The sequence below is a fragment of the Enterococcus sp. C46 genome (assembly GCF_040887565.1).
Taxonomy (GTDB): domain Bacteria; phylum Bacillota; class Bacilli; order Lactobacillales; family Enterococcaceae; genus Enterococcus_B; species Enterococcus_B lactis.
Window position 1 is genome coordinate 1 of sequence record NZ_JBFOGA010000002.1, and the last position, 57,671, is coordinate 57,671.

A 57,671-nucleotide genomic window follows, 5' to 3' on the forward strand; every position below is an offset into this window, starting at 1 on the left:
ATTTTTTTGAAATCTTTCAGCAACTCATTTATCATAACTTGTCGTTTGTTATTTGTCAAGAACTTTTTTGAAGTTTTTTTCAATAGAATCAACCTTCGCAAGCTGTTCTTTTTTAACGACTCAGTTATCTTATCATGTCACTATCAACATGTCAATAACTTATTTTTTATTATTTTAAGTTATTGGTGTTCTTTTGAACAAATAATAATATATCAACATCACATACGAAAGTCAATAAGAAAATGCTTATTTATCAACATTTCCAGCTTATATGATCGTTAGTTAGTTCTGCTCCTTTTTTGTTCGTCTTTATAACCTTAAAAAACGAAAAATCCTTTTATTTTCAGTTTAACGTTCATGTTTTTGTCCTATTTATGAGGACCAAATCTCTCACCTTCTAAAATTTTCCTTAACAAAGTGCTGCTTTTATCTATTTCTGCTTTTTTTTGCTAGAATAATAGTAACAATATGACTCTGGAGGATTTATTTATGAAAATTTTGATTGCTGACGACGATAAAGAAATCGTTGAATTATTAAGTATCTATGTTCACAATGAAGGCTATGAAGCAGTAAAAGCTTATGATGGGAAAGAAGCATTATCTAAAATCAGAACAATCCCTGATATTGAATTACTTATTTTAGATATCATGATGCCAGAGATGGACGGGATGCAAGTAGTGAAAGAGCTACGAAAAGAATCTCAAATCCCAATCATTATGCTGACAGCAAAAACTACTGATATGGATAAGATCAAAGGACTGGTGGCTGGTGCAGATGATTATGTAACCAAACCGTTTAATCCATTAGAAGTAATGGCTAGAGTAAAGTCTCTATTACGACGTACAAAAATGCAGATCGCCCCAGATCAGCCTGATGTATTAGAAGTAAATGCATTAATCATCAACAAAGATTCTCATGAAGTTAAAACAATTGATGGGAAAGAAATCCAGTTAACAGCTTTGGAATTCGGTATCCTCTACTTACTTGCTAGTCATCCTAATCGAGTATTTAGCGCAGATGAAATTTTTGAGCGTGTTTGGAAACAAGAAAGTATTGTCTCTGCTAAAACTGTCATGGTTCATGTTAGCCATTTAAGAGATAAGATCGAAGAAGCAACTGGTGGTGAAAAAGTCATTCAAACCGTTTGGGGAGTGGGCTATAAAATTGACGCAAGATAGTAAACGAGCAACTGAAAAACGCCGTCGGATCAACTTGACTTCAAAAGAAATCAGCGAATTGTTAGCGGAAGGAATCATCACGATCATCCTTTTACTTCTATTAAATGTTTCTATTTTGGTTGTTATCAGTTCGGTAATTAATAGTTCACCTTCTTTAACGAATGCGATTTGGGATTCAAAGAATATTTTTGCGGAACGATTGAACACTGATTTATTTTGGAACGGTCGAAACTTTATTATTCCCTTTTTCTTTCTATTAGATATCGGTGTTTTGTATTGGCGTTTGATTCGAAGATATCGCCAAATGCAATTACGACATATCATCAGTGAACTTCATTACATCGCAAATGGAAATTATGATCATCGTATCCCTTTTGAACTTAGTGGTGACTTAAGCCGAGTTGTAACAAGTATCAATGGATTGGTAGATAGCACAGTAGCAGCGATTGAAGACGAACGTAAAATCGAGAAATCAAAAGATGAATTGATCACAAATGTTAGTCACGATATCCGTACCCCACTTACTTCTATCATTGGATATCTAGGATTGATAGAAGATGGTCAGTATCACTCAGAAGAAGATCTTTTAAAGTATACACATACCGCTTATATTAAAGCAAAGCAGATGAAATCTTTAGTGGACGACTTATTTGAATACACTAAGGTACGCCAGCCTGCTGTCCCAGTAAATTTTTCTGCCTTTGATATGATCCAGTTGATCGAACAGTTAGCAGCTGATTTTGAGTTGGAAGCTTCTAAAAAAAATATCCAAATACTTGTGCAGTCAAAAGTAGATTCCCTTATCATGGATGGCGATACAGAAAAACTTGTACGTGTCTTCAATAATCTTTTGACGAATGCGTTGAAATATGGAAAAGGAGCAACGAAAATCGTGATCGAAGTAGAACGTGTCGGTTCAGAAGTTGTTGCAACGGTCAAAAATAATGGAGCAATGATCCCACAACAGGCAATCGATAATCTATTCGACCGCTTTTATCGTGTAGAAGAATCTCGGTCACAAGCAACTGGAGGAACTGGGCTTGGTTTAGCAATCGCTCAAAGTATTGTGGCTTTACATGGTGGCTACATTTATGCAAAATCAGATAAGCAATGGACTTCTTTCATCATGCACCTTCCAATCAAGAAAAATGAAAAATTACCTATTGATGCACAGGAAGTTATTGACGAAAGCTGAAATATTCGCTATTCTTATTACAATTATTAGAATAAATGAAAAACACAGAACCCAGTACACTTTATTCTTTTTCAGAGAGCTGATGGCAGGTGCAAATCAGCAAAGGGTAATTTGGAAGTTCCAGTTCGTTTACGTGCCCTTTCGAAATAAGAAAGGTCGGTTCAACAGCCGTTATGTGTTCAACAAGTGCAGCTTATGCTGAACTTGGGTGGTACCGCGAATTTCAGACTGATTCGTCCCAAGAATAAGGGGATGGATCAGTCTTTTTTTATTTTCAAAAAGGAGGAAATCATATGTTAGATGTAAAAATGATGCGACAAAATATCGAAGAAGTACAAGAAAAATTGATGACTCGGGGCGTTAAAAAAGAAACATTAGCTGAATTCATGGAACTAGATGAAAACCGCCGCAAATTACTAGTCAAAAGTGAAGAATTGAAAAAATATCGAAATGACGTTTCTGCTGAGATCGCTCAATTGAAGCGTGCAAAAGAAGATGCTTCTGCTAAAATCGCTGAAATGAAAGAAGTTGGTGGCAACATCAAAGCATTGGATACTGAAATTGCTGAAGTAGATGAAAAATTGAAACAAATTGCCACTACTTTGCCAAACCTTCCCCATGATTCTGTGCCAGTTGGATCAGACGAAGAGGACAATGTAGAAATCCGTCGTTGGAGAGAACCACGTACATTTGCTTTTGAGCCAAAACCACACTGGGAAATTGCAGAAAATCTGGATATTTTAGACTTTGAACGTGGCGCAAAAGTAGCCGGTAGCCGTTTTGTTTATTATAAAGGGTTGGGCGCTCGATTAGAACGTGCAGTCTACAACTTCATGCTTGATCAGCATATTTACGAACACGGCTATACTGAAATGATCACTCCTTATATCGTCAACAGTAAAGCGATGTTTGGTACAGGACAATTTCCAAAATTCAAAGAAGATGTTTTCCAATTGGAGAATACTGATTTAACATTGATTCCGACAGCTGAAGTCCCATTGACTAACTATTATAATGATGAAATCTTAGATGGTGCGGATTTACCTGTTTATTTCACTGCACTAAGTCCTGCTTTTCGTTCTGAAGCTGGAAGTGCCGGTCGGGATACTCGAGGACTGATCCGTCTTCACCAATTCAATAAAGTAGAAATGGTCAAATTCTCGGATGCAGAACATTCTTACGAAGAATTGGAAAAAATGACAGCTGATGCAGAAGATATATTGAAAAAACTGCATTTGCCTTATCGTGTAATGGCCTTATCAACTGGAGACATGGGCTTTTCTGCAGCTAAAACTTATGATTTAGAAGTATGGATTCCTGCACAAGATACTTATCGTGAAATCAGTTCTTGTTCTAACTGTGAAGATTTCCAAGCACGCCGCGCCATGATTCGTTATCGCGATAATGATGGAAAAATCCACTACGCTCATACTTTGAATGGTTCAGGACTTGCGGTTGGCCGTACAGTAGCTGCCATTTTGGAGAACTACCAAAATGAAGATGGTTCTGTCACAGTTCCAGAAGCGCTCGTTCCTTATATGGGTAATCTGAAAGTTATTAAATAAAGAGGTTGTGAAAAAGCTGTCCTGCATCAAGTAATAAGAACTGCCAAACAAAAATAGCTCCTCATATTTTGCCGTTTTTTGAGCTAATACCGAGGGCCAGCTGATTGAACACCGTTTAAAAAAGAAGTCGTGAGCCTGCCGTTTCACTCCAAACCACAAGGAGTAATTTCAAAAAACAGCTCTTCATATTTTATGAATGTTCTACTTGTGATTCGGAGTTGACAAAGGAACATTGTTTACTTAAAAAAAGAGTGGTGACACAACATGTGTCACCACTCTTTTTTAGTATTTTTAAGATTCAACTGAATAGTTTGGTGCTTCTTTCGTGATTTGTACATCATGAGGGTGTGATTCTTTTAATCCACTGCCGCTCATTTGGATGAATTGCGCTTCATCACGTAATTGCTGTAAATTGGCTGCCCCAACATAACCCATTCCTGAACGCAACCCGCCGATCATTTGGAAAATAATGTCTGCAACACTTCCTTTGTAAGCAACTCGACCTTCGATTCCTTCTGGTACTAATTTATTTGCTTCATTGACACTACCTTGGAAGTAACGGTCTTTTGAACCTTTTTCCATCGCGCCTAATGACCCCATACCTCGGTATGTTTTGAATCGTCGTCCTTGGAAGATTTCGAATTCACCTGGTGATTCATCTGTCCCCGCCAACATGCTGCCTAACATAACTGCATGTCCGCCGGCAGCTAATGCTTTGACGATGTCACCAGAGTACTTGATTCCTCCGTCTGCAATAATCGCTTTGCCATATTGACGAGCAACTGATGCTGCATCATAGATAGCTGTGAGCTGAGGTACACCTACACCGGCTACCACACGTGTCGTACAAATCGATCCTGGTCCGATACCGACTTTTACGACATCCACCCCTGCATCATATAAAGCTTTTGTCGCTTCAGCCGTCGCAACGTTCCCAGCAATCAATGTTGCATCTGCAAAAGTTGAACGGATTTCTTGGATTTTTCGGATTACACCTGCACTATGTCCATGAGCTGTATCGATGATGATTGCATCTACCCCTGCTTCTAATAAAGCATTCGCACGCTCGAATGTATCGCTTGTTACACCAACGGCTGCTGCTACAAGTAATCGACCATGTTCATCTTTTGCTGCATTTGGAAATTCGATCACTTTCTCGATATCTTTGATTGTGATCAATCCGCTTAAACGACCTTCGTTATCAACGATTGGTAATTTTTCGATTTTATGTTTTTGCAAAATCTTTTCTGCATCTTTTAGAGAGGTACCTACTGGGGCAGTCACTAAGTTGTCTTTTGTCATCACATCAGCAATGGGCATGTGGTAATCTGTTACAAAACGCATGTCGCGGTTTGTAATGATCCCTACCAATTTTCTGTTTTCAAGTGTTTCAACGATTGGCACACCGCTGATACGGTATTTGCTCATCAATTCTTCTGCATCTGCTACAAGATGCTGTGGTGTTAAGAAGAACGGATCAATGATGACACCACTTTCAGAACGTTTGACTTTTCTTACTTCATCCGCTTGCTGGCTGATCGTCATGTTTTTATGGATCACACCTAATCCGCCTTGTCTTGCCATAGCGATGGCCATCTTGCTGTCGGTAACGGTATCCATACTTGCACTGATGATTGGAATATTCAACTTAATATTTTTAGCTAATTGTACGCTCATATCCACTTCGTTTGGTAACACGTGACTTTCTGCTGGTATCAATAAGACATCATCAAAAGTAAATCCTTTTTTCGTGAACTTTGTTTCCCAGTTGGACATTTTTAGTACCACTCCTCTAATTTAGTTTATCTATTAAAATAATTGATTTTTTCATTTAAGTCAATGATCTACATGGAATCAAATTAGCTTTCTCATAGAATACCAATATAAACCGCTTACATATGTGTGTATGCTAAATGAGGTTGTGAAAAAGCCACTTAGTTTCGAGTATTAATAAAAATTTTGTGAAAATGACTTTCCATATTTTTGCATAGATTTGGCTTAATACCGATAAACTGGCTTTTGAAGACCGTTTATTTACAAATAGGGACTGTGACAAGAATTTTGTCACAGTCCCTTGCTGTTATTTAACTATGGATAAACGGAATAAGGTCCTTTACTACCTCTTAATATTTAGTAAAGCTACTGCTCTGCTTTCTGGTTTATCTTCTTGGAACGGATAAACTTCCAATGATCCCATACTTTTTCTTCAAGTAGTAACGGACGGCTAAAGCTGCTGCTCCGATGATGATAACTACTATCGGATCTAATACTGGGTTGATAACTGGTGGCAATAGCGTTGTCGCAGAAAACAGCACGACCCAAAGAAGTGTCGTTCCACCTAGGATAAGCAATGTTTTACCCATTCCTGGTTTCTTGCTTCGATCTGCTCCTGGGTATTCATACTGATAGATGTACTTGTACATCATATAAAAGACCCAGCCACCGATTGCAGAACCTAGAACGAGTGTAGAGAATCCATAAGCTGGCGTTGTTCCACGTGAAAACAATCCGGTAATCGCGATCATGATACTTAATAGACCAAGCAGTAATAACGTATTATCCAACCACATCAATAAAGGGGTCGATGTATTTTGTACTTCTGCTGGTTTATTGATGATTGCTTCCGTTCTTTCAGAGACTGTCCCGAACAATTGGCGAGCTGTTTTTCCGCCTTTTTGTTCTGCAACTAAAGTAGGCAGAATGTCATGAAGGGCTTTTACTTTTTCTTCTTCAGACAAATTCGCTGCTTCTAAAGATTTTTTCAAATCAAAAATGTACTGTTGATTTCTTTTGGTTAATTTTGTTTCTAAACTATTGTTTTCTTTTACGATTTCTCGTAATTGTTCTGGTTCCATTATCTAATAGTCCTCCTTAGCCGTTCCTTTTCTCAACGGTCGTCACAAAAGACATTCTACCATATTCTACAGCTAGTTTGATAGCCCTTTTACACATTAAAGCGGAATAACATTACATCGCCGTCTTGTACGACATAATCTTTTCCTTCTAATCGAACACGTCCAGCTTCTTTTGCTGCATGCATGTTTCCATAATGATCCAAGTCTTCAAAAGAGACAGTTTCCGCACGAATAAATCCACGTTCGAAATCTGAATGGATGATTCCTGCTGCTTGTGGCGCTTTGATTCCTTTTTTGAATGTCCAAGCACGTACTTCTTGTTCCCCAGCAGTAAAGTAAGTAGCTAAGCCTAACAAATCGTAAGCGGCACGGATCAACTGATCCAAACCTGATTCTTCGATTCCTAAAGCTTCTAGAAATTCCGCTTTGTCTTCTTCATCTAATTCTGCGATTTCTTCTTCTGCACGAGCGCTGACCACGATTACTTCTGCATTTTCTTCTGCAGCAAAGTTGCGCACTTCTTGTACATAATGATTCGCGTCTGCATCTGCCACATCATCTTCTGACACATTTGCTACGTAAAGAATTGGTTTTGTCGTCAATAAGAATAGTGATTTAACGATTTTTTGTTCTTCTTCTGTGAATTCGATCGTTCGAGCAGATTTTCCTTCTTCCAGTACAGGTTTGATTTTGTCCAATACAGCTAGCTCTGCCACTGCATCTTTATCTTTGGTTTTAGCAACTTTTGCTACACGAGTATAGCGTTTGTTGATAGATTCCAAGTCTGCTAACACTAGTTCCAAGTTGATTGTATCAATATCTTCTAGTGGATCGACGCGTCCTTCTACGTGAGTGATATTATCATCATCAAAACAGCGTACAACGTGACAAATAGCATCTACTTGGCGGATATGGCTTAAGAATTGATTCCCCAAACCTTCTCCTTTACTTGCGCCTTTTACGATCCCAGCAATATCTGTAAATTCAAAAGTCGTCGGAACAGTTTTTTTCGGATGTACAAGTTCTGTTAAGCGTTGCAGACGCCAGTCAGGTACTTCTACCATCCCTACGTTAGGGTCGATCGTCGCAAAGGGATAGTTTGCTGCTTCTGCTCCTGCTTTTGTGATCGCATTAAACAAAGTTGATTTTCCTACGTTGGGCAACCCAACAATTCCAGCAGTCAATGCCATAAATTTATTCACTCTTTCTCTGCATTTTTTTCAATTACTTTTTTTAATTTCTTTTCAAAATCTCGACGGGTCATCATGACGATATGTCCGCAATTCATACATCTGATTTTGATATCTGCGCCCATTCGAATGACTTCCCAGCGGTTCGTCTGGCAAGCGTGAGGTTTTTTCATTTCAACGATATCGTGCAAGTCGTACATAAAAATAGCCTCCTTTTTGTTTATTCTTCATCAAATTGAATATTCAAGATATCAAGAATTCGTGTCAAATCTTTTTGAGAAAGGTATTCGATCTCGATCTTACCTTTCCCGTTTTTTTCTTGGATAGCTACGCTCGTACCGAATTTATCCATCAAACGATCTTCGCTTTCTCGGATATAATATGGTTTTTCCTTTGCTAGCCTTGGGATTTTTTTCTTTTCTTTTCCATCGTTATGATTTAACTCAGAAACAATCTGTTCCAGTTGGCGGACAGTTAAATTTTCAGTTACTGCACGATTGGCTAATTTCAAGATCAATGATTTGTTTTTCAAGCCTAACAGCGTACGAGCTTGTCCCATAGATAAACGTTGATCTTGCACCATTTCCTTAACAAGATCTGGTAAAGAAAGCAAGCGCAAATAATTGGCGATATAAGGTCTGCTCTTTCCTAAACGACTAGCCACTTCTGCTTGTGTCAGTTTCAGATTTTTCATCAGCATTTCATACGCTTCTGCTTCTTCTAATGGATTCAGATCTTCCCGTTGCAAGTTTTCCAACACGGCTACTTGCATCATTGCTTCTTCGTCAAAGTCTCTGACGATAGCAGGGATCGTTTCTTTTTCAGCTAGTTTGGACGCTCGAAAACGTCTTTCGCCTGCGATGATCTCATATCCTTTTACTGCAGAACGGCGTACGATGATTGGTTGGAAGACGCCTGATTGTTCAATAGAATTAGCTAGTTCTTGCAAAGATACTTCTTCAAATGTCTTACGCGGCTGATACGGATTTGGACGCAGCTCATTCAATGGCAACTGGACCACAGTATCATCTTTTACATCCACCGTCTCTAAGTTTTCTAAATCTTGGAACAATGCATCGATTCCTCGGCCTAATCCTTTACTTTTCTTCACGACTTACCACTTCCTTTGCCAATGCTTGGTAGACTTCAGCTCCCCGAGAACGTGGGTCGTAGTCGATGATCGGTTTTCCATGACTAGGTGCTTCTGATAAACGAATATTTCTTGGGATGATTGTTTCATAGACTTTTTCGCGGAAGTATTTGCGTACTTCTTCTACGACTTCATTTCCCAGATTTGTTCGTGCATCATACATGGTCAGCAAGACACCTTCTATTTCTAATTCTGGATTGAAGTGCTTTTGAACTAAACGAACCGTATTCAGTAATTGGCTTAATCCTTCCAATGCGTAATATTCACACTGAACAGGTATCAAAATCGAATCACTTGCTGTAAATGAATTGATTGTCAAATGGCCAAGAGAAGGCGGACAGTCGATCAAGATATAATCATACTGGCTGCTGACTTCTGCTAAAGATCCTTTTAATCTTGATTCTCTTGCCATCATTGATGTCAATTCGATCTCTGCTCCTGCTAATTGGAGAGTCGCAGGCACAATACTCAAATTTTCGTGTTCAGTGATCAAAGTCGCCTCATCAATTGGCAATTCATTGACTAGAACGTCATAGATGTCTTTTGTCACATCGGGTTTTCTGATCCCGACACCACTGGTAGCATTTCCTTGGGCATCCATATCCACTAGCAATACTTTTTTGCCAAGGCTGGCAAGACAAGCACCTAGATTTACCGTCGTCGTTGTTTTGCCGACGCCACCTTTTTGGTTCGCAACAGATATTATTTGTGCCATCTCTTCTCCTCCTATTTGATTGGCTGCTTATTAGGCAGACCGGGCTTTCTTGGGTATTTCTTTGGGGTTATTTTCTTTTTTTGAATAACGATAATATGCCGTTGGTCAGAGACATTCGGCAAGGTAACTGCCTCTTCTTTGAGGAATTTACCACCTAATAAAGCAATCGCTTGTTTTGCTTCTGTCAGTTCCTCTTCACTTTTTGCTGCTTTCAATGCATAAAAATAGCCTTCTTGTTTAGCCAAGGGCAAACATAATTCTGCTAACACATTCAAACGAGCAACTGCACGAGCAGTGACAAGGTCAAATGATGCACGAAATTGAGGATTTTGTCCAAATGTTTCTGCCCGGTCATGATATAAGGAAGCATCGATTCCTAATAATCGAGTTAGTTCAGACAAGAAGGTTATTCGTTTATTCAGAGAATCAACAATCGTTATCTGCAATTCAGGAAAGGCAATTTTTAAAGGTATGCTAGGAAACCCTGCTCCTGAACCGACATCGCATAAAGATAAAGGTTGCGTAAAGTCTACTTCAAATGCTAATGTAAGCGAATCGTAAAAATGCTTCAGGTATACGTCTTTTTCATCCGTAATAGCTGTAAGATTCATTTTTTCGTTCCATTCGACTAATGTCCGATAATAGATAGCAAATTGATCCATTTGATGATCGGTAAGCTCTATCCCTTTTTCTGCCAAAGATTGGCGAAATTCTTCTGGTATCATAATTATTCCTTTCATTGTGAAACAGCAATTGTTTCACAGATTCTCTCCCTACTTTAACGCAAAATCCCAAGACATGCAATCCTTCCATATGGATTCTTAAAAATTTGAAAAGTAAGAAAAGTCGATAGATTTTTTCTTTCTATTATGGCACTTATAAAATACACATAGAAGAGAGAACTAGCTTTGAGCAATTTCTGCAAAAACTGGTTCTCTCTTCTATTTATTATTACGTATTACGCTGGTTCACTGACTTTCGCAATCTTCCCTTGTTCAATGTAGACCATTAAGATGCTTAGATCTGCAGGATTTACCCCGCTGATCCGGCTAGCTTGGGCAATCGTTTCTGGTTGGATTTTCTGCAATTTTTGTTTTGCTTCTGTTGCTAATCCGTTGATTGCTGCGTAGTCGATGTTTTCTGGAATCTTTTTCGCTTCCATGCGTTTTAATTTTTCTACTTTTTCCATGGCTTTTTTGATGTAGCCTTCATATTTGATTTGGATTTCTACTTGTTCGATTTCTTTTCGTGTCAATTCTTCATTCTCTGGGATAAACCGTAGAAGATCTGCATAAGTAATCTCAGGGCGTCTTAAAAAGTCGCTTGCTAGTACGCCATCTTTTAGAGGTGCCGCATTAATCGTCGCTAAAAAGGCTTGAACTTCTTCTGTTGGTTTGATCCGTACATTCATCAAACGTTTGATTTCTTGTTCAACTGCTTCTTTTTTCTTCAAATAAGCCTTGTATTGGTCTTCTTTTACTAAGCCCACACGGTGGCCCATTTCTGTCAATCGCAAATCTGCATTATCATGACGTAAAAGCAGACGGTATTCAGCACGTGAAGTCAGCAAACGGTAAGGTTCGTTCGTTCCTTTTGTCACCAAATCATCGATCATGACACCGATGTAACCGTCACTTCGTTTGATTACTAAAGGTTCTTTTCCTTGAACTTTCAAAGCTGCATTGATACCAGCAATCAGCCCTTGTCCAGCCGCTTCTTCATACCCGCTTGTACCATTTGTTTGTCCAGCTGTATAAAGATTTTCAACGACTTTAGTTTCTAATGTCGGACGGAGCTGGTGTGGTTCTACTACGTCATATTCGATAGCATATCCTGTACGCATCATTTCTACTTTTTCCAAACCGGCGATGGAATGAAGCATGTCGACTTGGACATCTTCTGGTAAAGAAGTAGATAACCCTTGAACATAGACTTCTTCTGTGTTCAAGCCTTCTGGTTCTAAAAATAGTTGGTGACGTTGTTTGTCTGCAAAACGCACGATCTTATCTTCGATGGATGGACAATAGCGAGCACCTACCCCTTCAACGATCCCTGTAAACATTGGGGCACGATGTAAGTTGTCTCGAATGATTTGGTGAGTCGTCTCACCTGTATAGGTTAGCCAGCAAGATTCCTGATCTAGTTTATAGGCACTATCTGGTGTGCTGAAACTAAAATGATTCGGCTCTTTGTCACCAGGTTGTTCTTCTGTAACAGAATAATCGATCGTACTTGATTTTACTCGAGGCGGCGTTCCTGTTTTGAACCGTTCGATAGCAAAGCCAAGTTCTTTTAGATGATTCGCTAGTCCAATAGAAGGTTGAGAGTTATTCGGACCTGATGAATATTTCAATTCACCGATAATGATTTCTCCGCGAAGTGCTGTTCCGGCTGTAATAACAACTGCTTTTGCCCGGTAGCTCGCTCCTGTGGAAGTCACTACACCATGACAAATACCATCTTCGACGATCAGTTCTTCGACGATTCCTTGTCTTAGCGTCAAATTTGGTTCTTTTTCGATCGTATGTTTCATTTGTATTGAATAAGCATGTTTGTCTGCTTGTGCTCGCAATGCTCGGACAGCTGGGCCTTTTCCTGTGTTCAACATACGCATTTGGATATAGGTTTTATCGATATTCTTACCCATTTCTCCACCTAGCGCATCGATTTCTCGAACAACAACGCCTTTAGCTGGTCCGCCTACAGAAGGATTACATGGCATGAATGCTACCATATCCAAATTTATTGTCAGTAATAACGTTTTCGAGCCCATACGTGCAGCAGCAAGTGCAGCTTCTGAACCGGCATGTCCTGCGCCGACAACGATCACGTCATACGCATCTGCTTCATAATGTTTCAATCGTTTGTTCCTCCTTTTATTTTCCTAAACAAAATTGACTGAATAATTGAGTGATCAATTCATCTTGTACACTGTCGCCAACTACTTCTCCTAGATAATCCCAACAACGCGTCATATCGATTTGAACGAGATCCACAGGCATTCCTGCATCAATACCTGCAATGACTTCTTCAAGTGACAGAGAAGCTTTTTCTAACAATGCGATATGGCGGGTATTGGAAACATAAGTAGCGTCTCTTTCTCCTGTTTCTCCGCTGAAGAATAAATCAGAAATAGCTGATTCCAAATGATCTAGTCCGTCGTTTTTAGCTACGGAAATTGAAAAAACTGGTTCATTTTCGATCAATTTGTTCAATTTTTCTTGTTCCAACTGTGCTGGCAAATCTGTTTTATTTAGAAGAATGATCCGTTTCAATCCCTTTGTCGCTTCCAGTAATTGTTCATCTTCTGCTGTCAGTGGTTCGCTTTGGTTTAGAACAAGTAAGATCAAGTCTGCTTCTGCTAATGCTTTACGGCTTCTTTCGACCCCGATACGTTCCACCACATCTTCTGTTTCCCGAATTCCAGCTGTATCGATTAACTTGAGCGGTACCCCCCGAACATTGACATACTCTTCGATTACATCTCTAGTCGTTCCTGCAATGTCCGTAACGATTGCTTTTTCTTCTCTTAACAAATGGTTCAACAAACTTGATTTACCGACATTTGGCCGGCCGATAATCGCCGTACTTAACCCTTCCCGCAGAACCTTTCCTTGCTTGGATGTAGCAAGTAGTGCTTGGATTCTTTGTTGGATCATCTGTGCTTTTTCAAGCAATAACTTCGTAGTCAATTCTTCGACGTCGTCATATTCCGGATAATCAATATTTACTTCTACTTGGGCTAATGTCTCTAAAATCTCTTGTCTCAATGAACGGATCAAGGCAGACAGATTGCCGTCTAACTGATTGAGGGCTAACCCCATTGCTTTATCTGTTTTTGCTCGAATCAAATCCATCACAGCTTCTGCCTGTGAAAGGTCAACACGACCATTCAAGAATGCTCGTTTTGTGAATTCGCCTGGCTCAGCTAATCTTGCCCCTTCTCTTAACAGTAACTGCAAAATTTGATTGACTACGACGATCCCGCCGTGACAATTGATTTCTACCACATCTTCCCGCGTAAATGTCTTTGGTGCTCTCATCACGGAGACCATGACTTCATCGACTAGCTGATCGCTCTTAGGATCAACGATATGTCCATAATGGATCGTATGGCTTGGTACTTCTGATAGTCGTTTATTCCCAGAATGATAAACTTTATCTGCTAGTTGCACAGCTTGATCGCCACTTAAACGAACGATACTGATTGCTCCTTCTCCAGGCGGGGTAGAAATTGCCGCAATCGTATCAAATTCTAAAGTAATTTCAGCCATTTTTTCACTTCCTTTTTCATTTTGCGCACAAAAAAAGTGCCCACTCCACCCTTTATGCATAATAAATGGTGAACTTCGCACTTTGACTGCTTGTTCTTGATTAAATTCTGGTCATAGGTTATCACACTTGTCATAAGGAATCAAGTGTTTAAAACAAGTTATATGAAGTTGTACCTCACTTGATTCCATTACCTTACATTTAATTGCCTTTGGCTGTCTCTTTGTGTTCTTTGATTCTTTTTTGAATTGGAATCAATAATGATTTTACGCAGTGTTTCTACTTTTTTCTGATCAAATTGATCACACCTATTTCTTATCGCTTTGATTTCCGCTCCTGTTATGTGACGGGATTCAGGAACTACTTCTTTCCGAGGAACAAATGGGATTGTCCAAATTGCATTGTTATATTTATCACCCCAAAATACTTTATGGATTTTTTTATTCTCCAGTGGAAGCTGTTCTCGCTCTTTTTTTCTATCCAAATAATGATCATAGGCTTTTGAAATAAAATTTCTCACTTCTTCTTTACCATATCCCGATTTTTCCAAGTGCATGATCATTAGTTCATTCATTACATAGTTGAATTTTTCTGTCGATAATGTTTTGTATTTCGTTTGCCAAAAGTTTCTGTCGTGGATAGTGACTTGTTTTCTGGTTCCCAAAATATATTTTAAAGAAGCATTCATATTATTTATTTCACAGTTTCCTTGAACATACTGAGTAGTAGCAATATGATTCGCAACATATTCTTTTTCTGTGCAGTTACTTAGCTTGTTTAAAATGTGATAAGTTCTTTTAGCTGTAGCAAATGGATTAATTCTTTCTTCAAAGGTAAGATGCTGCCTTCCTATCCGAAGCACTTCTTCCAATCCTTTCTTCTCTACTCCTTCATAGACATAAACTGGGGTGATTTTTAGGGTCTCTTGATCGAACCACAGCTTTTCTTGAATCTTTTTTTTCAATGCTCTTTTATCAGGGCAGTGCATTCTCATTTGTGCTTTATCATAAACTTCTACGTTCAGACGATCTTGCTCTTTTTTTATGATGAAAGTGACGCCATGACCATTTTTGAACCATGAATACCACTTTTCTTTATAAAACATCGAAACTGGTACAACTAAAAAACTATCTTTATGATTATTCTCTAGCTCATTGATGTAATTTTTAAATAATTTTGTATGGATTGAACCATAAATACTTTTTTGAATGGATTCTTTGATTTTGTTGATGTCCCGACCTTCGAATTCATCTGGATAAACATTGAGGATTTGTTGGTAAACGGTCATAAATTCAAGCGTCGGGCTTGTACTGGGTTTCGTCTTAAAAAAAATATCATTTCCAATCATGTTCCAATTTTGTAAAAGAACACTGCACATTTCTGGCACATATTTTTCGCTATTTACGTACTTTTCTCTTTTTTTATCCGCTGATTGAATCAGCATTTCTACTTGTGCTGCATCTAAAAGATCCATCTTTAAACGCTCCTTTCTTCTCTCTAACAAATGAATAATACTGTATGAGCAAGGATTTATCTTTCTTCAAAAAAGGGAGACTAAATAAATAGGATAACGCTATCTTAACGTTTCTTTTAAAAAGAAAAATGACCTATTTATCAAACTTCTCTTATAACACCTTGTTCTTGTTGTCTTCTTCGTCGTTCAACCATCGTACTAAACGAAGGAACTGATATTCTTCGGATAATATTGTGTAGTTGTTGTTGCCTAGATTCCGTACACTTTATTTTGACAGAGAGAATTTCAATAGGCGTTAAATGATAACAACTTTTCTGTTTATTTTCGCTAGAAGGCAGTCCATAAGAAAAACAAAGCGTATGGTCGATGGATTTTCTAATTTCAGTCGGGATAATCCAATGATTATTTTTGTTGATTCCTCCCCATTCTGATTTATGTGCTATTTTGTCAATCATATCAAGAGCTGATCGCTGACTTTTGGCTTCTTTATAGACTTCATAAGCATTTCTAATGAAATTTTCTGTCACTTGTCCATAGCCTATTTTTTTCAAATGCGTGAACATCAGCTCATTTATTGTGTGATTTAATTGTTCCGTAGATAACGTTTTGTATTTCGTTTGAAAGAATTTCTTGCCATCAATAATAATTTCTGACTTTGTTCCTAGTATGTATTTTAATGCCGCATTCATGTTTTTGATTTCGCTGTTATCTCTTACATATTGAATTGTCCCTACATGAGAGGAATATCCTTCTATTGTTGCGTACTTACTTAATTTATTGTAAATATAATAACTCTTCTTATATTTGGGAAAAGGAACTGCTTTTTCATGCCAATTGTAATGATTTCTTCCTATGCGTAAAACGTCAACCAGTGATTGAACATCGCTCAGTTCATATGTGTATATAGGAGTTAGTTTTGCTATTTCTTCCTTTGTCCATGAATTTTTATGAACATTTTTTTTCTTCGCATATTCATCTGGACGAACTGCTCTGATTTGAACTTTGTCATAAATCTGGACATTTATCTGATTATTTTGTTTTTGGATAATCACTGCAACATCAGATCTTTTTGTGAAATCAGCAGATCTATAACTTAGATAATAAAATGAAACAGGTACTACTAAAAAGCTGTCTTGATCATTGTTTTTCAATTCATTGATATAGTTACTGAACAACTCGGTATGGATCGAACCATAAATACTTTTTTGAATCGATTCTTTGATTTTTTTGATGTCACGTCCTTCGAATTCCTCAGGATGAATATCGAGAAGCTGCTGATAAATTGCCATAAATTCAATCGTGGGAGTTGTACTAGGCTTTTCGATTAGAAAAGTATCATTGTCGCGCATATTCCAATTTTGTAGAAGAAGACTGCACATATCCCGCGCATAGATATCACTTTTTAAATAACGATTTCGCTTTCGATTTGCTGATTTGATCAAATCTGTTACTTGTTTTTCAGTCAATATATTCATTCTATATGCCTTTCCTTCCTTCATTGAGTAAAACAACTTTTAAGACTACGAAATACCCAATTAATTATAACATCTGTGGTTTCTGTATATTTTCTAGCTTTTTCAAAATAAAGAAATAATTGTTTCTCTTCTATTCATGCTTTTTCTTTCTTCATAAAAACGGTAAACTAGAATGGGAGCGCTATCTAAAATATTTGTTTTTGAAAGGAGAAAAGGAATGAGCCAGTTCAACTCTGATGCATTGAAAGAAGAAAGTGATCCTCGGATCAATGATGTTGTTTTATCTACAGGAAATATCAATCAAAAATATATCGTCCGCGATATCGTTTTTGTTGTGGAATGCTTAGAAGCTGATTTGTTTGACCCAGCTTTTCCCAATGAGGATCTTTTCTTGACAACGAAGAGGAAATTAAAAATGAAGGTTCTTGAATATGGTGCCAACGCGGTGATCAACTGTCATTTTGAGTATCAGCAAAGAAATCGGGATGGAAAGTATTTTCTGGAACTTTTTGCTTATGGAACAGTGATCCAATTTATCCAAACGACGATTGGTTAAATGAAATAGACAAAAAAAGCGGAGCAAAACTGAAAACAGTTTCGTTCCGCTTTTTTCTATCAAAGTTAGTGACTACTTCATCGTATACTCTGATAAGAATGATTTCTAGTAAAATATACTTGGTTTGAAAAACTTTGTCAACGTGATTTATTCAAAAAGTAATGGAATCAATAATATTTTTTAGCAGGTTCAACTACTAAGTAACGATAAGGTTCCTCACCTTCCGAATGTGTTTTTACATGTTCATCTTTGCTTAATGCCGCATGGATTTGTTTACGTTCAAAGGCAGGCATTGGTTCTAAGAAAACAGGCTGTCCTGTCCGTTTTACTTTTTCAGCCGTGCGATCAGCTAAACGCTGAATAATCTCTTGACGCTTTTCGCGGTAATTGCCTACATTGACCACTACAGATAGCTTATTTCTTGCTAAACGATGGATAAAGACTTGTGCCAGATATTGCAGTGCATTCAACGTTTTTCCATGTTTCCCAATCAGTAACCCTTGTTTTTGTGTTTCTAAATGAAAAACGACCATATTATTTGATTCTCTTTCCATTTTAACAAGTGCTGGAGCATCAAGTTGTTTTGAAATTTCAGTAAGATAGACTGCCAATTCCGTTAAAGCTGCTTCATCACCTAGCTCACTTACTTCTTCTGTTTTTTCTTCAAGAATCGTTTCGTTGACTACCTCGATCTCAGCTGTTGGTTCTTCTTCTAAAATCTCTTCTACCGTCTGTTCTACTGTTTCAGAAATTTTTTCGCTGATACTTGGCTGGATCGAAAGCCGTGCATTCTTTCGGCCCATTCCTAGGAAACCTTTTTTTCCTTCTTCCAATATTTCGATTTCAACTTGGTCTTTGGTCAAACCCAAATCAGCTAGACCTAGTTGAACAGCTTCATCTATTGTTACAGCTTCATAAATCGGCATTAGCATTCCCTCCCCTATTATTTCCGTTTTTTCTTAGGATTCATTGCTTTCTTCAACGCACGTTCTCTTTCGCGGATTTTCCGTGCTTCTTCTTCCCGTTCTTTTCGAATTTTGAAAGGATTGTTGATCAGCAATGTTTGTACAACTTGGAAGGCATTGGAAACCACCCAGTATAATGAAAGACCGCTGGCTAAATTGACACCCATCACTAAAATCATTACAGGCATCACGAAATTCATGATCTTCATTGATGCATTCGATTCAATTTGACTCATACTAGATAAATACGTACTTGCAAAAGTAAAGATTGCTGCTAGAATCGGCAAGATAAATGTTGGATCCGCGTTCCCTAAGTTCAACCATAAGAAATGACCTTGTTTCAACTCAGGTACACGGGAAATAGATTGCCATAACGCCATCAAGATTGGCATTTGTACCAATAAAGGAAGACAACCAGCATATGGATTGACTCCATTTTCCGCATATAAACGCTGTTGCTCTTCTCTTAATTTACTTTGTGTTTCTGGGTCTCTTGAACTATATTGTTGCTGCAGTGCTTTTAATTTCGGTTGTAATTCTTGTGTCTTACGCATGCTCTTTGTTTGGAAATGCATCAGCGGCAACAAGATTACACGGATGATCAATGTAAATAAAATGATCCCTATTCCTGCATTACCAAATGACAACGCCTTGATCGCCTCAGCAAAGTAATAAACAATATAACGATCCCAAATTCCTGTACTTTGTGCGCTGACTTCCCCAGTTCCGCAACCGGATAAGACGATGACCAAACTAACGATACCGGCCATCAAAAGTAAACGTTTGTATTTCTTCACTTACTCTTTTCCTCTCTGTCGATTATTTTTGCAAGTTTTAAGACGTGGACTAAATTGGAGCGAACCTCATCATAAGTTAGCCCCTTCACACTTGGTCTAGCAATCACAATAAAATCCAACTCCGGATCAATCTCTTCTTTTATAGAATAAACTGCTGCTCGGATTTTTCGTTTGACTTCATTGCGGCTTACCGCGTTGCCGACCTTTTTTCCTACAGATAAACCAACTCGAAAATGAGGCTGTCCCGGTTTTTTCAAACGGTAAACGACGAATTTGCGGTTAGCAAAAGAATCTCCCGTATGAAACACGGCTTGAAACTCTCGTTCTTTTTTTACTCGATACGCTTTTCTCATTAGTTTTCTTTCCTTTTCTATCTCTCACTTACGCTCATAATCATACCATAATTACGATTGTCCTTTCATCATTTCCCTAAAAAAGAGTATAAAAAAAACCACTGAAACCCCAGTGGTCTAAGCTGAAAGAACTTTTCTTCCTTTACGACGACGGCTAGCTAACACACGACGTCCATTTTTAGTACTCATACGTTTACGGAATCCGTGAACTTTTTGACGTTTACGTTTATTTGGTTGGTATGTTCTTTTCATATATTCCACCTCCAAAATGTTCTTATCTATTTTATAAACACAGACATACTTTGATAGTATAACGACAAAGTAGTGATTTTGTCAATATAAAATAGAAGATCGATTGTCAAAACTTATCCACAAGATTATTTTTTTCTATGGGAATCTCATGTGGAAAAAGTTATACACAGGAATTATCCACAAATAATAACGAGGTACTTTTACACAGAAAACACACGTGTAAAAAAAGTAATCCACAACCAGACGTTTTCCTGTGCATTTCGTCCCTAAACCATTGATAAATATACATTTGTTATCCACAAGCACAGGAGGAAATCTAGTGATTTTTACAAGTTGTCCACCTGTGCATTAGTGGTGTGGAAAACTTTTTTTGACAGCTGTGTTTTTCTCTTTTTTTTATTTGTCGATTGTGTGGATAATTGTAATTAAAAAATTTTTTTCTTCGGTTTCTGTGGAAAACTATTAAAAAAAATGCTAAATTAGTACTAGTTATTCACTTTTTAATGAAGGAGGAGGCCTTACATGGTATCCCTCGATGCTTTATGGAATGAATTAAAAGCAACATACCAAAAGGATTTATCGCCTGCTAGCTATAATACATGGATTGAAACAGCGAACCCTCGAACTCTTGATCAAAACCAGCTCGTTGTTGAGGTTCCTAGCAAGATTCATAAAGAATATTGGGAAAAAAACCTGGCAACAAAAATCGTTGAAGTCGGTTATATGTTATCAGGAAATGAGATTATCCCTCGCTTTATTACTGGCGAAGAAGCAGAGCAAGAAGAAGTTGTAGAAGAAAAAAATCCAAAAGTTGCGGCACCTAGTCCGCTAAAAAAAGCCATGCTGAATCCTAAATATACCTTTGATACGTTTGTCATTGGTAAAGGAAACCAGATGGCTCATGCAGCAGCGCTCGTTGTAGCAGAAGATCCAGGTTCTATTTATAACCCGCTCTTCTTTTATGGAGGCGTAGGACTTGGTAAGACTCACTTGATGCATGCCATCGGTCATCAAATGCTGCAAAGTCAGCCTAATGCCAAAGTAAAATATGTAAGCAGTGAAACTTTTGCTAATGATTTCATCAATTCGATCCAAAACAAAACAGCAGAAGAATTCCGTCAAGAATATCGAAATGTTGATTTACTATTAGTAGATGATATTCAATTTTTCGCAGAAAAAGAAGCTACGCAAGAGGAGTTTTTCCATACTTTCAATGCCTTGTACAATGAGGGTAAACAAATCGTTCTAACCAGTGATCGGTTGCCAAACGAGATTCCGAAACTACAAGAACGCCTTGTTTCTCGCTTTGCATGGGGGCTCTCTGTTGATATTACGCCACCGGATCTTGAAACAAGAACAGCGATTTTGCGTAAAAAAGCGGCAGCTGAACGTCTAGAGATCCCAGATGACACGCTGAGCTATATCGCAGGACAAATTGATTCTAATATTCGTGAATTAGAAGGGGCACTTGTTCGAGTACAGGCTTTTGCTGCAATGAATAGTGAAGATATTTCGACTAGTCTAGCTGCAGATGCGCTGAAAACGTTAAAGTCAGGAAAAGGACATCCTCAATTGTCGATTTTGCAGATCCAAGAAGAAGTGGCAAAGTATTATCACATCCAATTGAAAGATCTCAAAGGAAAGAAACGCGTCAAATCTATTGTTGTACCTAGACAAATCGCTATGTACTTGGCACGTGAGCTCACAGATAATTCTTTACCGAAAATTGGTGCTGAATTCGGTGGCAAGGACCATACAACGGTTATCCATGCCCATGAGAAAATCCAGCAGCTGATGGATTCTAGTGTCAGCATGCAAAATGAAGTATCAGAAATCAAAAACTTTTTACTAAATTAATTTGTCGATTCTACCAACTGAAAATAGCATGTGGATAAAAGAAAAAAACAAGCAAAAGTTATACACACTTTTTCCACAGCTGTTTTTTCGTTTCTCTCTTGCGTTTTTTGAGTTTTCCACAGAATCAACATGCCCTATTACTTTTATTATTCTTTTTAACTAATAATAAATAAACAAACATTCAAAGGAGATACATCATGAAAGTTACTTTAAACCGAGCTAGCTTTATGCAGGAATTGCAAACTGTTCAACGAGCTATTTCAAGCAAAACCACTATCCCTATTTTGACAGGTGTAAAAATCACACTGACACAAGAAGGTTTGACTTTGACAGGGAGCAACGCTGATATATCAATTGAAACTTTTTTGTCTGTTGAAAACGAAAAAGCAAATATGCAAATCGAATCTACCGGATCAATTGTTTTACAAGCTCGTTTCTTTAGCGAAATCATTCGAAGACTTCCTGAAGAAACATTTACTTTAGAAGTATTAGAAAATAAACAAGTAGCGATCACTTCTGGAAAAGCGAATTTTATCGTGAATGGATTAGATGCAGACAATTATCCTCATCTTCCTGTTGTCGAAAGTCATAACCAGATGAAATTACCAGTACACGTATTGACTAAACTAATCAACGAAACAGTTTTTGCTGTTTCGCAGCATGAGAGCCGTCCAATCTTGACGGGTGTGCATTTTATTTTATCTGATCATTCTTTATTGGCTGTAGCTACCGACTCTCACCGTCTAAGTCAACGGGTGATCCCAGTAGAACAAACGGCTGATCATTTTGATATTGTTATTCCCGGGAAAAGTTTGATCGAATTGTCTCGCTCATTGACAAATGAAGAAGAAATCGTCGAAATCAGCATTATGGAAAACCAAGTCTTGTTTAAAACGGAAACAATGTATTTCTATTCCCGCTTGCTAGAAGGAAACTATCCTGATACCAATCGTTTGATCCCATCAAGCTTTAATACAGAGGTCGAATTTTCTGTTCCTAGCTTTCTAGCAGCAATCGAACGTGCTTCTTTACTTTCTCATGAAGGCCGCAACAATATCGTTCGTTTATCCATTCGTCCAGATGCGGTTGTTTTATACGGAAATTCTCCAGAAATCGGGAAAGTAGAAGAAAGCTTGAGCTATACAGCAAGCAGTGGCGATCCATTGGAGATTTCTTTCAACCCGGATTATATGAAAGCAGCGTTGCGTGCATTTGGAGATATGAGTATCAAAGTAAAATTTATTTCCGCTATTCGACCATTCACGTTGGAACCAACGGAAGATGGCGTTCAATTTATCCAATTGATTACTCCTGTACGTACAAATTAACAAAGATTTTCAAAGATATTGAAAATTTAATTGAAAAGAATTAGAAAAAATAAAATTTAAACAGAAGGCCCTAAAATCTCTTTTAAGGCTTTCTGTTTATTTTTGTCTAAATCACCTTTTTTAGATTAAATCGTCTTATATGGAAAAATATATGGATAAATTTGTTTTATTGCGGAAAAAAAGGTATAATAGAGTATACTTTTAATAATGAAAATGAGGGATGGACATTGAAACAACAAGTCATTCTAAATACGGAATTCATGACGTTGGGTCAAATGCTGAAAGAAGCCACCGTTATCGGTAGTGGCGGACAAGCAAAATGGTATTTGGCAGAAAACACTGTGTTAGTCGATGGCGAGCCGGAAAATCGTCGTGGACGCAAGCTTTATCCCGGTATGATGGTTGAAGTTCCAGAAGTAGGAACTTTTTTTATGGTAAAAAAAGGAAACGACGATAATGAGGCTGAATAAGCTGTATTTAAAAAATTATCGAAATTACGAAGAGCTGAACATCGAATTTTCCAAGAATCTGGTCATTTTTTTAGGTGAAAATGCGCAGGGAAAAACAAATCTTTTGGAAAGTATCTATGTATTGGCTATGACGCGAAGCCATCGGACAAGTAGTGAGCAGGAATTGATTGGTTGGAATGACGATCAGGCAATGATCCAAGGAGAGATCGCAAAAGGTTCATCCACTCTCCCATTAGAAATCTTATTATCTAAAAAAGGCCGAAAAACCAAGATCAACCATATCGAACAAAAAAAGTTAAGTACTTACGTGGGACAAATGAATGTCATTTTATTTGCACCAGAGGATCTTTCGTTAGTAAAAGGCAGCCCGCAGATCAGGCGGAAATTTTTAGATATGGAATTAGGTCAGATCAATCCAATTTATCTTTATGATCTTGTCCAATACCAAGCGATTTTGAAGCAAAGAAACCAGTATTTGAAGCAATTGAATGAAAAAAAACAAACTGATTTGCTTTATTTGGATATTTTGTCCGAACAACTAGCAGCGTTTGGTAGCAAAGTATTGAAAGCAAGAGCACAGTTCATCAAGCGATTGGAGTTTTGGGCTAATTCTTTACATCAGCAAATCACACATCATAAAGAGCAGTTGGAAATCGAGTATCTCACCGCAGTCGATTCTTTAGAAACACATACGCAAGAACAAATCCAAGAACAATTTCTCGCACTTTTGAATCAAAACAAAAAGAAAGACCTTTTTCGGGGAACGACGACAGTTGGTCCTCACCGTGACGATCTTTCCTTTTTTATTAATCAAAAAAACGTGCAGACTTATGGATCGCAAGGACAGCAAAGAACGACTGCTCTAAGTGTCAAATTAGCAGAAATTGATTTGATCAAAGAAGAGACAGGGGAATATCCAATCCTATTATTAGATGATGTGATGAGCGAGCTGGATGATAATCGTCAGCTCCATATGCTGGAAACAATCGAAGGAAAAGTTCAAACGTTCTTAACAACGACGACACTTGACCATGTAAAAAATAAAATGACTGTTGAACCTGAGATTTTTTATGTTCGACAAGGGAAATTAAAAGGAGAAGAAACTGAATGACAGAAGAAAGAAGTTTAGTAGAACGCGCTAAAGAATATGATGCCAGTCAGATTCAAGTACTTGAAGGACTTGAAGCCGTTCGTAAACGACCTGGCATGTATATCGGTTCGACTAGTTCTGAAGGTCTGCATCACCTTGTTTGGGAAATCGTCGATAATTCGATCGATGAAGTATTAGCAGGTTTTGCAACGAAAATCCATGTGATTATAGAAAAAGACAACAGTATCACTGTTATTGACGATGGACGGGGGATACCAGTAGATATCCAAGCAAAAACCGGACGTCCTGCAGTTGAAACGGTCTTTACTGTTTTACATGCTGGAGGAAAATTTGGCGGTGGCGGATACAAAGTTTCCGGTGGTCTTCATGGAGTGGGATCTTCCGTCGTAAACGCACTTTCTACGCAACTTGATGTCAAAGTATACAAAGAAGGAAATGTGTACTATCAAGAGTATCGTCGTGGAGCTGTAGTGGACGACTTAAAGATCATTGAACAAACGGATCGCCATGGAACAACGGTTCACTTTACGCCAGATCCTGAAATTTTTACAGAGACAACTGAGTTTGATTTTTCAAAATTGGCTACCCGAATCCGTGAACTAGCTTTCTTGAACCGCGGGATGCGTATCTCGATTGAGGACAAACGAGAAGAAGAACCAGTCATCAATGAATACCATTATGATGGCGGGATCAAAAGTTATGTCGAATACTTGAATGCAAACAAAACCGTGATTTTCCCAGAACCTGTATATTTGGAAGGTGAGCAGCAAGATATCGCAGTTGAAGTCTCTATGCAATATACAGACGGCTACCATTCCAATATCATGAGTTTTGCCAACAATATCCATACGTATGAAGGCGGAACACATGAATCAGGATTCAAGACTGCATTAACTCGGGTAATCAATGATTATGCTCGAAAACAAAAGCTGATGAAAGAAAATGATGACAACTTGACTGGTGAAGACGTGCGAGAAGGATTGACAGCTGTTATTTCTATCAAGCATCCTGACCCTCAATTCGAAGGACAAACAAAAACAAAATTGGGCAATTCCGAAGTACGGACAGTCACTGATCGGTTATTTAGCGAGCATTTCATGAAATTCTTGCTAGAAAACCCAAGTGTGGGCCGTCAAATCGTTGAAAAAGGATTATTAGCTTCCAGAGCTCGTCTAGCAGCGAAACGTGCGCGTGAAGTAACGAGACGTAAAGGTGCTTTAGAGATCAGTAATCTGCCAGGAAAATTAGCAGACTGCTCTAGCAACGATCCTGAAAAATGCGAATTGTTCATCGTCGAAGGAGATTCGGCCGGCGGATCAGCTAAGCAAGGTCGTAATCGAGAATTTCAAGCTATCTTGCCTATTCGTGGGAAAATCTTGAATGTTGAAAAAGCAAGTATGGATAAGATCTTGGCAAATGAAGAGATCCGGTCTTTATTTACCGCTATGGGTACAGGGTTTGGAGAAGATTTCGATGTATCGAAAGCTCGTTATCATAAATTAGTGATCATGACTGATGCCGATGTTGATGGTGCGCATATCCGTACATTGCTGCTGACTCTTTTTTACCGTTACATGCGTCCAATTGTTGAAGCTGGTTATGTCTATATTGCTCAGCCGCCTTTATACGGGGTAAAACAAGGGAAGAATATCACGTATGTACAACCAGGAAAGAATGCAGAAGAAGAGTTGAAACAAGTCGTTGCTTCACTTCCTGCTTCACCAAAACCAAGTGTTCAGCGGTATAAAGGACTTGGAGAAATGGATGATCATCAACTATGGGAAACAACTATGGACCCAAGTAATCGAATGATGGCCCGCGTCAGCGTGGACGATGCTATTGCGGCAGACCAGATATTTGAAATGTTGATGGGGGATCGAGTAGAGCCTCGTCGTGCATTCATCGAGGAAAATGCACATTACGTGAAGAACTTAGATATTTAATCATGAAGGAGGAAAAAGAATGAGTGAAGAAATCAGAGAAAACATCCATGATGTCAATCTAACCAGCGAAATGAAAGACTCCTTCATCGATTATGCGATGAGTGTTATTGTCGCACGTGCACTGCCTGATGTCAGAGATGGTCTGAAACCCGTTCATCGCCGTATTTTATACGGCATGAACGAATTAGGTGTGACACCGGATAAAGCCCATAAAAAATCTGCCAGAATCGTCGGAGATGTCATGGGTAAATACCATCCTCATGGGGATAGTGCGATCTATGAGTCAATGGTACGGATGGCGCAGCCATTTAGCTATCGTTATATGCTAGTGGATGGCCATGGAAACTTTGGTTCTGTTGACGGTGACGGTGCCGCTGCTATGCGTTATACCGAAGCACGGATGAGTAAAATCGCTACAGAAATGCTGCGTGATATCAATAAGAACACTGTTGATTTCCAAAGCAACTATGATGACACAGAAAAAGAACCCGTTGTATTACCTGCTCGCTTCCCCAATCTTTTGGTGAACGGAACGACGGGGATAGCCGTGGGTATGGCAACGAATATCCCACCTCATAATTTATCTGAGGTAGTAGCGGCTATCGATTTGCTGATGGATAATCCTGATGTGACGACCAATGAATTGATGGAAGTATTACCTGGACCAGATTTTCCAACAGGTGGTTTAGTCATGGGAAAATCAGGAATCCGAAGAGCGTATGAAACAGGTAAAGGTTCTATTACCGTACGTGCAAAAGTTGAGATCACTGAGATGCCAAATGGCAAAGAACGGATCCTCGTGACGGAATTACCTTATATGGTCAATAAAGCCAAATTGATTGAACGGATTTCTGAGTTGCACAGAGACAAGCGTATCGAAGGAATCACGGATTTGCGGGATGAATCTTCCCGTGAAGGCATGCGAATTGTCATTGACATTCGTCGTGACGCCAGCGCATCAGTTATTTTGAATAACTTATACAAATTGACATCCTTACAGAATTCATTTGGATTCAATATGTTGGCCATCGAAAAAGGCGTGCCGAAAGTTTTAAGTTTGAAACAAATCCTTGAAAACTATATCGAACATCAACGCGAAGTCATCACACGACGGACGGTCTTTGAAAAAGAAAAAGCAGAAGCAAGAGCACACATCTTAGAAGGTTTGCGTATTGCTTTGGATCATATCGATGAAATCATTGCGATTATCCGCGGGTCTAAATCAGATGATGAAGCAAAAGCAATAATGATCGAACGGTTCGATTTATCCGATCGCCAATCACAAGCTATCTTAGATATGCGTTTGCGTCGATTGACCGGTTTGGAACGGGAAAAAATCGAAAATGAATACCAAGAACTATTGAAACTGATTGAAGATTTGACTGACATTCTGGCAAGACCCGAACGTGTCACAGAAATCATCAAGAATGAATTAGCAGACTTGAATCAACGATTTGGTGATAAACGACGCACAGAATTACTAGTCGGTGAGGTCTTAAGTCTAGAAGATGAAGATTTGATTGAAGAAGAAGAAATCGTTATTACACTGACAAACAATGGTTATATCAAACGTTTGGCAAATAATGAATTCAGAGCTCAACGAAGAGGCGGGCGTGGTGTCCAAGGAATGGGTATCCACAATGACGACTTCGTCAAGAATCTAGTTTCTTGTTCTACCCATGATACATTGTTATTCTTTACGAATAACGGAAAAGTGTATCGGGCAAAAGGATACGAAATTCCAGAATACGGACGTACAGCCAAAGGTATCCCAATCATCAATTTGCTGGGTATCGACTCGAGTGAAAGCATCCAAGCAATTATTGCGGTGACGGGAGAAGCAGAAGAAGGCCACTACCTCTTCTTTACGACGCGTCAAGGTACAGTTAAACGTACGTCTGTCACTGCTTTCGCTAACATCCGAAGCAATGGTCTGATTGCAATTGGTTTGAAAGAAGATGACGAATTAGTCAATGTTCTATTGACAGATGGACAGTCAAATATCATCATTGGCACACATAACGGCTACTCTGTGACCTTCAAAGAGGAAGCAGTCCGCGATATGGGACGTACAGCTTCCGGCGTCAGAGGGATACGTTTGCGTGAGGAAGACTACGTTGTTGGGGCAGCCCTGATGAAGGAAGACCAAGAAGTACTAGTGATTACAGAAAAAGGTTACGGAAAACGGACCAAAGTATCGGAATATCCAGTGAAAGGCCGCGGAGGTAAAGGAATCAAAACGGCGAATATCACTGAAAAAAATGGTCCACTAGCCGGATTGACCACTGTTTCTGGAGATGAAGACATCATGCTGATTACAGATAAAGGTGTGATTATCCGTTTCAACGTATCGACTGTTTCTCAAACTGGACGTTCAACATTGGGTGTACGTTTGATGAAGATGGAAGCTGATACGAAAGTCGTCACAATGGCAGCAGTCGAGCCAGAAGCGGTAGAACAAACAGTTGAAGAGCAAGCAACAGAAGAATAATCATAAAGATGAGGTGTTTAAGTTAGCAAAGAGGTTGTGACAGAAGTGGTCAGCTTCAAGAAATAAGAAGGAATTCACGAAAATTGCTTCTCAAATTTTTGTGAAATTTCGGCTTATTTTTCGAAGAAGTTACTTCTGGAACACCGTGTAGGAGGTTGTGAAAAAGCTGCTCTGCATCAAGCAGTAAGAACAATCAGACAAAAATAGCATTCCATATTTTTCATCTGATTGGGCTTAGTGCCGTAGATGCAAGCTTTTGAACACCGTTTAAGGAAGAGGTCGTGAGCCTGCCGTTTCACTCTGAGTCACAAGGAGCAATTTCAAAAAAATAGCTTCTCATGTTTGTTGAATAGTGTGACTTGTGACCGAGGAGTTGGCAGGAGAACACCGTTTATTCGAAAAAAGGGAACTGCGACAAGACTTTTGTCACAGTTCCCTTGCTTGCTTTTTTGATTAATTGAATTTCTCTTAAAATATTTAAAACTGTTTATTCTGTATTGCTTTTGACCAAAATAGAGTGTATAATCAAAGCTTGTGAGTAGTCTAATTAATTAGATAACTCTCCTTGCTCTTAGGAACCTAAGAGCCGAAAGTCCACAGGGAGGTGAATATCAATGGAAAACACGAAATATGAAATCATGTACATTATTCGTCCAAACATTGATGAAGAAGCAAAAACTGCTTTAATCGAACGTTTCGATGCAATCTTGAAAGATAACGGAGCAGAAGTTATCGAATCAAAAGATTGGGAAAAACGCCGTTTCGCTTATGAAATGAACGGTTACCGTGAAGGTATCTATCACATCGTTAAAGTATCTTCTCCATCATCAGCAAATGCTGTCAATGAATTTGACCGTCTTGCTAAAATCAACGACGACATCATTCGTCACATGATTGTTAAAGAAGAAGCTTAATTGTTGTTTCATGTGAAACAATAGAAAAACGATGAGAGGAGATGACTATTTTGATTAATAATGTTGTATTAGTTGGACGTCTGACGAAAGATCCAGATTTGCGTTACACAGCAAGTGGTACGGCAGTCGCAACATTTACTTTGGCTGTGAATCGTAATTTTACAAACCAAAGCGGCAATCGCGAGGCTGATTTTATCAACTGTGTGATTTGGCGCAAATCAGCAGAAACTTTAGCAAACTATGCTCGTAAAGGAACACTTTTAGGTGTTACTGGACGTATCCAAACTCGTTCTTATGATAATCAGCAAGGACAACGTGTATACGTGACAGAAGTAGTAGCTGACAACTTCCAATTGCTGGAAAGTCGTTCTGCATCTGAAAATCGCCAACAAAGCGGCGGATTCCAAAGTTCTGGTCAATCAGCTGGCGGATTTGGCGGAAACAATAACTCTAATCAAACATCTCAATCATCCAACGGTATGCCTGATTTCGACCGTGATACTTCTGACCCATTCGGCTCAAGTTCAACGATCGACATTTCAGATGATGATTTACCATTCTAAACGAATTTGATAGGAGGGAAATAGAATGGCACAACAAAGAAGAGGCGGACGTAAACGTCGTAAAGTAGATTACATTGCTGCTAACCATATTGAATATATCGATTATAAAGATATCGAATTACTAAAAAGATTTATTTCAGAACGCGGTAAAATCTTGCCACGTCGTGTAACTGGTACAGGCGCTAAAAACCAACGTAAAATTACTGTTGCAATCAAACGCGCACGTATCATGGGCTTGCTACCTTTCGTTAGCGAAGACTAATAAATCCGAGGAATTGAATGACTGATCCTTTTGATCAGCTATTCAATTCTTTTTTTTCTGTAAAAATAACCGATATTCGTTTAGTCGCTTGAATGACGAAAGTTATGGTAAAATCAAGTTAGTCATATATGGGAGGAAAATTATGGAAAATAAAAACAATCATTTATCCCCAAAACCTCTCTTCCTTATCCTGTTTATACTAATCGAAGTATTGGTAGTCTTAATTTTACCATTTCGTTTTGTTAGCGCTTTGGTCATTCTTTTGATGAATTTATGGGGCGTTCGCTATTGGTTGAAAATGAAACGCTGGCTTATTTTAAATAAACGTGAAAAAATCCAGCAGGCTTCGACCGTAGCCGAAACAAATCTGGCTTATGTCTCAGAAGTCATGCCTGTAGGAGTGATTGCTTATCAGCCATCAAGCCAAAAAATCGAATGGCTCAATCCTTTAGCATTGAAAGTCAAAGATCAAAGTGGATTAACAGAGGAAGAATTGTTAGATACTTTTTTTACTGCAAAAGAAAAAAAGAAAAACCAAGTCTATCTAGCAGATAAAACATTTCAGTTTGATATGGATACAGTAAAGGGTGTCGTTTATTTTAATGATATCACCCAAAACCAGTTGTTGAAACTTCATCAGGCGAACAGTCAGCCAGTAATCGGTATTTTATCTATTGATAACTATGCAGATGCTATTGATAAATTGGATGATAAAGAGATTTCTTATTTGAACTCTTTCGTCACTACACTAGTTTCTGACTGGATGAATGAATACCATGTCTTTTTCAAAAGAATCAACGCAGAACGGTTTTTCTTCGTCGCGCAGATGATCGATTTGAAAAAGATGATGGATAAAAAATTTGATTTGTTGGACCGCTTTCGAGCAGAAGCTGAAAAACAGAGCTCGCCTGTCACCTTGAGTATGGGGATTGCTTATGGCGCAAGATCCCTCGATGAAATCGGTGGAGAAGCTCAGAACAATTTAGATGTTGCTCTAGTCCGCGGAGGCGACCAAGTTGTCGTGAAAGAGGTAAAAGAAGGTGCGAAACCTGTTTATTATGGCGGTAAATCAGCTAAGAATGTCAAACGCACGCGTGTCCGTTCTCGAGCGATGAGTACTGCTTTGCGCCGGATTTTTGATGAAACAGGCGATGTGTTCATCATGGGACATAAATTTCCGGATATGGATGCTTTAGGCTCTGCTTTTGGTGTCAGTTGTCTTGCACGCTTCAACCAGAAAAAGGCTTATATCGTTATCAACGAGAACGAAATCATTCCAGATGTAGAACGTTGTCTCGAAGAAATCGATAAACATCCAGAATTAGAAATGCAATTGATCTCTCCAGAACGCGCCATAGAGCTGAAAAAAGATGAAGACCTCCTCGTGATGGTGGATTATCATAAACCTTCTCTATCGATCTCTCAGAGCCTATATGAGCAATTTGATAAGATCGTGATCATTGATCATCACCGCCGAGGGGAAGAGTTTCCAAGCAAGCCTTTGCTGACTTATATCGAATCTTCAGCCTCTTCCGCTTCAGAGCTAGTTTCTGAGCTGATCCAATACCAAAGCAGCAAAACGAATCGCTTAGATCGCTTTGAGGCCACACTATTACTTGCAGGGATGGTTGTAGATACGAATAGTTTCAATGTTCGTACAACTGCACGAACTTTTGATGTTGCCAGCTATTTAAGGTCTTGTGGAGCAGACGCATCCTTAGTACAATATTTATTGAGCTCGGACTTAGCGACATACTTGGAAATCAGTCATTTGATTGCTGGAAGCGAGTATGTGACTTCTGATATTGTTGTGGCGGCAGGAACAGATGAAAAAGAGTATAATAGTGTCATAGCGGCAAAAACAGCAGATACACTGCTTTCGATGATCAATATCAACGCAGCTTTCGTCATTACGAAGCGGACAGACGGATTGATTGGGATCAGTGCCCGAAGTACCGGTACGATCAATGTCCAAATCATCATGGAATCCTTAGGTGGTGGAGGACACTTCACAAATGCAGCTACTCAACTGGAGAATACGACAGTTGAAGAAACAAAACAGAAGCTTTTTGCTGCAATCAAAGAAAATATGAATCAAATATATGATAAGGAGTAATCCAAATGAAAGTAATTTTTTTACAAGACGTAAAAGGAAAAGGTAAAAAAGGCGACATCAAAGAAGTTCCAGCAGGTTATGCACAAAATTATCTAATCAAAAATAACTTGGCAAAAGAAGCAACGAAAAGTAGTATCAGTCAGTTAGCTGGACAGAAGAAAGCCCAAGAAAAACACGAAGCTGAAATCTTGGAAGAAGCTAAAAAATTAAAAGAATTCTTGGAAAAAGAAGATACGGTAGTCGAGTTAAAAGCAAAAGCAGGGGAAGACAGCCGTTTGTTTGGATCGATTCCTTCAAAACAAATTGCTGAAGGGCTAAACAAACAATACAAAATCAAATTAGATAAACGAAAAATCGAACTAGAAAACCCAATCCGTTCACTAGGCTACACAAACGTACCTGTGAAGTTGCATCATGAGGTGACGGCTACGATCAAAGTTCATGTCGTACAAGAATAACAAGTTTTGATAGTGATGTTCAGCTGGTAAGAAGAACCAGAAGGAGAAAAGACAAACCGAAATTTATCTGAGAAAAGCAGCTGTAGCAACAAAAGCACAAGCTGCATATCGATTTCAGATTGATTTCGGTTTCTTTTTTGAGAACAGTAAAATAGCATGAAGAAAACGAGTATAATAAAAGAGAGCTATTTTTTTAGGATACTTTCGATGCGAATGATGACTTTTCCATCATTTTCTTGTAAAATGAAGCAATTGAAGACAAGGAGCGATACGTATGAATGAAGTGTGGCAGGATCGAATCCCACCGCAAAATATTGAAGCTGAACAAGCGGTTCTAGGCTCTGTTTTTCTTGATGCAGAAACGATCATTGATGCCATGGAGTACATAGAGCCAAAAGACTTTTATCGTCGCGGCCATCAAATTATTTTTGAGACAATGATCGAGTTGAATGATCGTAATGAAGCGATTGACGTTGTTACTGTTAAAGACCGACTAGAACAAGCAAATTTGTTAGAAGATGCCGGTGGTTTAAGTTACCTATCAGATTTGGCTTTAGCAGTTCCGACAGCAGCAAATATCGTCTACTATGCGAAAATCGTTGAAGAAAAATCATTATTGCGTACATTGATTCAGACAGCAACAGGGATCGTTACAAAAGGATTCGAGCAAGGAGAAGAAGTTCAGACGATCTTAGATGATGCAGAACGCAGTATCTTGGAGGTTTCGGAAAAAAGAAATCGAAGCGGCTTTTTATCCATTGCTGAAGTACTGAACTCAACGATTGAAAATATCGATCGACTAGCTCAAAACAATGAAGAAATCACAGGCCTACCAACTGGCTATCAAGGTCTGGACAAAATGACAGCAGGTTTCCAGCCCGAAGAACTAATCATTCTGGCTGCCCGTCCAGCGGTAGGTAAAACAGCGTTCGCATTGAATATTGCTCAAAATGTAGGAACCAAAACAGATCGTTCTGTTGCGATATTCAGTCTGGAAATGGGGGCGGAATCTCTTGTAAATCGGATGCTTTGTGCAGAAGGTTCGATTGAAGCTAGCCATTTGCGTACAGGTCAGCTTTCGGAAGAAGAATGGTCGAATCTGATCGTTGCGATGGGAAGTCTTTCTCGAGCAAATATTTTTATCGATGATACACCAGGGATCAAGATCTCTGAGATCCGCGCGAAATGTCGAAAACTAGCGCAAGAAAAAGGCAACCTAGGCTTGATATTGATCGATTATTTGCAGTTGATTGAAGGGAACGGTAAAGAGAACCGTCAACAAGAAGTATCAGATATCTCCCGCCAACTGAAAAAACTGGCAAAAGAACTGAAAGTACCTGTCATTGCTCTTTCGCAGTTGTCTCGTGGAGTAGAACAGCGACAAGACAAACGTCCAGTACTAAGTGATATTCGTGAATCCGGATCAATCGAACAAGATGCGGACATCGTAGCCTTCTTGTATCGGGATGATTATTATGAAAGAGAAGGCGGAGATGACGATGATGGAAATGAGCCAAAAAATGACAACGTCATCGAAGTCATCATCGAGAAGAACCGAAGCGGTGCGCGAGGAACAGTTGAACTGCTGTTTATCAAAGAATACAATAAATTTTCGTCGCTTTCGCCAAGAGAAGAATTTTAAAGAAGAGGTTGTGGAAGCAGCGTTCAGCCTTGCGCAATGACCAAGGGCACTCGTATAAGATGCGACGAGTAACTGCAAGAGTGACTAGAGCACTTAATTAAAACAGATCTCCAAAGGGATTGTGACAAAAGTCTTGTCACAGTCCCTTTTTCCGAATAAACGGTGTTCCAGAAGTAACTTCTTCGGAAATAAGCCGAAATGCCACAAAAATTTGAGAAGCAATTTTCGTACATTCCTTCTTATTTCTTGAAGTTGACCACTTCTGTTACAACCTCTTTTTTAACAATCATTCTAAAACGATAAAAGTTCGTTTTTTAAGCGTTTTTATAAAATAAAAATAAAAATCATTCGATTTTATTTGAATTATGTATCTATTATTGATACAATGGTTCAGGATTAAATAATATAGAACGAGGTGTTCACATGTCATCTGTAGTAGTAGTAGGTACGCAATGGGGCGATGAAGGGAAAGGAAAAATCACAGACTTTCTCAGTGAAAATGCTGAAGTGATTGCACGGTACCAAGGTGGCGACAATGCAGGGCACACAATCAAATTCAACGGTGTGACTTATAAACTGCATTTGATTCCTTCTGGGATTTTTTATAAAGACAAGATCAGTGTGATTGGAAATGGCGTCGTAGTCAATCCTAAATCATTGGTCAAAGAATTAGCTTATTTACATGAAAAAGGTGTAGAAACAAGTAATCTGCGTATTTCTGACCGCGCACACGTAATCTTGCCTTATCATATCAAATTGGACCAATTACAAGAAGATGCGAAAGGTGAAAACAAAATCGGTACAACGATCAAAGGAATCGGACCAGCTTATATGGATAAAGCCGCTCGTGTAGGTATCCGTATCGCAGACTTATTGGATAAAGAAATTTTTGAAGAACGACTTCGTTTGAATCTAGATGACAAAAACCGTCAATTTGTAAAAATGTTCGATTCAGAACCACTTGATTTTGACGATATTTTTGAAGAATATTATGAATATGGTCAACAAATCAAACAATACGTCACAGATACTTCGGTTATCTTGAATGACGCCTTAGATGCAGGTAAACGAGTGTTGTTTGAAGGGGCACAAGGAGTCATGTTGGATATCGACCAAGGAACCTATCCTTTTGTTACTTCTTCTAATCCAGTAGCCGGTGGTGTTACAATCGGAAGCGGTGTAGGACCTTCAAAAATCAATAAAGTCGTCGGCGTCTGCAAAGCCTATACGTCACGTGTCGGTGATGGACCATTTCCAACTGAACTATTTGATGAAACAGGAGAACAAATCCGCAAAGTAGGGCGAGAATACGGTACGACAACTGGACGTCCTCGTCGTGTCGGTTGGTTTGATTCTGTAGTTATGCGCCATTCTAAACGGGTTTCAGGTATTACCAACCTATCTTTAAACTCAATCGATGTATTAAGTGGATTGGAAACCGTAAAAATTTGCACGGCTTATGAATTAGATGGCGAACTAATCTACCACTATCCAGCAAGCTTGAAAGAGTTGAACCGTTGCAAACCAATCTATGAAGAATTGCCAGGCTGGTCAGAAGATATTACAGGATGCAAAACACTTGCAGAACTGCCAGAAAACGCACGTAACTATGTACGTCGTATCTCAGAGCTTGTTGGTGTACGTATCTCAACATTTTCTGTCGGACCTGATAGAACACAAACAAACATCTTAGAAAGCGTCTGGGCGCAAATCTAAGGATAAAAACGACGACTGAATCAGGACGTTCTTACCAGAGCGAGTCGAAGTGTTTATCTATACGATAATAATAACTTGAACACTGTTTATTCAGAATAAGGGACTGTGACAAAAACCGTGTCACAGTCCCTTTTTTCGAATAAATGGTGTTCAAAGGCTTGCATCTACGGCACTAAGCCCAATCAGATGAAAAATATGGAGTGCTATTTTTATCTGATTGTTCTTACTGCTTGATGCAGAGCAGCTTTTTCACAACCTCTTATTCACGGTGGTCCAGAAGTAGCTTCTACGGAAATAAGCCGAAATTCCACAAAAATTTAAGAAGCAATTTTCGTAAATTCCTTCTTATTTCTTGAAGCTGACCACTTCTGTCACAACCTCTTATTTTGATTAGAACTTGCGAAAATAAACCGGTTAAAGTGTGTCTAGCGCAAGAGATTTGCTATAATAGACGATAAGGGTAAAATGTAACGAGAAGGGGTTGAAAAATGTGTATCAAATTGTAACAGATTCTTGTTGTGATCTGCCATACCATGTATTAGCAGAAGAAAAAATTGATTTTTTATCAATGAATCTCCAATTGAATGATCAAGAGTTAGTAGATGATCTCGGAAAGACATTCAATTATGACCGCTACATGAATCAGCTGAAAAATGGTGCGATGCCTACGACATCACAAATCAATGTTGGCCGATATTTAGAATTTTTCCGTTCTTATGCGGAAAAACAGATTCCTGTCTTATATGTGGCTTTTTCCAGTGGATTAAGCGGCTCTTACAGCAGTGCGCTTCAAGCTGTTGAATTACTGAAGGAAGAATATGAAGACCCTGAGATCTATGTTTTTGATACAAAAGCTGCAAGTATCGGGGAAGGGCTTTTAGTATTGGAAGCTGCAAGATTGAAAAAAGAAGGGAAAAGTATCGAAGAAACCTTAGAGTGGCTGGAAAAAAATTATTTGAAAGTCCATTCATGGGTAACTGTAGACGATTTGAAGTATCTAGAACGAGGCGGTAGGATTTCCAAAGCAAGTGCTACTCTGGGCAGTCTATTGAGTGTAAAGCCTATTATTACGGTAGATAAAGAAGGAAGGCTGACGAATGTTGACAAAGTTCGCGGAAGGAACAAGTCGATCCAGACAATCGTCAATGAGACAGTAAAAACAATCGTTGCGCCACTTGATCAAATCGTTTATGTGGCTTACGCTGGGGATCTAGAGAGCGCGGAGAAGGCAAAACGGCTTTTGGAAGAGCAGATAAAGATGAAAGATGTCAAGCTTTATCCCTTAGGACCAACGATCGCCAGTCACACAGGCTATGGCTGTATCGCGATTTTTTCGATGGGAATCAGTCGATAAAAGCAGTAACTCATTCTGTAAAAATGCCTAGGATTTGAATGTAACAAAAATAGCGACTCTTAAAAGATAGATGAGCATTCTATCTCTTAGAGGTCGCTGTTTTTTTGTTTTTTAAGCTAAATAGGTCGTTACGCCCATAACTCGTTCAATTGTTTTTGAATATCTGTGTTTTCCAAGAATTCATCATATGTCGTATCAGCCCGATCAATCACACCTTTATCTGAAACAGCAATGATACGGTTTGCCAATGTTTGGATAAATTGATGGTCATGAGAGGCAAACAGGATCGAGCCAGTAAATGCCATCAAGCCATCATTCAATGCGGTGATTGATTCTAAGTCTAAATGGTTCGTTGGATCGTCTAATACAAGTACGTTAGCTTTCGAAAGCATCATTTTTGAGAGCATACAACGGACTTTCTCTCCACCAGATAAAACATTTACTGGTTTCAATACTTCTTCACCAGAAAACAGCATTCTTCCTAAGAAACTTCTTAAGAAGGTGTTGTCATCTTCTTCTTTACTTGCATATTGGCGCAACCAGTCTAAAATCGTTAGATCCGTGTCGAATTCTTTCGTTGTATCCTTTGGTAAATAAGAATGACTGGTTGTTACTCCCCAACGTACTGTTCCAGTATCTGGTGTAATTTCACCCATTATAACTTTGAATAGCGTTGTTGTTGTTATATCATTTTCTGCGACAAAAGCAACCTTGTCTTCTTTGTTTAAATTAAAAGATATATCATCTAAGATTTTCTTTCCATCAATCGTTACACTTACATTTTCTACCTGCAATAAGTCGTTTCCGATCTCACGTTCAGGTTTGAATCCAACGAATGGGTAACGTCTAGAAGAAGGCTGGATATCGTCCAAAGTAATTTTTTCAAGCATTTTTTTACGTGAAGTTGCTTGTTTTGATTTTGATGCATTCGCACTAAAGCGAGCAATGAATTCTTGGAGCTCTTTGATTTGTTCTTCTTTTTTGGCATTTGCATTCGCTTGGAGTTTAGCCGCTAATTGACTAGATTCCAACCAAAAATCATAATTTCCTACATAAAGTTTGATTTTACCAAAATCCAGATCCGCCATATGTGTACATACTTTGTTCAAAAAGTGACGGTCATGGGAGACAACGATCACAGTATTTTCAAAATTAATCAAAAATTCTTCCAACCAATTGATCGATTGGATATCCAGACCGTTTGTTGGTTCGTCTAGTAAAAGAACATCAGGTTTACCAAATAGTGTTTGTGCTAACAACACTTTTACCTTTTGTCCGCCAGTCAATTCACTCATTTGCTGATGGTGCAATTCTTCAGGGATGTTCAGTCCTTGCAGTAAAACAGCTGCTTCTGGTTCTGCTTCCCATCCATTAAGCTCAGCAAATTCTCCTTCTAATTCAGCTGCTCGAATACCATCTTCGTCAGTGAAATCTTCTTTCATGTAAATTGCATCTTTTTCTTTCATCACTTCATACAGACGCTTGTGTCCCATGATGACTGTTTCAAGTACAGTATAGTCTTCATAGTCGTAATGGTTCTGTTTCAATACGGCCATCCGTTCATCTGGTCCCATAGTAACGGAACCTGTGGAAGGCTGCAGATCCCCTGATAACACTTTAAGGAACGTTGATTTACCTGCACCATTTGCACCAATCAAGCCATAGCAGTTTCCGGGGGTAAATTTAATATTCACATCATCAAATAGTTTGCGGTCTGAAAAGTGCAAACTCACATCATTTACAGTAATCAATTTTTTTCCTCACTTTTATCATTATTAGTTTTTGACAAGTCTTATAGAATTATATAGGGGAAAGGTAAAAGATTCAAGGCAATCGAACATTCTTTGTGTTTCACGTGAAACAGAATGAAGAAAATAAACATAAAAGAGGAGTAGAAATAGCTGCTATAGGATTTTTTAGTTTGAAACAGCATAATTTTTGACGTTATTTATAAGAAGGAGTACTATAAAACTGTAAAAGAAATGAAAGAAGGATAGAAAATGGATGAAAAAAGAACCATCGACTGGGGCTCATTGATTTTGGGAATTTTATTTGTACTTGTCTCATTGTTATCATTTCAAGACCCTGTCGGAAATTTAGTTGCAATTGTAGTAGTCTTTGCGATTTTTGCATTTATTAAAGGAATATTTGAACTGTTTGTACGTAACAGATTAAAAGAGCTAACAGGATATAAAGGAAAAATGCCCTTAATAATCGGGATCATCGATATTCTAGTTGGCGTCTTTTTCTTATTCAATATTGGTGCAGGAGTCGCAGCATTACCTTTTGTTTTTGCAGTATGGTTTATTGCTGATTCCGTTTTAGCGTTATTTACTGCTGACTTGGCAAGAGGAGTAAGTGAAGGTTATTATTGGTTTACGATCATCGTCAATATTTTAGGAATTTTATTAGGAATTTTCTTATTGTTTAATCCAATTTCTTCTGCGTTGACATTAAGCTTTTTAGTTGGGTTCTATTTTATGTTATTCGGCATCACACATATCGTCTATGCGTTTAGATAAGTGAAATCAAACAAATAAAAAAGCCAGCTTCCGGTAACAGTTTGACTGTTGCAATTGGTAGCTGGCTTTTTTATCATGGACAAATATGCACGAGGTAATCTTTAGGTGTCGAGAAAAATTTATGCAAAAATGTGAAAAGCAATACGCATAAATTTTATCTTAATACTTGAAACATACCGCAGTTATCACAACCTCTTGATATACGGTGTTCAAAAGTTTGCATCTGCGGTAATAAGCCCAACCAAACGAAAAAATATGACGAGCTATTTTTGTTTGGCTGTTCTTATTACTTGATGCAGGGTAGCTTTTTCACAACCTCTTGATACACGGTGCTCCACCTGCTGCTTCTCGGTAATAAGATCGCCGTCCTAGAAAATATGAGGAACTATTTTCTGTCCATCGTTCTTATTACTCGAAGCATAGCGCAGTTTTTACAACCTCTTTTCATATAATTCATTCAATACTGGCAAATCATGGACTTCATATTTTTCTTTGAATGCTTGGATTTCTTCTTCAGAATATTTTCTTGGATCTAAATGCAGATCTTCTACTGGCAATGGGCGCTTGTTATTGATTTTCACATCGATCACTACAGGACGATCTGATTTTGCGGCTGCATCAAAGGCAAACCGAAGTTGCGAGTATTCTGTGACTGTAAAGCTTTTTGCTCCGAGTGCTTCTCCAACTTTACCGAAATCTGCATCTTCTAAAAATACACCGAATTTCTTTTGTTCCGTATCTTCTTGTTCTGCTTCGATGAAACCATAAGAATCATTAGAAAAAACAACATTGATAATTGGAAGCTGATATTTAACTTGTGTAATGATATCTTGCATGACCATAGCAAATCCGCCATCACCACTTAAGGTAAATACTTGTTTTTCTGGGTAGCTTAGTTGTGCGGCAATTCCTCCAGGCACACCATTACCCATAGTGGCGAACCATCCAGAGGTTGTATGTTTTTGTTTACCGTTCATATTTAATAAGCGAATAGAATGGATAGTCGTGTTACCGACATCTGTGACGAAAATCGCATCGTCTTCAGCAATCCGATTGATTTCTTTATAGACAGCCTCTGGTCGAATCGGTTCTTCCTCACGATCTTCAAAAGATTTCAACCAATTTACCCATTTTACTTTATTTTCCTGATTTGCTAGGTACCAGCTATCAGCAGGACGAGTATCACCTAATTCGACCAGTCTTTGCAAAGCTGTGTTTGCATCACCGAGAATCGACAGAGATGTTTCATGGCGCCGCCCGAATTTTGACGCATCAATATCGATTTGGATAAATTCAGCAGTTGGATTAAAAAATGCACGTCCAAACGGGAAGTCGCTGCCGACAAATAAGATTAGATCGGCTTCTGCCAATGCTTCATTTCCGGGTTTAGTAGCGACACGTCCAGCAAAACCAAGAAAGTTTTCATAATCATCAGGAATAATTCCTTTTGCTAGAACGGAAGCGACAATAGGAACTGAAAAATGTTCTGAAAATTCTTTGATTTGCGGAAATCCGTTTCGCGTTCCTTGACCAACATAAAGAACTGGTTTTTTTGCTTTTTCAAGATAAGGCAAAGCAGCCAGCAAATCTTTTTCTTCTGGTAATATCACACTTGTTTTATGAGTGTGAGCAGTAGAGAAAGGTTGTTCATCAATTTCTTCAAACCCAAGATCAACAGGAATAGTTACGATAGCCACACCTTTATGCTCATAGGCGGCTTTAATGGCTTCATCTACGACATGTGGAAGACTTTGGGGCGTCATGACTGTACGATTGTATACGCTGACATCTGCGAAAATAGGATTTTCATTTAATTCTTGGAAAGAGTTATAGTTCATGGATGTAGAAGCAACTTGTCCTAAGAACGCTACTAGAGGTACATGGTCCATCTGTGCATCATACAAACCATTGATCAAATGTGTCGCACCAGGTCCTGCAGAGCCGAAGACAGCGCCAACTTTCCCGGTTAATTTTGCATCTGCGGCGGCTGCTAGTGCACCGACTTCTTCATGACGGACTTGAATATATTTGATTTCGTTTTTTTCGTGATATAGCGCATCCATAATCGAATTGAAAGATCCTCCGGGAATGCCATAAATATGGTCGATGCCCCAGCTTTCAAGAACTTTTACCATTGCGACTCCTGCATTGATTTTTGACATGGTGTTTCACTCCTTTAGCAATGATGATTCATAATTTTTTGGTATCTAGAGTATAGAACTTTTTATCGAAAATCCCAACTAATTCGTCTTTTCACAAAAATGTAGTCATGTTTTTGGGAATATGCTAGAGTAGTACATAAATAGATTCAAGAGAGGGGAATGGCATGGTTGAATGGCTATTGAGGCTTGATCCTTGGCAGCAAGCACTTGCTGGGACAGCTTTTACTTATTTTATGACAGCTCTTGGTGCCGGATTGGTTTTTTTCTTTAAAGAAATCAAAAAAGAAGTGCTAAATTTGATGTTAGGATTTGCTTCTGGTGTCATGATTGCTGCAAGTTTTTGGTCCTTGCTCGATCCAGCAATTACAAAAGCAGAAGAAAATGGAGATATTGCTTGGCTAGTTGTAAGTATTGGATTTGGTTTAGGTGGGATGTTTTTATATATGGCAGATAAAACACTGCCCCATATGCATTTTGGACCGCAACATGAAGCAGAAGGATTGCCTACCCATTTAAAGCGGACAATCTTGCTTGTTTTTTCTATTACATTGCATAATGTTCCTGAAGGTTTAGCCGTGGGGGTAGCATTCGGTGCAGCAGCAACTGCGAATAATCCGACAGCCGCTATACTAGCCGCTGTCTCGGTGGCGCTAGGTATTGGTATCCAAAACTTCCCAGAAGGAGCAGCTGTATCAATCCCATTGCGACAAGAAGGTCTGAGCCGTAAAAAGGCCTTTGTTTACGGACAAGCTTCTGGAATCGTTGAACCAATCGCTGGGGTGATTGGCGCACTACTAGTAACGAAAGTGGAGCTGCTGCTTCCTTATGCACTTGCTTTTGCTGCAGGAGCGATGATTTATGTCGTGGTGGAAGAATTGATTCCCGAAGCACAGCAGACATTGTCCAGCAAACGTCATTTTGCAGTTTTTGGTGTTATGAGCGGATTTATCATTATGATGATCTTGGATGTAGCATTAGGATAATTGGGAAAATTCATATATGATATATCAAATAGGGTCGCGAACTTATGTCGTGACCCTGTTTTTAAGTAAGTTATATCATAACGGAGTGATTATGTGATTCATTAATAATAGTTTTTTCGATGTGTATTGCCTTTGATCCAACGAACGAGCCAGATGATAAGAGCGATTGGAATCAAAACTTTGACCGCAAACCATAAAAGGCCACTTACGACACTAACAAAAAGACTGATGACAAAGCTAGCAGCAATCAACACTAAAAGAACCATGAAGATATTTAAGAACATATTTTTTTGACGCATACAAAACCCTCCTCTTGTTCATTCTTTACTATAGAAAAAGTATAACAGGGATTCTCTAAAAACACCTCCAACTGCAGACTGATTTTTACTTCATCTGCTTAAATGATCAAACAATTGCTTTTTCCCTTGTTTATCATCTAAAATAGAGCGGAAAAGGAGGAGAATATCATGCCTAAAAATCGTCTTGAAGCATTTACAGATGCTGTAATCGCCATTATCATGACTATTTTAGTTTTAGAACTTCATGAACCTAACGGAGATACGTGGGAGGCGCTCGCAGCATTAGGCTACCGATTTTTTATCTATATTGTCAGTTTCATCATCTTAGCGATTTATTGGAACAATCATCATCATTTATTTCAAGTTGTACATAAGATAAATGGACGGGTCTTATGGGCGAATAGTTTCTTTATTTTTGCGCTTTCACTTTTTCCATTTGCCACTTCATGGATCAGTGAGTACATCAATAGTCTGGCTCCAGAAATGACTTATGGTTTTGTTACCTTGATCGCTAACATTGCGTATTATATCTTGGCAAAAGAACTTGTCAAAGCAAATAAGGGTCACGAGAAAGCATTGAAGGCGATGCTGAATGATTACAAGAAATCGTACTTATCGATTGGCTTGAATGTCTTAGGAATTGTCTTAGGCTATTTAGTAGCGCCAGTAGCCGTGCTGATCGCAAACATCGTGATTCTGGCTGCTTGGATCATCCCCAGCCGTACCATCGAATCACAATATCGGTAAAATGATCTTTGTTTAAAATTTAAGAGAAAAATATAGAAAAAATAATCAAACGATCAAATATCCGAGTGATACTAGTATTCAAAGAGGGATGCAGATGGATCAAAAAAGACTTCATGTAGGACTGATTACTAGTTTTGTCACGATGCTTATTTATTTGGATCAAGGTCATTTGACTTGGACAGTAGTTAGTGTCACGGTATTTTTGACATTATTCGCAGCAATAAAAAAATAAACATCTTTATGTAAGCTAACATTCTATCTATTTAATAAAATCAGGTTTACAGCAGTATGATTCTGTTGTAAACCTGTTTTTATTTGTGGAAAATTTTTATTTTTAGGAAAGTGTATTGAAATATAAATCGTTAGTTTTTCCACAGTGGATAACTTTATGATAGCTAAAAAAGCAATAGATTAGTTAAAGGAGGCATATAGCTTTCTTTTGTCAGGGGATATACAATAGAAATGAATAAATATTAACGAGAATTCAGATGGGGTTAAAAAAGTAAATTCAGAGGAGTGAAAAATAACTAAACAACTATATTTAACTTGTTATTTAATAGTTAAAAAATAACGATACACTTGTTTTGATTTCTCTGCTACTTCTAAAAAACTGCTGCTTTTTCCTTTGAAATGTCTTCAAAAAGTAGGATCAGGTAAAATCTACTGGCAGAAATCAAGGAAAAAGATACCTTCATAAGAGAGAAAAATGATAGAAAAGAAGAAAAATTATTTATAGAACAAGCTTTTTGTAACAAATTAATATACCTATACGGGGTATAAAGAAGAGCGAAGATTTCTCAATCGATTTAAGTGTCGAATAGGAAAATGCTAAGATTTAAAGCATGTAAGCTAAAAAAATAATCATTTTTGATTAAAATGCGTACTTAAATTATGAACGGCTTATGGTAATACTTGTTTTTCAAGTAAAAAGAGCAAACCTAACCAATTTAACGAATAAAAAGGGAAAGTAAACAAAATATATATTTCTGTACTTTTTGTGATAGCGCTTTAATGATACACTTGAAAGGAGGAATAAGCCTATCTAAGAGTTTCTTTATAAACTATCAGACAATGTTTCCTTTAAACATATGGAAAACTGGAGCAGGTATTCTACTCCAGTCATATGAGTGTGTTGATACTATTTTTTTGAATAGGGATTGCTAAATGGAAAATCGTACCCTCTTTGTTGCTTTTAACTCGAAGAAGCCAATCATTTTTTCGAACGAGGGAGGCAACAATAAATAGTCCGAGCCCAGTTCCTCCAGCTGTAGTTTTCGTTGTAAAAAACGGAGTGAATATCTTATCTCGTATTTCTTCTGGAATACCAGGTCCATTATCTGCTATTTTGATAAAGACCCAATTTTTTCCTTGTTGCGAAACAGGGATATCCATCATGCATTTAGAAAGTTCCGCGCATTTTTTTGATGTGATGTGTATATGGGCATCGTTTTTTGCTTGATAAGCGTTCATTATCAAATTATAGAGGACGATTTGCAGATCTTCTTTTTCAAATCTGCTACTTCCATTAGCGGAAAGTTCAGTATCTAGAATGATTGTCTTAGGAAGTAAAATACGAATCGTTTGTATCGCTTCTTGAACCGTTTCTGATACTTGATGGACTGACTGTTCCCCTGAATGTACTTTTGAAAAGCGCAAGACATTGGTAGAAAGTTGCAGTCCTTTTTCTGCAGATTGATAGATTTCTTTTAAATCTTCAGTTAATTGTTCATCTTCTTGGCGTTCTTCTATCAAAAGCTGCAAGTTACCGATCATGGGTGTCAAGAAGTTGTTCATGTCATGAACGATCGTAGTAGTAAATAAACCGATTGTCTCTAATTTGGATTCTTGAAGGATACTTTTTTCCAGCTCATATTTTTCTTGTAAAAGCAGTTGTCGTTCTTGTAGACGAATATTCTCTAAGTAAGTTTCATTTCGTTTTACATAATAGCGGATGGAAACAGTTAACAAAAAAATAATGACTAGCAAGAACATTAACAATCCTAGTGTAATCAGGTTATCCTGTAGGAGCAGCCCATTTCTTTCGTAATAATCTTCATTGCTAGCAGCGATAAGTCGAGCGTTACCAACTGTAAACCACTCATAGGAAGAAATCTTTATCACTTGTTTAGGATGTTTTTTTGTCCACCAGTATGAATAGTAGGTCAGGCTGCCTTTTTTATGTTTCAGTTGTTCTTTTTCTAGCTGCTCCAAACTAGCAAAATCAAAAGTTGGGAATTTTTCTTTTCGATCATCTACCACTGTTAAGCCAATCTGTTCCTGAGAAGGATGCATGATGATCTTCATTTCTGTATTTTTGACCATTGTATAGCCGATGACTGCAGAATCTTTTGAAATATTGGTCTGATAAATCTGTTGTAAATCAAGCGGCATGACGAGTAGAACTTGTTTTTTAGAGGCGAGAGAAACTTGCTGGTATAAATTTATGTAAGCGTGATGTTGATGGAAATACACATCACCATTTTCAATAGTATTCTCTGACAAAGCTGTTGAAAACAAAGGATCAGCTGTTAGGGTTTTTGGTATATCAGTAAAGGCACTCTGAAATTTATATTGGTGAATAAGTTGACCATTAGAAGAGAAAAGGAAAATACCGATTGCAGCTTTTTGATTTTTAGATATAGAGACATCAGATAAATCAGAAGCAAGTTCCTCGTTTTTTATTTGTCCGCTGTACTTGTCCAGTAAGCATTGATAAGAAAAAATCTTTTCTTTGATCAATTCAATAGCAGAATGATTGATTTGAGCTAATTGCACTTCTGCAGATTTTACAGCTTTTTCTTGTGAAGTATGAAAACTGGCAAGTGTAAAAATAATTCCGCTGATCGTCAGCAGCAGGATCAGTGCGATGGGAGCATAGAGACCTTTGTTTGTAGGTTTTTTCATTGTTCGTTCCTTTCTGTTGCTAATCTATCAAATAAAAATAGAGGAGGAGTTTTTGTGCGAAATGAAAAAATTTTAGTTGTAGACGATGAGCCGGCGATTCGGAGACTGATTTGGAAGTCTCTACAATCTACAGGCATTTTAGTTTATCAAAGCGACTCAGTAGAAAAGACGATTGAAATCATGTCACGTGTGACATTTGATCTTTTTTTACTTGATATCAGCCTTGATTATGAAAACGACGGATATCATTTAGCGCAATTGATCCGAGAAGAAGATCTAGCCGTTCCATTACTTTTTCTAAGTGGTAAGAAAAGCGAAGAGGCGATGATTACCGGTTTAGAAGTAGGAGCAGATCAATATTTGACTAAGCCTTTTTCTTTAGATCTTTTACGCGCACAAGTGACAGCAGCTTTAGATCGTAATAAAGCGATTCGCAACCAGTCTGCCCATCCTATAAAAGGAGAGATCAAAGCCGGAGATTTTCGATTTGACCCAATACGTTATCAATTGTTTAAAAAAGATTGTCTGATCAAATTATCATCTAAAGAACTTCAGTTGATCCGTTTTTTCATGGAAAATCCAGATCAGGTCTTTTCCAAAGAACAAATTTATCGCAGTGTTTGGAATGATGAGCATTTTGATGCCAATACGATCATGGTTTTTATCAATCATTTAAGAAATAAAATCGAAGCCGACCCCAAAAACGCAAAGTATTTAAAAACGATTTGGGGGATCGGCTATACATTCTTGCCTGATGGAGACAAGGAATGTTCTAAAAATGAAAAATAAATACTTAAAGCAAGTAGATCAGCAGAACCGCCGGGGCTTAAATGCCGTTTGGTCAAATGGAGGTCATAAATTGTCAGTTCATGGATAAATGCTTGCGCTGATAAATTTTTTTTGAACAGATAGCTGCTTTCAGCTTGTACTTGCTTTAAAGCTTCAAAGCCGCCACGATGGAGCAAATTGCTGTCTTGTGTCTCACTCATCAAAAAAATCAATGCATATAAGTATTTTATCTCTTGGTTGTTCTGCGTATGCTGCCGTAAAAAATCTAACAGCTTATTTAGTGTAGGGTAGCCGCTTGCTGCTTCGCCTCGGATTCCGGTACTGCCGTGTTCGAGATAAAGTTTTTCTCCATAAGTCAATGATTCTTTATCTTTACATGAGAGGTGCTGAAAATCTTTTTCTACTATTCCGGAGACGATCTGCTTTGCTATTTGAAGGACAGACTCAGTATCTTTCTTTGTAAAGGGAAGGGTAGCACCTTTTTTGATATATAGCCCTGTAGCACCTAGAAGAATCGCAAAAGAGAAATTAGCACCCTTATGTGTATTTATACCATTTGTTGCGTGTAGCATTGCTTTTTCTGCTTTTTTTCCAATCTTTCGTAACTGTTCAAAAAGTAAAGGAGCATCTCCTTTATGATTATAACCAGCCTCTGCATATTGATAAAAAAAGGGGGCTAAACTGACGATACTGTCGAGAAAAGTATAAAAATCCATATCGTGATGAGCGCCATTCGAGTAGCGATCGACCAGTCCGGGTTTTGGAGTAAGTGAGACTTCGTATAGCAAAGCCTTTTCTGCATAACTACTGATGGTCTTTAATAAAGGATTAGTCAATTTTTTGCCGCTCCATTTCTTCTAGAATGAATTTTAGCGAGTGATCTAAATGTTCATGGATCAATAAAGTGAGTTGCTCTTTGTTTTTTGTTTTCATTCCTCGATAGATAAGCCAATGTTCCTCCAGGGCTGTATTTCTACGTTTAGAGGAACGAATGGCAATATCACGAAAGTAGATAAGGTAAGATTGCAATTCTAATACAATTCCTTTTAGCCGAAGCATTTGGCTCTTTTCATAAATAAATGCATTGAAATCGGAGAAATTTTGTAGTAATTCATCTACTTGATCTTCTCTATTTAATTTCTCCCCATATATCAACAGCGCTTTCATTTTTTTAAAATCGTCAGTTGTCATTTGATCCATAGCTTTAATTGCGGCGAGTGTATCAAGCGATTTTCGAATATCGTAGATTTCATGAGCATCTTTCGTACTTATTCCTTTTACTACGACACCGATTTTAGGAACATATGTGACTAATTTTTCTGTAGTTAATTGCTTTAGCGCATAACGGATCGGGGTACGGCTGATATTCAAGATCTCAGAAAATTCTTTTTCGTTGATTCGCGTACCAGCAGGAATTTCTCCTAAAATAATCGTTTTTCGAAACGCTTCGTAAAGTAAGATTTTCAAGGTCTTATTTTGTGAAAAATCAAGATTTTTTTTGACTGCATCAATAATCGAGCTCATTTGCCAACTCCTTTCTGACTATCTGAATTGGATTCTAAAAATCAAATAATCAAGCAACTAAAGGAATCATAACGAAAAAAATAACAAAAAACAATTATATATAAAAACAAATTTTCGAATTAATCTTTTTATGGTTATTTATTGAGGAATGTAAAGCGGCATATGTCCTAAAAGAATGATCGTAACGACGAAAATGATGAAGATCCCTAATGCATACTTTGCCGCTTCTTTTTGCCATTGTCCCATATCTAAACCTGTCAGGCGCAAAAGCAGATAAATAAATGCGACTAGCGGACTCAGTAAATGAAAAGCCTGTCCTAATAAGGAGGCAAGAGCCATCTGCATATTAGTAAATCCATAAGCACGACCTGCTTCTGCTAAGACTGGTAAAACACCAAAATAGAAACCATCATTTGAAATAAAAAATGTTCCTGGTGCAAAGATCAAAGCAATGACCAATCCCCAAAACCCAGCAAGCTGCTGAGGAATAAGGTGCGTGAAACTATTAGCTAAAGCGGTGGCCATACCGGAACCTTGGAATAAGCCCATGAAGATTCCTGCGGCAAAAACAAGGATGACTACTTGAACAGCATCGCCACCATTTGCGCCGATTCGTTCTGATTGCTCTTTCAATACTGGGTAATTGACCATCAAAGCAATACATGTTCCTACTAAAAACAAAAGGATAGGTGGAAGAGCAATACTTGAGATGAAAGAACTGGCAACTAACCAGCCGATGAGAAGAATCGTCAATGCAGCATTGAATAAAAAATTTTGTGGACAACGAATCTTTAGCATATCTGGATCAGAAACAGTTGTCATTTCTTTGATTTCTGCATCTGTCAACTCAGTGATTCCAAGCCTCGCCCGCTCTTGTTTTCCCATACGACGAGCAACAAATAAGATGACATAAAGCAATGAGAAAAACATTCCTGGGAGCAAATAAGTCAAGATATCCGCATCAACTTCTAGAACTGCCATTGCACGAGCAGTTGGTCCACCCCAAGGAAGCAGATTCATGATAGTGTTTTGAAGGATGATCAGCACACCAAGATTCATCATTTTCATCTTTAGTTTTTTATAGATTGGGATGAACGCAGAGCAACAAATCAATGTAGTTGTCGTTCCATCCCCGTTTAGTGATACTGCTGCTGCAACGACTGCAGTCGCCACTAGGACTTTCATTGGATCTCCCTTAGCAAAATAGATCATTTTCCTTGTAATCGGGTCAAATAAACCTGCGTCTAACATAATTGAAAAGTATAAAATAGCAAAAAGTAGCATAATCCCTGTATTTGCTGTAGTAGCTACACCTTCTAAGACAAAATCGCCGATATTTCCTTTATCGGCTACACCAGCTAGCATCGCGATAATTGTAAAACAAAGTGGGATAATAACTAACGCTGTAAATGGTGACATTTTCTTTTTCATAATGACAAACATAAACACGATAATCATTGCATAAGATAAAATTGTAAGTATCATGATAGTTCTTCCTCTCTAATTCTAAAATAAATGTAAGCGTTGACATGTTGCTGTAAAAAAATAAATACATTTGGCTCTTGAGCCACCTCACGCCTCCTTTTTGTTTTTTATCAATTCATTGCTTAACGTGGTTAAGAATAATCAATATGAAATACAGTGAAAAGATGAATGATGAAAAAGAACAGAGAAAAAACAATTCCTAAACTTATTTCTTAGCTTTAGCTTAATAAGTTCTTAACGAAATATTAATTCGAAGAAAATACTTATATACCAACGTTTTAAAGAGTTTTATTTATTTTTTGAAAAAAAGGAACAGCGAAAAAACAATTCAAACATAAAATAATGCTAGCTGATTTTTTAGTTATTTTTATAATGGAAATGAGTCGAATAACGGAGAAAGGAGAAAGGGCTTGAACTTTTTGAAAAACTTGTTCAAAAAAGAAAAGCAGCAAAAAGAAGAATTTCACACAAAACATCCATCAAACGAAGCTTTATTTTCAGATGAATGGGAAGCGGTTCCAGAATATATTCCCACAAGTTCCGAAAATAACGAGATAGTGAGTGTAATCTCTGCTGCTATTGTTGCCAACGATCAGCCAAAAAGCCGATTCGTAGTCAGAAGTATCCAAGAACGCAATCCTGAAGCTGTACTTGTCTCCATGATTGCGACAAGTATCGTAGCAGGAGAAAAAGAAAAATCGCAATTCATTGTAAGAAAAATTATGAGAAAAAAAGAGAAATAATTATTGGAGGTCGAAAAAATGCTACGTAAATTCAAATTAACGATTGATGGAAAAGAGTATTTAGTAGAAATGGAAGAGATTGGCGGCACTCCTCAACAACTGTCTATGCCTAGCCAATCTGTTGTTCAGAAGCCAATAAGTCAAGAAGAGGAAACACCGTTAAAAAGAGAGACAGCACCCCTTACGCCGATAGCTCAAGGAACAGATGATGCCATCACTGCTCCGATGCCTGGCACGATCTTAAGAATACTTGTTGACAATGGGGAAGCTGTTCAGGAGAATCAGCCATTGATGATTTTAGAAGCCATGAAAATGGAGAATGAAATTGTAGCTGGAAAAGCTGGAACAGTAGCTGCTATCCATGTTACTGCGGGGGATATGGTCAATCCTGGTGATGCATTGATTACGGTTTCGTGATCGTTAATTTAAAAAGAGGAAGTGAAGTTTATGGAGACATTGATTGAAGGTGTAACTGGGATCGCAACGGAACCTGGACGCTTAGTTATGATGATCATCGGTGGCATACTGATGTATCTAGGAATAAAAAAGGAATATGAACCAACCTTACTTGTGCCTATGGGACTAGGTACGATTTTGGTCAATTTTCCCAATTCAGGGGTACTTAGTGCGGGCGGAGAAGCGGGGCCGTTTCAAGTTTTATTTGAAATGGGGATCAGCACAGAATTATTTCCTTTACTTTTATTTATTGGGATTGGCGCGATGATCGATTTTGGGCCGTTATTGCAAAATCCGTTTTTGCTGTTGTTTGGGGCAGCAGCTCAATTCGGGATTTTCTTTACGGTAATCGCGGCCGTCTTATTAGGATTTGATTTAAATGACGCAGCCTCGATTGGGATTATCGGAGCCGCAGACGGGCCAACATCTATTTTTGTAGCGAATACGCTGAATTCAAAATATATGGGAGCGATTATGGTTGCTGCTTATTCGTATATGGCACTAGTTCCAATCATCCAACCAGTCGCCATCAAAGCAGTAACGACCAAAAAAGAACGTCAAATCCGTATGAGCTACCGTGCAGGCGAAGTTTCTCAAACAGCTAAGATATTGTTTCCTGTAGTGATTTCGGTCGTAGCTGGGCTTATTGCACCTGTGTCTTTACCTCTTGTGGGTTTCTTGATGTTTGGGAATTTGTTGAGAGAATGTGGCGTGTTGGATCGATTATCTATTACAGCACAAAACGAATTAGTGAATATCATCAGTATTTTGTTAGGTCTGTCGATTTCTGTCAAGATGCAGTACGAAGAATTTTTGAAAGTCGATACATTGATAGTGATCGGTCTAGGGCTAGTAGCCTTTATCATGGATTCTGTCGGTGGAGTGCTATTCGCAAAACTGCTGAATCTATTCCGCAAAGAAAAAGTGAATCCAATGATTGGTGCAGCTGGGATCTCTGCTTTTCCAATGTCTAGTCGAGTCATACAGAAGATGGCAACAGATGAAGATCCGCAGAATTTTATTTTGATGCATGCAGCTGGAGCGAATGTTTCAGGTCAGATTGCTTCCGTTATCGCAGGTGGACTGCTTTTGGCACTGCTCACATAAAAAGGAGGAATAAAAATGACAGAAGATTTATATAAGGCATTCGAATTACTATTGTTTGGCTGGGGCGGCGTATTCGTAGTGATTTTGATTATTTATTTAGCTTCTTTACTGCTGACCAAGACATTTCCGATAAAAAAATAAAGAAGGGCTTTTATGTACGTACTTAAACAGCTTTGGCTATCTAAAGAACATCAAACGATGATTAAGTGGCAGGAATTGTTGCATACTGTAGGGTTGAGTGGAAACGAGTGTCCAGATTATACAGTTGGTATTTATGATGGTGATCAGTTGATTGCCTCAGGGTCTTATGAAGGGCAGGTCATTAAATACATTGCTGTCTGTAAAAAATATCAGTCGGAAAAACTTCTGATTCGGATCATCAACCATTTAATCGAGAAGCTTAGAGAAGAAGGCAAGTTGCATTATTTTATTTATACTAAATTGGAAAATCAAAGAGTGTTCCGATCGTTAGGTTTTAAAGAAGTCTTTTCAACGAGAGAAGTCGCTTTTATGGAGTTAGGAGCACCGAATTTCAATGAATACAAAGCACTACTGAAACAGTCTAAGAAGGCAGAAAGTGCTAGCGGGATCGTCATAAATGCAAACCCATTTACGAAAGGACACCAATATTTAGTCGAATCTGCTGCAAAAGAAAGTGAATATGTGTATCTCTTTGTTTTATCCGCAGAAGAATCAATGTTTTCAGCGGCTGATCGTTTTGAAATGGTCAAAAGAGGTGTAGCCCATCTTAAAAACGTCAGTGTACTGCCAACAAATGATTATCTTATATCTGCTGCGGTGTTTCCTGCATATTTTTTAAAGGAAAAAGCACCAATCGAACAAGCTCGTATACAAGCAACTTTTGATTCACAGCTTTTCAAAGAAAAAATAGCACCAATTTTACACATCAATAAACGCTTTGTAGGGGAAGAACCTTTTTCAGAGGTCACGAATCTTTATAATCAAACCATGAAAGAAGTTTTTGATTCGGACATTTCTCTTATTATTCTTCCTCGTTTGAGCTGTAACGGCGAAACCATCAGTGCGACTAAAGCACGGCAAGCAATAAAAGAACGAAATGAACAAAAACTAATGAAATTCCTACCTGAGACTACGCTTGAATACTTACATCAAAAAGGAGTGATGACATGTGGAAATAAAACAAGTTGCAGCTGCTGGTACCGTTGAATCCAGCGATATTTTGATAACGATCGAACCAAATGAAAAAGAGACACTTAGCATTTCTTTAGACAGTAGTGTAGAGAAACAGTTTGGCAAGCAGATTCGACAAGTAATAACAGAAACACTGACTCATTTAAAGGTAACTTCAGCAAAAGTAACAGCAATCGACAAAGGAGCATTAGATTGTACGATTATTGCTCGACTGATTACTGCCGTTTATCGGGCTGCCGAGAAAGACGCTTATGATTGGGGTGAAATCGACAAATGGAAAAATTGAGAAGAACGATGATGTTTGTTCCTGGTGCAAATGCTGCTATGTTGAGGGATGCCCCATTATATGGTGCTGATTCCATCATGTTTGATTTGGAAGATGCTGTATCGCTGAAAGAAAAAGATGCTGCTCGTACCCTTGTGCATTTTGCTTTAAAAACTATAGATTACGGTAATGTAGAAACAGTTGTCAGAATCAATGCTTTGGAACAAAGTGGTGAAGAAGATATCAAAGCTGTTGTCTCAGCCGGTGTGGATGTTATTAGGTTGCCTAAAACAGAAACAGCTCAAGAGATCATTGCAGTGGATAAAGTGATTACCAAAGCAGAGGAAATATTCGGCTGTACAGTCGGCACGACTAAAATGATGGCTGCTATTGAATCAGCAGAAGGTGTGCTGAATTCACGGGAAATCGCACAAGCATCTCCACGAATAGTTGGTATTGCTTTAGGAGCCGAAGACTATGTGACGAATATGAAAACAAAACGTTACCCTGATGGACAAGAATTGTTCTTTGCTCGGAGCATGATTTTGCACGCTGCACGTACTGCTGGTATAGCCGCTATCGATACGGTTTATTCAGATGTAGAAAACATGGCTGGATTTCAAGCGGAGACGGCGCTTATCAAACAACTAGGCTTTGATGGTAAATCAGTGATCAATCCTCGCCAAATCCCTGTCGTACACGAAATCTATGCACCAACTAAAGCAGATATCCAACATGCAAAAGAAGTTATTTGGGCAATTGAAGAGGCAGATTCCAGAGGTTCTGGCGTTATTTCTTTGAATGGAAAAATGATCGATAAACCAATCGTGGAGCGTGCTGAGCGGGTGATTGCACTTGCAAAAGCTACCAATCTACTAAGTGAAGAGGAGTGATGAAAATGGTTTTGAATCAAGCAGGTAGAGAGATACCAAAAGAATATGCTGAACATTACGGTATTTTCGAAGGTGAACTTGCGCACATCAATTCGTATAAAGAAGCCAGTCGCAACATTAAACCAAAAACACCACGTGAAACAAAATTGTTAAGCAATTTACGCGAAGCAATTGAGCGAACAGGCTTGAAAGACGGTATGACGATTTCATTCCACCATCATTTTCGCGAAGGAGATCAAGTCATGAACAAGGTTTTGGCAGAAATTTCAGCGATGGGTATCAAAGATTTAACGATTGCGCCTAGCTCGATTGCCAATATTCATGAACCTTTGATCGATTATATCAAAAATGGAGTCGTCACCCATATTACAACTAGTGGATTACGAGACGAGGTTGGGGCAGCAATTTCTTCTGGAATAATGGATGCTCCTGTGATTATACGGTCTCATGGTGGAAGGGCAAGGGCGATAACGGCAGGAGACCTATCTATCGATGTTGCGTTTTTAGGTGCGCCTAGTTCAGATGTTTATGGAAATGCAAATGGAACAGTTGGTAAAGCAACATGTGGTTCTTTAGGCTATGCAATGGTTGACGCAAAATACGCAGATCAAGTAGTAATTGTGACGGACACGCTTGTACCTTTTCCTAATACACCTATTAGCATCCCACAAACAGATGTTGATTTCGTTGTTGAAATAGATTCGATTGGAGACCCAGAAGGTATTGCTAAAGGGGCTACACGATTCACTAAAAATCCAAAAGAGTTACTAATCGCAGAATATGCGGCTAAAGTAATCACTCAGTCTCCTTATTATCATGAAGGTTTTTCTTTTCAGACAGGTACAGGTGGAGCAGCATTATCGGTGACACGCTTTTTACGTGAATCGATGCTTCAAGACGGGATTAAAGCAAGCTTTGCTCTTGGCGGTATCACGAAAGCGATGGTCGATCTATTGCAAGAAGGATTAGTAGAAAAAATCATTGATGTCCAAGATTTTGATCATCCTTCTGCTTGTTCACTGGGAGAAAACAGACATCATTATGAGATTGATGCCAATATGTACGCGTCTCCTTTGAGCAAAGGATCATTTATCAATCAGCTAGACACAGCTATCCTTTCTGCTTTAGAAATTGATACGGATTATCATGTCAATGTCATTACTGGATCAGATGGGGTGATTCGAGGCGCAGCAGGAGGACATCCTGATACTAGTATGGCTTGCCAAATGAGTTTAGTAATTGCGCCACTTGTACGAGGACGGATTCCGACAATTGTAGATAAAGTCAATACTGTAGTAACACCTGGTTCGAGTATTGATGTGGTTGTTACGGAATTTGGGATTGCTATCAATCCTAAGCGGAAAGATCTGATCCAACACTTTAAACAAATAGATATCCCAC

53 protein-coding genes (1 of these 53 running past the window's edge) are annotated in these 57,671 nt (G+C 38.4%); 31 read left to right on the top strand and 22 right to left on the bottom strand.

Going from position 1 to position 57,671, the window contains the following annotated elements; translation table 11 throughout:
* The first annotated feature begins 489 nt into the window (after window positions 1–489).
* From AB3I27_RS03170 to serS, 3 genes are all read left to right on the top strand, one after another.
* Window positions 490–1,179: a response regulator transcription factor gene (locus AB3I27_RS03170; RefSeq protein WP_002295268.1), complete on the top strand. Its 690-nt coding sequence runs from the start codon at window positions 490–492 to the stop codon at window positions 1,177–1,179.
* Entirely contained in the window at window positions 1,166–2,374 is a 1,209-nt protein-coding gene (locus AB3I27_RS03175) for a cell wall metabolism sensor histidine kinase WalK (RefSeq protein ID WP_002309915.1), read from the top strand. Before AB3I27_RS03170 ends, AB3I27_RS03175 begins: the two co-directional genes overlap by 14 nt.
* Before the next feature lie 293 nt (window positions 2,375–2,667).
* Window positions 2,668–3,939, top strand: coding sequence for a serine--tRNA ligase (gene serS / locus AB3I27_RS03180; protein WP_104760327.1), 1,272 nt, complete (start codon window positions 2,668–2,670; stop codon window positions 3,937–3,939).
* Between the two features lie 291 nt (window positions 3,940–4,230).
* Here serS and guaB read toward each other — a convergent pair whose 3' ends face one another.
* From guaB to AB3I27_RS03235, 11 genes are all read right to left on the bottom strand, one after another.
* Complete coding sequence (guaB, locus tag AB3I27_RS03185; protein ID WP_002293341.1) at window positions 4,231–5,715, bottom strand: IMP dehydrogenase; 1,485 nt, start codon at window positions 5,713–5,715, stop codon at window positions 4,231–4,233.
* A gap of 383 nt (window positions 5,716–6,098) precedes the next feature.
* Window positions 6,099–6,794 carry a DUF1129 domain-containing protein gene (locus tag AB3I27_RS03190; protein WP_002309913.1) on the bottom strand — a complete coding sequence of 232 codons (696 nt, stop codon included), beginning with the start codon at window positions 6,792–6,794 and terminating at the stop codon, window positions 6,099–6,101.
* A gap of 89 nt (window positions 6,795–6,883) precedes the next feature.
* A complete protein-coding gene (gene ychF, locus AB3I27_RS03195) occupies window positions 6,884–7,984 on the bottom strand; it encodes a redox-regulated ATPase YchF (RefSeq protein ID WP_002293105.1) in 1,101 nt (366 codons plus the stop codon).
* Window positions 7,985–7,992: 8 nt separating this feature from the next.
* The gene (locus AB3I27_RS03200; RefSeq protein ID WP_002293106.1) at window positions 7,993–8,184 is read right to left on the bottom strand and encodes a DUF951 domain-containing protein; all 192 of its coding nucleotides are present in this window, start codon (window positions 8,182–8,184) and stop codon (window positions 7,993–7,995) included.
* A gap of 20 nt (window positions 8,185–8,204) precedes the next feature.
* Window positions 8,205–9,095 carry a ParB/RepB/Spo0J family partition protein gene (locus tag AB3I27_RS03205; RefSeq protein WP_104760328.1) on the bottom strand — a complete coding sequence of 297 codons (891 nt, stop codon included), beginning with the start codon at window positions 9,093–9,095 and terminating at the stop codon, window positions 8,205–8,207.
* Window positions 9,082–9,849, bottom strand: a complete 768-nt coding sequence (locus AB3I27_RS03210; protein ID WP_002293108.1) for a ParA family protein — start codon at window positions 9,847–9,849, stop codon at window positions 9,082–9,084. The genes AB3I27_RS03205 and AB3I27_RS03210 overlap by 14 nt, the downstream gene beginning before the upstream one ends.
* A gap of 11 nt (window positions 9,850–9,860) precedes the next feature.
* Window positions 9,861–10,574 (bottom strand): 16S rRNA (guanine(527)-N(7))-methyltransferase RsmG, encoded by a 714-nt coding sequence (rsmG, locus tag AB3I27_RS03215; RefSeq protein ID WP_002309910.1) that lies wholly within the window; start codon window positions 10,572–10,574, stop codon window positions 9,861–9,863.
* A gap of 233 nt (window positions 10,575–10,807) precedes the next feature.
* A complete protein-coding gene (gene mnmG, locus AB3I27_RS03220; RefSeq protein ID WP_222896946.1) occupies window positions 10,808–12,709 on the bottom strand; it encodes a tRNA uridine-5-carboxymethylaminomethyl(34) synthesis enzyme MnmG in 1,902 nt (633 codons plus the stop codon).
* A gap of 16 nt (window positions 12,710–12,725) precedes the next feature.
* On the bottom strand, window positions 12,726–14,123 hold the full coding sequence (gene mnmE, locus AB3I27_RS03225) for a tRNA uridine-5-carboxymethylaminomethyl(34) synthesis GTPase MnmE (protein ID WP_002309907.1): 1,398 nt from the start codon (window positions 14,121–14,123) through the stop codon (window positions 12,726–12,728).
* Window positions 14,124–14,311: 188 nt separating this feature from the next.
* Window positions 14,312–15,595: a hypothetical protein gene (locus AB3I27_RS03230; protein ID WP_104760338.1), complete on the bottom strand. Its 1,284-nt coding sequence runs from the start codon at window positions 15,593–15,595 to the stop codon at window positions 14,312–14,314.
* 140 nt (window positions 15,596–15,735) lie between these two features.
* Window positions 15,736–17,070, bottom strand: coding sequence for a hypothetical protein (locus AB3I27_RS03235; RefSeq protein WP_002346211.1), 1,335 nt, complete (start codon window positions 17,068–17,070; stop codon window positions 15,736–15,738).
* 217 nt (window positions 17,071–17,287) lie between these two features.
* Between AB3I27_RS03235 and AB3I27_RS03240 the strand changes: the two genes are divergently transcribed.
* Entirely contained in the window at window positions 17,288–17,626 is a 339-nt protein-coding gene (locus tag AB3I27_RS03240) for a hypothetical protein (RefSeq protein WP_104760339.1), read from the top strand.
* A 167-nt stretch (window positions 17,627–17,793) separates the two neighbouring features.
* Here the strand turns inward: AB3I27_RS03240 and jag are convergent, their stop codons facing one another.
* The 4 genes from jag to rpmH form a co-directional block, all read right to left on the bottom strand.
* Window positions 17,794–18,552 carry an RNA-binding cell elongation regulator Jag/EloR gene (gene jag, locus AB3I27_RS03245; protein WP_104760340.1) on the bottom strand — a complete coding sequence of 253 codons (759 nt, stop codon included), beginning with the start codon at window positions 18,550–18,552 and terminating at the stop codon, window positions 17,794–17,796.
* A 17-nt stretch (window positions 18,553–18,569) separates the two neighbouring features.
* Window positions 18,570–19,388 carry a YidC/Oxa1 family membrane protein insertase gene (locus AB3I27_RS03250; RefSeq protein ID WP_002309900.1) on the bottom strand — a complete coding sequence of 273 codons (819 nt, stop codon included), beginning with the start codon at window positions 19,386–19,388 and terminating at the stop codon, window positions 18,570–18,572.
* Window positions 19,385–19,741 carry a ribonuclease P protein component gene (gene rnpA / locus AB3I27_RS03255; RefSeq protein ID WP_002293120.1) on the bottom strand — a complete coding sequence of 119 codons (357 nt, stop codon included), beginning with the start codon at window positions 19,739–19,741 and terminating at the stop codon, window positions 19,385–19,387. The genes AB3I27_RS03250 and rnpA overlap by 4 nt, the downstream gene beginning before the upstream one ends.
* 117 nt (window positions 19,742–19,858) lie before the next feature.
* Window positions 19,859–19,993 (bottom strand): 50S ribosomal protein L34, encoded by a 135-nt coding sequence (gene rpmH / locus AB3I27_RS03260; protein WP_002293121.1) that lies wholly within the window; start codon window positions 19,991–19,993, stop codon window positions 19,859–19,861.
* 522 nt (window positions 19,994–20,515) lie between these two features.
* On the opposite strand from rpmH, the gene dnaA reads away from it, so the two are divergent.
* From dnaA to AB3I27_RS03330, 14 genes are all read left to right on the top strand, one after another.
* Window positions 20,516–21,850 (top strand): chromosomal replication initiator protein DnaA, encoded by a 1,335-nt coding sequence (gene dnaA, locus AB3I27_RS03265; protein WP_002293122.1) that lies wholly within the window; start codon window positions 20,516–20,518, stop codon window positions 21,848–21,850.
* Window positions 21,851–22,047: 197 nt separating this feature from the next.
* Window positions 22,048–23,178, top strand: coding sequence for a DNA polymerase III subunit beta (gene dnaN, locus AB3I27_RS03270; RefSeq protein ID WP_002293124.1), 1,131 nt, complete (start codon window positions 22,048–22,050; stop codon window positions 23,176–23,178).
* Between the two features lie 227 nt (window positions 23,179–23,405).
* The gene (gene yaaA, locus AB3I27_RS03275) at window positions 23,406–23,648 is read left to right on the top strand and encodes a S4 domain-containing protein YaaA (protein ID WP_002293125.1); all 243 of its coding nucleotides are present in this window, start codon (window positions 23,406–23,408) and stop codon (window positions 23,646–23,648) included.
* Window positions 23,635–24,759 (top strand): DNA replication/repair protein RecF, encoded by a 1,125-nt coding sequence (gene recF, locus AB3I27_RS03280; protein WP_104760341.1) that lies wholly within the window; start codon window positions 23,635–23,637, stop codon window positions 24,757–24,759. The genes yaaA and recF overlap by 14 nt, the downstream gene beginning before the upstream one ends.
* Window positions 24,756–26,702 carry a DNA topoisomerase (ATP-hydrolyzing) subunit B gene (gene gyrB, locus AB3I27_RS03285; RefSeq protein ID WP_002288364.1) on the top strand — a complete coding sequence of 649 codons (1,947 nt, stop codon included), beginning with the start codon at window positions 24,756–24,758 and terminating at the stop codon, window positions 26,700–26,702. The genes recF and gyrB overlap by 4 nt, the downstream gene beginning before the upstream one ends.
* A gap of 19 nt (window positions 26,703–26,721) precedes the next feature.
* Window positions 26,722–29,193, top strand: coding sequence for a DNA gyrase subunit A (gyrA, locus tag AB3I27_RS03290; RefSeq protein ID WP_104760342.1), 2,472 nt, complete (start codon window positions 26,722–26,724; stop codon window positions 29,191–29,193).
* A 614-nt stretch (window positions 29,194–29,807) separates the two neighbouring features.
* The gene (rpsF, locus tag AB3I27_RS03295; RefSeq protein WP_002288366.1) at window positions 29,808–30,107 is read left to right on the top strand and encodes a 30S ribosomal protein S6; all 300 of its coding nucleotides are present in this window, start codon (window positions 29,808–29,810) and stop codon (window positions 30,105–30,107) included.
* 50 nt (window positions 30,108–30,157) lie between these two features.
* On the top strand, window positions 30,158–30,670 hold the full coding sequence (gene ssb, locus AB3I27_RS03300) for a single-stranded DNA-binding protein (protein ID WP_002288368.1): 513 nt from the start codon (window positions 30,158–30,160) through the stop codon (window positions 30,668–30,670).
* Between the two features lie 25 nt (window positions 30,671–30,695).
* A complete protein-coding gene (gene rpsR, locus AB3I27_RS03305; protein WP_002288370.1) occupies window positions 30,696–30,932 on the top strand; it encodes a 30S ribosomal protein S18 in 237 nt (78 codons plus the stop codon).
* Between the two features lie 142 nt (window positions 30,933–31,074).
* A complete protein-coding gene (locus tag AB3I27_RS03310) occupies window positions 31,075–33,048 on the top strand; it encodes a DHH family phosphoesterase (RefSeq protein ID WP_368022902.1) in 1,974 nt (657 codons plus the stop codon).
* 5 nt (window positions 33,049–33,053) lie between these two features.
* On the top strand, window positions 33,054–33,506 hold the full coding sequence (gene rplI / locus AB3I27_RS03315; protein ID WP_002288372.1) for a 50S ribosomal protein L9: 453 nt from the start codon (window positions 33,054–33,056) through the stop codon (window positions 33,504–33,506).
* A gap of 274 nt (window positions 33,507–33,780) precedes the next feature.
* A complete protein-coding gene (gene dnaB, locus AB3I27_RS03320; RefSeq protein ID WP_002288373.1) occupies window positions 33,781–35,148 on the top strand; it encodes a replicative DNA helicase in 1,368 nt (455 codons plus the stop codon).
* A 423-nt stretch (window positions 35,149–35,571) separates the two neighbouring features.
* A complete protein-coding gene (locus AB3I27_RS03325; RefSeq protein ID WP_002309895.1) occupies window positions 35,572–36,864 on the top strand; it encodes an adenylosuccinate synthase in 1,293 nt (430 codons plus the stop codon).
* 490 nt (window positions 36,865–37,354) lie between these two features.
* Complete coding sequence (locus AB3I27_RS03330; RefSeq protein ID WP_002316532.1) at window positions 37,355–38,218, top strand: DegV family protein; 864 nt, start codon at window positions 37,355–37,357, stop codon at window positions 38,216–38,218.
* 128 nt (window positions 38,219–38,346) lie between these two features.
* Here AB3I27_RS03330 and AB3I27_RS03335 read toward each other — a convergent pair whose 3' ends face one another.
* The gene (locus AB3I27_RS03335; protein WP_002292637.1) at window positions 38,347–39,969 is read right to left on the bottom strand and encodes an ABC-F family ATP-binding cassette domain-containing protein; all 1,623 of its coding nucleotides are present in this window, start codon (window positions 39,967–39,969) and stop codon (window positions 38,347–38,349) included.
* Between the two features lie 249 nt (window positions 39,970–40,218).
* Here AB3I27_RS03335 and AB3I27_RS03340 point away from each other — a divergent pair, with 249 nt between their 5' ends.
* Window positions 40,219–40,740: an HdeD family acid-resistance protein gene (locus tag AB3I27_RS03340; RefSeq protein WP_002309892.1), complete on the top strand. Its 522-nt coding sequence runs from the start codon at window positions 40,219–40,221 to the stop codon at window positions 40,738–40,740.
* Between the two features lie 431 nt (window positions 40,741–41,171).
* Here AB3I27_RS03340 and spxB read toward each other — a convergent pair whose 3' ends face one another.
* Complete coding sequence (gene spxB, locus AB3I27_RS03345) at window positions 41,172–42,902, bottom strand: pyruvate oxidase (RefSeq protein WP_002313922.1); 1,731 nt, start codon at window positions 42,900–42,902, stop codon at window positions 41,172–41,174.
* A 164-nt stretch (window positions 42,903–43,066) separates the two neighbouring features.
* Between spxB and AB3I27_RS03350 the strand changes: the two genes are divergently transcribed.
* Complete coding sequence (locus AB3I27_RS03350) at window positions 43,067–43,885, top strand: ZIP family metal transporter (RefSeq protein WP_368022903.1); 819 nt, start codon at window positions 43,067–43,069, stop codon at window positions 43,883–43,885.
* 101 nt (window positions 43,886–43,986) lie between these two features.
* Here the strand turns inward: AB3I27_RS03350 and AB3I27_RS03355 are convergent, their stop codons facing one another.
* Complete coding sequence (locus AB3I27_RS03355) at window positions 43,987–44,184, bottom strand: hypothetical protein (RefSeq protein WP_002309889.1); 198 nt, start codon at window positions 44,182–44,184, stop codon at window positions 43,987–43,989.
* A gap of 168 nt (window positions 44,185–44,352) precedes the next feature.
* On the opposite strand from AB3I27_RS03355, the gene AB3I27_RS03360 reads away from it, so the two are divergent.
* A complete protein-coding gene (locus tag AB3I27_RS03360; protein ID WP_002309888.1) occupies window positions 44,353–44,931 on the top strand; it encodes a TMEM175 family protein in 579 nt (192 codons plus the stop codon).
* Between the two features lie 94 nt (window positions 44,932–45,025).
* Window positions 45,026–45,163: a hypothetical protein gene (locus AB3I27_RS03365; RefSeq protein ID WP_002320647.1), complete on the top strand. Its 138-nt coding sequence runs from the start codon at window positions 45,026–45,028 to the stop codon at window positions 45,161–45,163.
* Window positions 45,164–46,050: 887 nt separating this feature from the next.
* Here AB3I27_RS03365 and AB3I27_RS03370 read toward each other — a convergent pair.
* Window positions 46,051–47,835: a sensor histidine kinase gene (locus AB3I27_RS03370; protein ID WP_368022904.1), complete on the bottom strand. Its 1,785-nt coding sequence runs from the start codon at window positions 47,833–47,835 to the stop codon at window positions 46,051–46,053.
* A 54-nt stretch (window positions 47,836–47,889) separates the two neighbouring features.
* Between AB3I27_RS03370 and AB3I27_RS03375 the strand changes: the two genes are divergently transcribed.
* A complete protein-coding gene (locus AB3I27_RS03375) occupies window positions 47,890–48,624 on the top strand; it encodes a response regulator transcription factor (RefSeq protein ID WP_087063299.1) in 735 nt (244 codons plus the stop codon).
* Here AB3I27_RS03375 and citG read toward each other — a convergent pair.
* From citG to AB3I27_RS03390, 3 genes are all read right to left on the bottom strand, one after another.
* Window positions 48,573–49,460 carry a triphosphoribosyl-dephospho-CoA synthase CitG gene (citG, locus tag AB3I27_RS03380; RefSeq protein WP_002309884.1) on the bottom strand — a complete coding sequence of 296 codons (888 nt, stop codon included), beginning with the start codon at window positions 49,458–49,460 and terminating at the stop codon, window positions 48,573–48,575. The genes AB3I27_RS03375 and citG overlap by 52 nt on opposite strands.
* Complete coding sequence (locus AB3I27_RS03385; RefSeq protein ID WP_104760346.1) at window positions 49,453–50,148, bottom strand: GntR family transcriptional regulator; 696 nt, start codon at window positions 50,146–50,148, stop codon at window positions 49,453–49,455. Before AB3I27_RS03385 ends, citG begins: the two co-directional genes overlap by 8 nt.
* Before the next feature lie 138 nt (window positions 50,149–50,286).
* Window positions 50,287–51,633 carry a CitMHS family transporter gene (locus AB3I27_RS03390; protein WP_104760347.1) on the bottom strand — a complete coding sequence of 449 codons (1,347 nt, stop codon included), beginning with the start codon at window positions 51,631–51,633 and terminating at the stop codon, window positions 50,287–50,289.
* Between the two features lie 410 nt (window positions 51,634–52,043).
* On the opposite strand from AB3I27_RS03390, the gene AB3I27_RS03395 reads away from it, so the two are divergent.
* The 8 genes in view from AB3I27_RS03395 to citF are tightly spaced (at most 30 nt apart) and all read left to right on the top strand, a layout consistent with a single transcriptional unit that may run on beyond the window.
* Window positions 52,044–52,376 (top strand): hypothetical protein, encoded by a 333-nt coding sequence (locus AB3I27_RS03395; protein ID WP_002312306.1) that lies wholly within the window; start codon window positions 52,044–52,046, stop codon window positions 52,374–52,376.
* Between the two features lie 18 nt (window positions 52,377–52,394).
* A complete protein-coding gene (locus AB3I27_RS03400) occupies window positions 52,395–52,793 on the top strand; it encodes an acetyl-CoA carboxylase biotin carboxyl carrier protein subunit (RefSeq protein WP_002309879.1) in 399 nt (132 codons plus the stop codon).
* 30 nt (window positions 52,794–52,823) lie between these two features.
* A complete protein-coding gene (locus AB3I27_RS03405; RefSeq protein ID WP_002344765.1) occupies window positions 52,824–53,939 on the top strand; it encodes a sodium ion-translocating decarboxylase subunit beta in 1,116 nt (371 codons plus the stop codon).
* Between the two features lie 15 nt (window positions 53,940–53,954).
* Entirely contained in the window at window positions 53,955–54,080 is a 126-nt protein-coding gene (locus tag AB3I27_RS03410) for an OadG-related small transporter subunit (RefSeq protein ID WP_002316536.1), read from the top strand.
* Between the two features lie 12 nt (window positions 54,081–54,092).
* On the top strand, window positions 54,093–55,127 hold the full coding sequence (citC, locus tag AB3I27_RS03415; protein WP_002309876.1) for a [citrate (pro-3S)-lyase] ligase: 1,035 nt from the start codon (window positions 54,093–54,095) through the stop codon (window positions 55,125–55,127).
* Window positions 55,090–55,398: a citrate lyase acyl carrier protein gene (gene citD, locus AB3I27_RS03420; RefSeq protein ID WP_002309875.1), complete on the top strand. Its 309-nt coding sequence runs from the start codon at window positions 55,090–55,092 to the stop codon at window positions 55,396–55,398. Before citC ends, citD begins: the two co-directional genes overlap by 38 nt.
* The gene (gene citE, locus AB3I27_RS03425; RefSeq protein ID WP_002309873.1) at window positions 55,386–56,270 is read left to right on the top strand and encodes a citrate (pro-3S)-lyase subunit beta; all 885 of its coding nucleotides are present in this window, start codon (window positions 55,386–55,388) and stop codon (window positions 56,268–56,270) included. The genes citD and citE overlap by 13 nt, the downstream gene beginning before the upstream one ends.
* 5 nt (window positions 56,271–56,275) lie before the next feature.
* Window positions 56,276–57,671: the 5' portion of a citrate lyase subunit alpha gene (gene citF / locus AB3I27_RS03430; protein ID WP_104760348.1), read on the top strand. 137 nt of this gene lie beyond the right edge of the window; 1,396 of the gene's 1,533 nt are visible here — the first part of the coding sequence; its start codon is at window positions 56,276–56,278; the stop codon falls past the right edge of the window.

Bases quoted from the DNA above. Each gene is read 5' to 3' on its own strand.
- AB3I27_RS03170 (WP_002295268.1), top strand. From the start codon at position 490: ATGAAAATTTTGATTGCTGACGACGATAAAGAAATCGTTGAATTATTA.
- serS (WP_104760327.1), top strand. From the start codon at position 2,668: ATGTTAGATGTAAAAATGATGCGACAAAATATCGAAGAAGTACAAGAA.
- guaB (WP_002293341.1), bottom strand. From the start codon at position 5,715: ATGTCCAACTGGGAAACAAAGTTCACGAAAAAAGGATTTACTTTTGAT.
- AB3I27_RS03190 (WP_002309913.1), bottom strand. From the start codon at position 6,794: ATGGAACCAGAACAATTACGAGAAATCGTAAAAGAAAACAATAGTTTA.
- ychF (WP_002293105.1), bottom strand. From the start codon at position 7,984: ATGGCATTGACTGCTGGAATTGTTGGGTTGCCCAACGTAGGAAAATCA.
- AB3I27_RS03200 (WP_002293106.1), bottom strand. From the start codon at position 8,184: ATGTACGACTTGCACGATATCGTTGAAATGAAAAAACCTCACGCTTGC.
- AB3I27_RS03210 (WP_002293108.1), bottom strand. From the start codon at position 9,849: ATGGCACAAATAATATCTGTTGCGAACCAAAAAGGTGGCGTCGGCAAA.
- rsmG (WP_002309910.1), bottom strand. From the start codon at position 10,574: ATGATACCAGAAGAATTTCGCCAATCTTTGGCAGAAAAAGGGATAGAG.
- mnmE (WP_002309907.1), bottom strand. From the start codon at position 14,123: ATGGCTGAAATTACTTTAGAATTTGATACGATTGCGGCAATTTCTACC.
- AB3I27_RS03230 (WP_104760338.1), bottom strand. From the start codon at position 15,595: ATGGATCTTTTAGATGCAGCACAAGTAGAAATGCTGATTCAATCAGCG.
- AB3I27_RS03235 (WP_002346211.1), bottom strand. From the start codon at position 17,070: ATGAATATATTGACTGAAAAACAAGTAACAGATTTGATCAAATCAGCA.
- AB3I27_RS03240 (WP_104760339.1), top strand. From the start codon at position 17,288: ATGAGCCAGTTCAACTCTGATGCATTGAAAGAAGAAAGTGATCCTCGG.
- jag (WP_104760340.1), bottom strand. From the start codon at position 18,552: ATGCCGATTTATGAAGCTGTAACAATAGATGAAGCTGTTCAACTAGGT.
- rnpA (WP_002293120.1), bottom strand. From the start codon at position 19,741: ATGAGAAAAGCGTATCGAGTAAAAAAAGAACGAGAGTTTCAAGCCGTG.
- rpmH (WP_002293121.1), bottom strand. From the start codon at position 19,993: ATGAAAAGAACATACCAACCAAATAAACGTAAACGTCAAAAAGTTCAC.
- dnaA (WP_002293122.1), top strand. From the start codon at position 20,516: ATGGTATCCCTCGATGCTTTATGGAATGAATTAAAAGCAACATACCAA.
- dnaN (WP_002293124.1), top strand. From the start codon at position 22,048: ATGAAAGTTACTTTAAACCGAGCTAGCTTTATGCAGGAATTGCAAACT.
- recF (WP_104760341.1), top strand. From the start codon at position 23,635: ATGAGGCTGAATAAGCTGTATTTAAAAAATTATCGAAATTACGAAGAG.
- gyrB (WP_002288364.1), top strand. From the start codon at position 24,756: ATGACAGAAGAAAGAAGTTTAGTAGAACGCGCTAAAGAATATGATGCC.
- gyrA (WP_104760342.1), top strand. From the start codon at position 26,722: ATGAGTGAAGAAATCAGAGAAAACATCCATGATGTCAATCTAACCAGC.
- rpsF (WP_002288366.1), top strand. From the start codon at position 29,808: ATGGAAAACACGAAATATGAAATCATGTACATTATTCGTCCAAACATT.
- rpsR (WP_002288370.1), top strand. From the start codon at position 30,696: ATGGCACAACAAAGAAGAGGCGGACGTAAACGTCGTAAAGTAGATTAC.
- AB3I27_RS03310 (WP_368022902.1), top strand. From the start codon at position 31,075: ATGGAAAATAAAAACAATCATTTATCCCCAAAACCTCTCTTCCTTATC.
- rplI (WP_002288372.1), top strand. From the start codon at position 33,054: ATGAAAGTAATTTTTTTACAAGACGTAAAAGGAAAAGGTAAAAAAGGC.
- dnaB (WP_002288373.1), top strand. From the start codon at position 33,781: ATGAATGAAGTGTGGCAGGATCGAATCCCACCGCAAAATATTGAAGCT.
- AB3I27_RS03325 (WP_002309895.1), top strand. From the start codon at position 35,572: ATGTCATCTGTAGTAGTAGTAGGTACGCAATGGGGCGATGAAGGGAAA.
- AB3I27_RS03340 (WP_002309892.1), top strand. From the start codon at position 40,219: ATGGATGAAAAAAGAACCATCGACTGGGGCTCATTGATTTTGGGAATT.
- spxB (WP_002313922.1), bottom strand. From the start codon at position 42,902: ATGTCAAAAATCAATGCAGGAGTCGCAATGGTAAAAGTTCTTGAAAGC.
- AB3I27_RS03350 (WP_368022903.1), top strand. From the start codon at position 43,067: ATGGTTGAATGGCTATTGAGGCTTGATCCTTGGCAGCAAGCACTTGCT.
- AB3I27_RS03355 (WP_002309889.1), bottom strand. From the start codon at position 44,184: ATGCGTCAAAAAAATATGTTCTTAAATATCTTCATGGTTCTTTTAGTG.
- AB3I27_RS03360 (WP_002309888.1), top strand. From the start codon at position 44,353: ATGCCTAAAAATCGTCTTGAAGCATTTACAGATGCTGTAATCGCCATT.
- AB3I27_RS03365 (WP_002320647.1), top strand. From the start codon at position 45,026: ATGGATCAAAAAAGACTTCATGTAGGACTGATTACTAGTTTTGTCACG.
- AB3I27_RS03370 (WP_368022904.1), bottom strand. From the start codon at position 47,835: ATGAAAAAACCTACAAACAAAGGTCTCTATGCTCCCATCGCACTGATC.
- AB3I27_RS03385 (WP_104760346.1), bottom strand. From the start codon at position 50,148: ATGAGCTCGATTATTGATGCAGTCAAAAAAAATCTTGATTTTTCACAA.
- AB3I27_RS03390 (WP_104760347.1), bottom strand. From the start codon at position 51,633: ATGATACTTACAATTTTATCTTATGCAATGATTATCGTGTTTATGTTT.
- AB3I27_RS03400 (WP_002309879.1), top strand. From the start codon at position 52,395: ATGCTACGTAAATTCAAATTAACGATTGATGGAAAAGAGTATTTAGTA.
- AB3I27_RS03405 (WP_002344765.1), top strand. From the start codon at position 52,824: ATGGAGACATTGATTGAAGGTGTAACTGGGATCGCAACGGAACCTGGA.
- AB3I27_RS03410 (WP_002316536.1), top strand. From the start codon at position 53,955: ATGACAGAAGATTTATATAAGGCATTCGAATTACTATTGTTTGGCTGG.
- citC (WP_002309876.1), top strand. From the start codon at position 54,093: ATGTACGTACTTAAACAGCTTTGGCTATCTAAAGAACATCAAACGATG.
- citE (WP_002309873.1), top strand. From the start codon at position 55,386: ATGGAAAAATTGAGAAGAACGATGATGTTTGTTCCTGGTGCAAATGCT.